Raw genomic sequence first — 56613 nt, 5'->3', positions numbered from 1 at the left:
GCTCGAGCGTGTTGTCGATGCGCAGCACATAGACCGAGCACACCTCGGCCACCATATTGGCGGCGATCAGCACCACGATCTTGTCCAGCCGCTCCTGGGCCGAGACCTGCTCCGCCATGGTTTCGCGGAGCCGTCTCAACAAGACGCGGGGACCTCCCGACGCGCTCCGCATGAACCGTCAATCTCCTCCGTCTGCCTGGCCCGGCGGTATCGGCCGGCGGCTGGCCCAAAATTCCAGAAAAACAACCAAATTGTTCGTCCGGCGCAGGCACAAACACAAATCTACTCAAGATTTAGCGCTTGCACCGAATCAGCGCCGCCTGAACTGGGACACAGTCTGCGGCAGCCCACCCTGTTCGCCGTATAGCGAATTGAGGCTTGTTTTGCCAAGCAAAACGCCTGCCAAACGCGAAGGTGTGTACACCTTCGCGTTTGCTGCGACCGCTAAGAGAAAATTCGTCTAGGCCTGATCGAGACCGTAGAGCGTGTGCAGGGTGCGTACCGCGAGCTCGGTATAGGCGGTGTCGATCAAAACCGAGAATTTGATCTCGGAGGTTGTAATGGCCCGGATGTTGATATTCCGTCCGGCGAGGGCCGAAAACGCCTGGGCGGCGACGCCGGCATGGCTGCGCATGCCGCTGCCGATTACCGATATCTTGGCGACGTCGGTGGCGGTATCGAGCCGGGCATAGCCGATCTTGCCCTTGGCGGCCGTGATCGTGTCCTTGGCGCGGGTGTAGTCGGCCGCCGGCACCGTGAAGGTGAGATCGGTGGTCTTGCCGTCCTCGGAGACGTTCTGCACGATCATGTCGACGTTGATGTTGGCATCCGCCAGCGGGCCGAAGATCGACGCTGCCACGCCGGGCTTGTCCTCGATCTGGCGTACCGAGATCTGGGCCTCGTCCTTCGAAAAGGCGATGCCGGTGACGACGTGGCTTTCCATGATCTCCTCCTCGCTGCAGATCAGCGTGCCGGGCGGCTGGTTGGCATGCGGGTCGATATCCTCGGGCTTGTCGAAGCTCGAGCGGACGAAGATCGGCATGTTGTGGACCATGCCGAGTTCCACCGAGCGGACCTGGAGCACTTTTGCGCCCTGGGAGGCCAGTTCCAGCATGTCTTCGAACGCGATCTTGTCGAGGCGGCGGGCCTTCGGCACGATTCGCGGGTCGGTGGTGTAGACGCCGTCGACATCGGTGTAGATGTCGCAGCGGTCGGCCTTGACGGCGGCGGCGATCGCCACTGCCGAGGTATCGGAGCCGCCGCGGCCGAGCGTGGTGATGCGATTGGTCTCGGGATTGATACCCTGGAAGCCGGCGATGACCGCGACCTCCTTGCGCTCCCGGAAGCGCTTGATGATCTCGCTGCCGTCGATGTCCTCGATTCGGGCCGAGGCATGGGCGTCGCTGGTCTTGATCGGGATCTGCCAGCCCTGCCATGAGCGGGCCTGGATGCCCATGCCCTGAAGCACGATGGCGAGCAGGCCCGACGTCACCTGTTCGCCGGAGGCGACAACGGCGTCGTATTCGCGCGCGTCGTGCATCGGCGAGGCCTCGGTGCACCAGGCCACCAGCTCGTTGGTTTTGCCGGACATCGCCGAGACGACCACGGCCACTTCATGGCCGGCGTCGACCTCACGCTTCACATGGCGTGCGACGTTGCGGATACGTTCGATATTGGCGACGGACGTGCCGCCGAATTTCATCACGAGGCGGCTCATGACGACGCGTGCATTCCCTCATAAGGATCAGTATGGTGACCCACGCGAGGCAATGCCTGCGGACACCGACCGCGCGTATACATAGCGGCGGGGCCGGGGGCAAGCGGGTTCCTGCGGGGGCAGGGTAAGGTCCGGCCTAAGGTCTGGCTTGGGGGTATGGGTTAACCGAGATCATGGCGCGTTATATCGACGAGATCCTGCAACCGGGCGAGCGGGTGCTGTATTCGACCAATGCGCACTGGATCTTCTATTTTCCGGCCATCGTGGCCTGGATCGTGGCTCTCGCCTTTCTCGTCCTGATGCCGCAGGCCACGGCCGATGGCCTCAGGGTGCTGTGCCTCATAGCCGCCGGCGTCGTGGCTTTGGCCGCCCTTTACTGGACCATCAAGGGCTGGTTCCATCGCTTCACGACCGAGACCGACGTCACCAACTTGCGGGTTGTGCACAAGACGGGGTTCATCAAGCGCCGGACCTTTGAAATGGCGCTGGACAAGGTCGAGAGTGTCGACGTCGACCAGTCGATTCTTGGACGTATTCTCAACTACGGCGACGTGACGATTCGCGGCGTTGGCGAGGGGATCGAAAAGATCACGACCGTCGACACGCCGCTCGCCTTCCGTAGTTCGATCACCACGCGGTAGGACCGCGCCTAACCATGAGCATGCAGCAAAATACTTCCGCAACCGCAAGCCCGCAGCCGGGCTCGACCGTCGACGCCGCCGAGATCGCGAAATTCTCGAAACTTTCGGCCGAGTGGTGGGACCCCAACGGCAAGATGGCGCCGCTGCACCGGATCAACCCGCTGCGGCTCGGCTACATCCGCGACGCCGCCTGCCGCAAGTTCGAGCGCAACGTGCGCAGCCTCAACTGTCTTGGCGGCCTGCGCGTGCTCGACATCGGCTGCGGCGCCGGCCTGTTGTGCGAGCCGCTGTCGCGCCTCGGCGCCCAGGTCATCGGCGTCGATCCCTCGGTGAGCAACATCGCCGCCGCGAAGCTGCACGCCGACAAGAGCCATCTGTCGATCGATTACCGCTGCACCACGGTCGAGGAGATCGACCCGCGCGAGCGCTTCGACATCGTGCTGGCGATGGAAGTGGTCGAGCACGTCGTCGATGTCGGCGTTTTCCTCAAGCGCTGCGCGGCGCTGCTGAAGCCGAGCGGGCTGATGGTGGTCTCGACGCTGAACCGGAACTGGAAGAGCTTCGCGCTCGCCATCGTCGGCGCCGAATACGTCCTGCGCTGGCTGCCGCGCGGCACCCACGAATGGAACAAGTTCGTCACCCCCGACGAGCTGACCAAATATCTTCTGGACAACCGCCTCGTCATCACCGAGCAGACCGGTGTCGTCTACTCACCCTTCGCCGACAAATGGACCCTCTCGTCGGATATGGACGTGAACTACATGGTCGTGGCGGAAGGGATGGTCTGAGGACTGAGTAGGGTGCGAGCTGTTTCTCCACAAACGGTGTCGTCCCTGCGAACGCAGGGACCCATAACCACAGGCGACAGTCGTTAGCCGAGACAGGCGCTCCGAGCATGTACTACGTCTACATCCTCGCCAGCCGCCACCACGGAACGCTCTACATCGGCATCACCAACTCGCTCCAGAAGCGGTTAGAAGAGCACCGGACCGGCAAGGGCTCGAAATTCGTTAAGCGTTACGACGTGCACCGGCTTGTCTACACCGAGGCTTTCGAGCGAGCGGAAGAGGCGATTGCCCGCGAAAAGCAGCTGAAACGCTGGAAACGCGACTGGAAGATCGAACTGATCGAGCGGGAAAATCCCGAGTGGCGTGACCTGAGCGATCTGCTGGTTTGACGGTGTGATGTTGCCAAGCAAGTGCTGTCGTCCCTGCGAACGCAGGGACCTATACCGCGGAATCTGTCGGTAGCGGCGCGGTGGTAGACGTGCGGGTCGGCAGTCTTCGCCAAACTGCTCCCTGGGGGTATGGGTCCCTGCGTTCGCAGGGACGACACCGAATTTGTTGCGTGAGCATCGCTCCTATGATCTGGGCGTGATTGACCTGCTTCGCCGCTAGCGGCAGGTTGGCCACGGCTTCCCCTCCTACCGCTCCACCCGCATGCTCACCATCGCCAGCCTCTGGATTCCCTTCACCGTCATTGCTGCGCTCGGCCAGGTCGCGCGCAACGCGATGCAGCGGTCGCTCACGAAGCCGCTGGGGACCTGGGGCGCGACCAATATCCGCTTCCTGTTCGGCTTCCCGTTCTCGCTGCTGTTTCTGGGCGTGGTGCTGGTCGCGACCGGTGATCACCTCGGCATGCCGCCGACCGTGTTCTGGCCCTGGCTGTTGCTCGGGGCGCTCAGCCAGATCGTTGCGACCGGGCTGATGCTGCTCGCGATGAACGATCGCTCCTTCGTGGTGACGACGGCGTACCTGAAGACCGAGGCGATCCAGACCGCGATTTTCGGCTTCGTCTTCCTCGGCGATCACCTGACCTGGCTGAAGGTGCTGGCGATCGTGATCGCGACCGTCGGCGTCGTCATCACCGCACTCCGGCCCGGCGGCGAGAAGAGCTTTGCGGAATTGAGGCCGACCATCACGGGCCTCGGTGCGGCCGCGGCGTTCGCGCTCTCAGCCGTTGGCTTCCGCGGCGCCATCATCAACGTGCCTGACGTCTCCTTCGTGACGGCAGCGTCGTTCACGCTGGTGCTCGGCCTGTTCGTGCAGACGCTGATCCTGACCATCTATCTGCTCTGGCGGGCGCCAAAGGTGCTCCAGTCGATCCTGGGATTGTGGAAGCCGTCGCTGCTCGCCGGCTTCATGGGCGCCTTCGCCTCGCAGTTCTGGTTCCTGGCATTCGCGCTGACGGCCGCCGCCAATGTCCGCACGCTCGCTTTGATCGAGGTGCTGTTCGCGCAAGGCGTGGCGTATTACTCGTTCAAGCAGCCGATCGCGCCGCGCGAGATCTTTGGTATCGCGCTGATCGTGGTCGGCGTTGCGGTGCTGGTGGGGGCCTAGTTCCTATCTTCCGGGAGCGTCGGCAGCGGCGACACCTCGATGCCTTCGTCGATCAGCGACTTTGCCTCGTCGGGCGAAGCCTCACCATAGATCGGGCGGTGCTCCTTGTCGCCGTAATGCATCGCGCGGGCTTCGTTCGCAAAACGCTCGCCGACATTGTCGGCGTTCTTGACGATGTGATCGCGCAGCTCCTTGAGCTTGGCGCGCAACTCGCGCTCCTGCGCCATCATCAGCGAGGTCGGTCCCGACGGCGCGGCCTCGGGCGCAGGCGTTGAAGCCGGCTCCGGCGGCGGCGTCGCCGGTCCGCGGCCCTTCTTGCCGATGATCCGCGGGGCCATGATCGCCTTCTCGACCTTGGCCGAGCCGCAGATCGGGCAAGTCACGAGCTTGCGCTTCACCTGCGAATCATAAGCCGACGAGCTCTGGAACCAGCTTTCGAATGCGTGGCTTCGGTCGCAGTGGAGCGCGTAGCGGATCATGCCGATCCCCGCACGAGGTGGAGATGGTCCGGCCCGGCCTTGGGATCGGCGACGCCGAAGCGGCGGCCGTGCTGGAGCGAGGGGATCGCGCGGCGTGCGGTCTCGACCTTGGCCGGGTCGATCTTGGCCATGATGATACCGGGCTCGACATCGCCCTCGGCGAGGATCTCGCCCCAGGGATCGATGATCAGCGAGTGACCATAGGTCTCGCGCTTGTTCTCATGGGTGCCTGCCTGCGCCGCCGCGAAGATGAAGCAGCCGGTCTCGATCGCGCGCGAGCGCAGCAGGATGTGCCAGTGCGCCTCGCCGGTCTTGCGGGTGAAGGCCGAGGGCACGGTGATGAAATACGCGCCGCTCTCGGCCAGCGCACGGTAGAGCGCGGGGAAGCGCACGTCGTAGCAGATCGTCAGCCCGACGCGGCCCCAGGGCAGGTCGGAGATCACGGCGGTCTCGCCCGGCTGGTAGTTGGCGGATTCGCGATAGCTCTCGCCGTCCGGCAATTCGATGTCGAACATGTGGATCTTGTCGTAGCTCGCGAGCACATTGCCCTCGGGGCCGATCAGGAAGGACCGGTTGACCGCTTTTTCGTCCGAGTAGCGCAGCGCCAGCGATCCGACATGGATGTGGATCTTCAGCTCGGCCGCGAGCGCGCGATAGGCCCTTAGCGAGGTGTCGTCCTCTTCGCTCTGGAGGTGCTCGAACAGCGCCTTGCGGTTGAGCTGCATCATGTTGCTGACTTCGGGCGTCTGCACGTAGTCGGCGCCATTGGCGGCAGCCTGCCGGATCAGCCTGGTGGCCTGCGCGAGGCTCGGCTCGGGCATCAGCCCGGTGCGCATCTGGACCATCGCGGCGGTGAAGGTGCGATCCTCGCTCATGACACCGCCTTTACGCTTTCGAGCAGGCCGTCGAGCTTGCCCTCGCGGTCGAGCGCATAGAGCTCGTCGCAACCGCCGACATGGGTTCCGCCGATCCAGATCTGCGGGAAAGTCGAGCCCCCGCCGGCGCGGTCGTACATCTCTTCGCGCCAGGACGGGTTCCTGGCGATGTCGAACTCCGTGAAGGTTGCCTTCTTGCGGGTCAGCAGCGATTTGGCGGCGGAACAATAGCCACAGCCCGGCCTGGTGTAGATTTCGACAGCGTCGGTCATGTCGTGTGGCGCTCTCATGTCATGAAGTCATTGAATTATATGGGACGGGGGCCGCTCTCGACAACCCGGGCGAAGACCAGCACGTCCACCTGGGCCGCCTTGGCGCGGAGCAGGGCCCGCGCACAGGCGTCCAGCGTCGCCCCCGAGGTGAGGACATCGTCGATCAGGACGATGCGGCGGCCCTGGATTTCCGCCTGGCGGTCGGGGGATACCTGGAATGCGCCCTGCACATTGGTGGCGCGCTGGGTCCGCGACAGGCCGATCTGCTGCTCAGTCGCACGCACCCGGCGCAGCACTTCGCCGCGCACCCTGACACCGCTCTGCCGCGCGATGATGCGCGCCAGCGCCCCGGACTGGTTGTAACGGCGGCGCCAGGCCCGGCGCCAATGCAGGGGCACCGGCGCCAGCATGTCGGCTCCGGTGAGCAGTTCGGCGCCCGCGCGCGCCATCCAGCGGCCCATGGCCGGCGCCAGATCGGTACGGTCCTGGTATTTCAGCGCATGCACCAGCGTGCGCGCGACGTCGTCATAGCGCACCGCCGCGCGTGCACGCTGGTAGGCCGGCGGGCTGGCGATCGCCTCCATCGACAGCATCTCGGGGCCGGGATCATAGACGAAGGGAATGCCGAGCCGTGGACAATAGGGCCGTTCGATGAACGACAGCCGCGCCCAGCAGGCTGCGCAGACGCCCTCGCCGTCGACCGGCTCGCGGCAGGACACGCAGAGCGTCGGCAGCGCAATGTCGAGCGCGAGCCGTGCGGCGCGTAACAGCACGTGGCGGCCGGCCGTCCACGCGGCATGCAACGGCACGGCGATGGAGCGGGTGGGGGCGGCGTCGGCTTCCATGGGGAGAGGCTAGCGTTCTGTTTACGGGGGCTCAAGCCACACTCTCGCGCCCCGGACGCAGCGCAGCGCTCCCGGCGATGCGAAGCATCGTCCGGTGCGGTGCGCTGCAGAGCCGGGGCCCATCTCGCCGCATCGTGCGGTGGTGCCTTCTGGGTCCCGGCTCTGTGCAGCAGCGCTAAGAGCGCCGCAGCGCGTCCGGGACACGAGAGAGGAGATTGCCATGGCGGTCGTGATCGGCGTAACCAGCGGCATGGCCCAGACCCCGCAGACCCCGCCCGCTCTGTTCGATCGCGCATTGCTGCATGCGCGGCAGCGGCGCGCACATGCGCAGGGCGAGGTGACATTCCTGCTCGATCGTGTTGCAGAGGACATGACTGACCGGCTGGCCGCCGTGATGCGGGAATTTCACGCTGCGGCCGATCTCTGGACGCCCGGAGAGGGGCTCATAGGGCTGCCATCACTTCGGCGGATCGCGCTCGACGAAGCGGGCGCGGAAAAACTGCCCTTTGCCCCGGAAAGTCTCGACCTCGTCGTCTCGGCGCTGGCGCTGCAATTCGTCAACGACCTGCCGGGGGTGCTCATGCAGGTGCGGCGTGCGCTGAAGCCGGACGGATTGCTGCTCGCCGCGATGATCGGCGGCGACAGCCTGACCGAGTTGCGCCAGGCCTTTGCCGCGGCGGAGGCCGAATGCGAGGGTGGCGTGTCGCCGCGCGTGGCCCCGTTCGCGGATCTGCGCGATATCGGCGCGCTGTTGCAGCGGGCAGGCTTTGCGCTTCCGGTCACCGATGTCGACCGTGTCGTGGTGCGCTACGCCAATGCGTTTGCGCTGATGCAGGATCTCCGCCGCATGGGCGCGGCCAATGTGCTGATCGAGCGGCGGCGTACCCCGACGCCCCGCGCGACGCTGCTGCGCATGGCCGAAATCTACGCCGAACGCTTTGCGGATGCCGATGGCCGCATCCGTGCGACATTCGACATCATCTGGCTCTCCGGCTGGGCCCCGCATGCGAGCCAGCAGCAGCCGCTGAAGCCGGGGTCGGCAAAAGCGAGCCTGGCGGAGGCGGTGAAGAAGGCGGGGAAGGAGTGATCCTCATGGTGAGGGGGCGCGTAAGGCGCGCTTAGCGGACGATGCTTCGCATCGCCGCGAGAACCATGCAGGCCCCGCTCTCGCCGTGTGGCCATCCTTCGAGACGCGCGTGCCGCGCTCCTCAGGATGAGGTCCGTACTCACATCAGCAAATCGATCAGATGCGGGATTAACGGAATGTCCGCGGGCGGCATCGGGTAGTCGCGCAGCTTGTTGGCGCGGACCCAGGTCAGGGTCTGGCCTTCGCGCGGGGTGACCAGCCCCTCCCAGCGCCGGCAGATGTAAAGCGGCATCAGCAGGTGAAAGGTCTCGTAGCCGTAGCTCGCAAAGGTCAGCGGCGCCAGGCACGGTTCGGCGACGGTGATGCCGAGCTCTTCGTGCAGCTCGCGGATCAGGCTCTGCTCCGGCCGCTCGCCGGGCTCACACTTGCCGCCGGGGAATTCCCAGAGGCCCGCAAGCGTCTTGCCCTCCGGGCGCTGCGCGATCAGGACGCGCTTGTCGGCGTCGACGAGCGCGCAGGCCACCACCAATGTCAGTTTGAGATCGGCCATCGGCGTTCGGTTTAAGACCTGTAATCCCCGTTGATCGCGACATACTCCTTCGTCAGGTCGCAGGTCAGCACGCGGTCGCGACCCTTGCCGAGGCCGAGCGAGACCTTGATGGCGATTTCCGGGGCCTTCATCGCTTCCGACACCTGCGCCTCGTCATAGGACGGATCGCGCGCGCCGCTCTTGGCGACGCGGATGCCGTTGAAGGAGATCGAGAGCTTGTCGCGATCGGCCGGCTCGCCGGCCTTGCCGACCGCCATCACCACGCGGCCCCAATTGGCGTCCTCGCCGGCGATTGCGGTCTTGACCAGCGGCGAGTTCGCAATCGACATCGCGATCTTGCGCGCCGACGCCTTGGTCTTGGCGCCTTCCACGGTGATCTCGACCAGCTTGCGCGCGCCTTCGCCGTCGCGGGCGACCTGCTCGGAGAGATTGGCGAGCACCTGGTTGAAGGCTTTCACGAAGGCCTTCAGGCGGGGGTCGTTGGCGCGGCTGATCTTTGGCGCGCCGTGCTCGGCGGCGGCGCCAGTGGCGAAGGCCAGCAGCGTGTCCGAGGTCGAGGTGTCGCCGTCGATCGTCACCGCGTTAAAGGTGTCCTCGACGCCGCTCTTGAGCAACGCTTGCAGGGCGGCGGGTGCGATCGGCGCGTCGGTGAAGATGAAGGACAGCATCGTCGCCATATCGGGCGCGATCATGCCGGCGCCCTTGGCCATGCCGTTGATGGTGACCTTGGCCTTGCCGAGCTTCACGGTCGCGGTCGCGACCTTGGGGAAGGTATCGGTGGTCATGATCGCCTTGGCCGCGGCGAGATAGTCGCCGGACTCGGCAGTCTCGGCCAGCCGGCCGAGCACACCGTCGAACTTGGTCGCGTCCAGCGGCTCGCCGATCACGCCAGTCGAGGCCAGGAAGATCTCGCCCTCGCTGCATCCGACCGCCTTGGCCGCGATCTTCGCGGTCAGCGCGGTGGAGCTGCGCCCGGTCTTGCCGGTGAATGCATTGGCGTTGCCGGAATTCACCACCAGCGCGCGCGCCTTGCCGCCCTTCAGCTTGGCGCGGCACCATTCCACCGGCGCGGAGGGGCATTTCGACCTGGTGAAGACGCCCGCGACCGCGGTGCCCTTGTCCATTACCGCCAGCAGCACGTCGGTGCGGTTCTTGTAGCGGATGCCGGCTTCGGCCGTCGCAAGGCGGACGCCCGCGATCACGGGCATGTCGGGGACAGTTTTGGGGGCGAGCGGGGAGACGGAGGAGGACATCGGGGCGCCTTGGTGAGGTCTGGATATGCAGATGGCCGGGCATTTGCCCGGCCATTGCGACGTTAGATACTATTGGCGTCCGCGAAGTGACAGCGAATTCTTACTTCTTCGCGGGGGGCGCCATCTTGCTGTCGGACGGCTTGGCAGGGTCGGCCGGCTTGGCATCCGGCTTGGCATCCGCTGCCGGCTGGTCCGTCCGCTCGACCTTGGCTTCCGCGCGGAGCTTGGCGACGTAGTCGGCCTGGGCCTTGCGGGTGACGTACTGCTCGATCTGGGCCTTGACCTGCTCGAAGTCCGGCGCCTTGCGGTTGCGCTTTTCCTCGACCTTGATGATGTGCCAGCCGAACTGCGACTTCACGGGATCGGAGATCTTGCCCGGCTCCAGCGTGAAGGCCACGGCCGAGAACTCCGGCACCATCTGCTCCTTGGTGAAGAAGCCGAGGTCGCCGCCATCGGCGGAGCCCGGATCCTTGGACTTCTTCTTGGCGAGCTCGGCGAAATCGGCGCCCTTGTCGAGCTCGGCCTTCACCGCCTTGGCCTCGTCCTCGGTCTCGACCAGGATGTGGCGGGCGCGGACCTCCTGCTCGCCGGTGATCTGCTTGGAGGCCTCCTCATAGACCTTCTTCATGGCGTCGGGGGTGGTGGCGGCCTTGCCCTCGTTGGCGAGCAGGCTGTCCATCAGCAGGCGGTTCCGGGCGAACGCCAGGCGCTTCTTGAACTCGTCGCCGTCGGCGACCTTCTTGTCCTCGGCAGCCTTGCTGACGATTTTCATGTCGATCAGGAAGGACAGCACATTCTCGTCCTTGGTCGCCGGGTCCATCTGGGCGAGGCTCGCCCCGAGTTCCTCCTCGGCCATGGCAACGTCGCTCTTCTTGATTTCCGCGCCATTGACCTTCGCCAGCACCGGATCGTCGGCAGCCCGGCCGGGACCCGCGATCAGCGCCAACGCAAGGCAGCCCACGAGGGCGGTGGCGAGGCCGAAGCGCAGGCCGGTTTTGGTTACCGGGAACGAGGTGGTCATGGAAAATCCTTTTGTTGAAGCAGGGGGCTGCTCTAGCGGGGCGGACACTCGCCCAATTCAGGGGGGCTTGGCAACGCGAAAAGTCTGTCAAAATGATGAATTAGCCGCAATGCGCCCGCCGTTGACAAGGCCCCGACCGGGCCATATCTCTGCCCGGTCGCGACCATGGCGATGGCGTTTATTTTGCTGCGTTTTTGGCCGTTGAACCCAGACTTGCCCAATTCCCACCCATATGGCGGATGACCCCCCGCAGTCCGGGCTCTGTCGCCATCAGGCGTCACGGTGAGTTGATAGGCAGGGGGGTGACAACTTCTTGGCTGCAACGCGGTTGAATCGCGAACACAGGAACTAGGCATGATCGGCGCGCTCGCCCGCAAGTTTTTCGGCTCCGCCAACGACCGGCGGGTGAAGGGATACCAGTCCCGCGTCAACGCGATCAACGCGCTGGAGCCGGAGGTTTCGAAACTCTCCGACGAGGCACTGAAGGCCCGCACCGTCGAGTTCAAGAAACAGCTCGCCGAGGGCAAAACGCTCGACGATCTGCTGGTGCCGGCCTTCGCCACCGTGCGCGAAGCTGCCAAGCGCACGCTCGGCCAGCGTCATTTCGACGTCCAGTTGATCGGCGGCATCGTGCTGCACGAGGGCGACATCGCGGAGATGAAGACCGGCGAAGGCAAGACGCTGGTCGCAACGCTCGCGGTGTACCTCAACGCGCTCGCGGGCAAGGGCATCCACGTCGTCACCGTCAACGACTACCTCGCCCGCCGCGACTCCGGCTGGATGGGCCAGATCTACAGCTTCCTCGGCTTGACCACCGGCGTCATCGTCCACGGCCTCGACGATTCCGAACGCAAGGCTGCCTATGCCTGCGACATCACCTACGGCACCAACAACGAATACGGCTTCGACTATCTGCGCGACAACATGAAGTACCGGCTCGAGGACATGGTCCAGCGCCCGCACTTCTACGCCATCGTCGACGAAGTCGACTCGATCCTGATCGACGAAGCGCGCACGCCGCTGATCATCTCCGGCCCGCTCGACGACCGTTCCGATTTCTACAACACCATCGACGGCTTCCTGCCCAAGCTCGACAAGACCGATTACGAGGTCGACGAGAAGCAGCGTACGGTGACGCTGACCGAAGGTGGCATGGAGAAGATCGAGACGTTGCTGCGCGACGCCGGCCAGCTCAAGGGCGAGTCGCTCTACGACGTCGAGAACGTTTCCGTCGTGCACCACATCAACCAGGCGCTGCGCGCCCACACGCTGTTCACGCGCGACAAGGACTACATCGTCCGCGACGACGAGGTCGTCATCATCGACGAGTTCACGGGACGCATGATGGCCGGCCGACGTTATTCAGAAGGCCTGCATCAGGCGCTTGAAGCCAAGGAGCATGTCCAGGTTCAGCCGGAAAACCAGACGCTGGCCTCGATCACCTTCCAGAACTATTTCCGGATGTACGAAAAGCTCGCCGGCATGACCGGCACGGCGCTGACCGAAGCCGACGAACTCTTCGACATCTACAAGCTCGAAGTCGTGGAGATCCCGACCAACGTGCCGGTCGGCCGCCTCGACGAGGACGACGAGGTCTATCGTACCCAGAACGAGAAATACGCCGCGATCCTGGCCGAGATCGAGCGCGCCAATGCGCGGCTGCAGCCGGTGCTGGTCGGCACCGCCTCGATCGAAAAATCGGAAGTGATCGCCGAATACCTCAAGAAGCACGGCTACCGGCAGATCGATTTCGGCAACGAGAATTCGATGCAGAAGCTGTACGCCGCGGCCCGCGCCGGCAAGCCGGCAAAACTGTTCGCGGTGCTGAACGCGCGCTTCCACGAGCAGGAAGCCTATATCGTCGCGGAAGCCGGCGTGCCCGGCGCGATCACGATCGCCACCAACATGGCCGGCCGCGGTACCGACATCAAGCTCGGCGGCTCGCTCGAGATGCGGATCCAGCAGGAGACTGCCGGCATCGAGGACGAGGCGGAGAAGGCGAAGAAGATCGAGCAGATCAAGGCCGACATCGAGCACTTCCGCGAGATCGTGCTGAAGGCCGAGGAAGAGGTCGAGATCGAGCCGGCGAAGGGCTCGAAGCCCGCCAAGACCGTGAAGAAGCCCGGCGGCCTCTACATCATGGGATCCGAGCGTCACGAATCCCGCCGCATCGACAACCAGCTGCGCGGCCGTTCCGGCCGTCAGGGCGACCCCGGCCGCTCGAAGTTCTTCCTGTCGCTGGAAGACGATCTGATGCGCATCTTCGGTTCGGATCGCCTCGACAGCATGCTGCAGCGTCTCGGCCTCAAGGAAGGCGAGGCGATCATCCATCCCTGGATCAACAAGGCGCTCGAGAAGGCGCAGCAGAAGGTCGAGGCGCGCAACTTCGACATCCGCAAGAATCTGCTCAAGTTCGACAACGTCCAGAACGACCAGCGCAAGGTGATCTTCGACCAGCGCGTCGACTTGATGAAGGACGACAGCGTCGCCGAGACCGTTACCGACATGCGCCACGCCTTCATCGACGATCTCGTCGCCAAGCACGTGCCCGAGCATGCCTATGCCGAGCAGTGGGATGTGGCCGGCCTGAAGGAAGAGCTGAAGCGCGTGCTCGATCTCGACCTGCCGGTCGACGACTGGGCCAAGGAAGAGGGCATCGCCGACGAGGAGCTGCTCACCCGCATCGAGACCAAAGCCGACGAGCACATGGCGGCCAAGGTCGGGCAATGGGGTCCCGACGTGATGCGTTACGTCGAGAAGACCATTCTGCTCCAGACGCTCGACCATCTCTGGCGCGAGCATCTGATCATGCTCGACCATCTGCGCCAGGTCATCGGCCTGCGTGGCTACGGCCAGCGCGATCCGTTGCAGGAGTACAAGACCGAGGCCTTCAATCTCTTCCAGGAGATGAGCGCGCATCTGCGCGAGGCCGTCACGGCGCAGCTGATGCGGGTCGAGATCGTCCCGCCGGAGCAGGAAGCCCCCGTGCTGCCGCCGATGGAAGCGCACAAGTTCGACCCGAACACCGGCGAGGACGAGATGGCGCTCGCCAGCGTCACGCTCGGTGCGCAGGCTTCCGACGCAGCTCTTCGCGATCCGAAGAACCCGGCAAGCTGGGGCAAGGTCGGCCGTAACGAGGATTGCCCCTGCGGCTCAGGCAAGAAGTACAAGCACTGCCACGGGCGCTACGCGTAGCCGCTAGCCCCGCTGTCATGCGCGCGTGAGACGCGATGTTCGCGCCTCACGCTCCACTGTCGTCGCCCGGCTCGACCGGGCGACCCGGTACGCCGCGGCCTCTCGGTTGAATCACTAGCGTCTCTGGAATACTGGATCGCCCGCTTTCGCGGGCGATGACGGCTGAGTGTGTGTGGCGATTTGCGCCACGCCCTCACGAGATGAAGTGTTGCGAGAGCGCGCCAAGCCAGCGCTCAATTCGAGCTGTCGATCAAGCTCTCCAGCAGCCGCTTCAATTCGCTCGTCGATTTGTCGCCATAGCTCTCCAGGATGTGCTCCTCCTGGTCGACCGCGAGCGAGTTGAGCTTCTTGCACAGCACCTTGCCGCGGTCGGAGATGAACATCAAAACCTTGCGGCGATCATTCGGGTCCTGCACGCGATAGACCAGCGTGTCGGAGACCATGCGGTCGATCATCTTGGTCAGCGTCGGATGATTGAGCAGCACCGCGTCCGCGAGTTCGCCCATCGAGTGGCCATCGCCGTCCGACAACACCTTAAGGATGCGCCACTGCTCGACGGGAACGCCTTCCTTGCTCAGCCGCAGTTCCAGCTGCCGGTTGATCTCCCGGTTGGCTTGCGCGAGCAGGTAGGCGAGGTGTTCGGTGATCGGGGAGTTCGGTTTTGCCACGGCTAAGACTTCGTCTTGACCCAAATGAGTGAATGTCTTGCAATCAATGCTGCTTCTATATGCACTTCAATTGTTGAATATTCAATATTTTCAAAATAGGATGTTTGCCTAACAAAAGGGCGGATGCCGCGGCCGCCTGCTCATTGTGCTTTCAGGTCTGGTGCCAGACAGGAGTTGGCGTGCACGCGACGGTAAACTTCCCGGCTCACGGCAGTCCGGCGATGCCGCCGTCCTTGCTGCTGAGGAATCTGTCGTCGTCGGGAGCCGATAGCTCGCTGTCGCCGGGCGATCATGCTTTCCTCAGGCGGCGTGGCGCGAACAAGCTGCGCATCGGCGGCTTCATCTGCTGCACGGGATCGCCGGGTGTGTGGGGCCCCTGCGCGACCAACAGCGCGCAGCTCGCCGTTGCCGAGATCAACAAGCGCGGCGGCATCCTCGGCCGCGAGATCGAGCTGTCGATCTACGACGCCGGCGGGCCGCTCGATGAGGTGCTGAACCGCGCCGAGCAGGCGATCGCGTTCGACGAGGTCGATCTCATCGTCGGGCTGCATACCAGCGCGGTCCGCGTCGGTTTGCGCGACGTCACCACGCGTCATCGCATCCCCTACATCTATACGCCGGTCTATGAAGGCGGCGAGCGCACGCCCGGCGTGATGGCGATCGGCGAGACGCCGCGCTGGCAGAGCCGGCCGTCGATCCACTGGCTTGCCGACGTCAAGAAGGCGTCGCGCTGGTACCTGATCGGCAGCGATTACGTTTGGCCCTGGCAATCGCACCGCGCCGTGAAGAACTACATCAGGGAAACCGGGGGCCACGTCGTCGGTGAGGAGTTCGTCCCCCTCGGCGAGGACAATCACGAGCCGCATCTGGCGCGCATCCGTGCCGCGCGGCCCGATGTCGTGCTGATCTCGCTGATCGGCACCGACAGCGTCACCTTCAATCGTGCGTTCGGCGAATGCGGCCTCGGTGCCGCGACGCTGCGGCTGGCGGGGGCCATGGACGAGACGGTGCTGCTCGGCATCGGCGCCGACAACAGCGAGAACATGTTCTGCGCATCCGGCTATTTCTCCGGTATCGGCTCGCGGGCCAATGACGACTTCCAGATCCGCTATCGCGCGATGTTCGGGCCGAACGCCCCGCCGATCGGCTCGCTCGGCCAGTCCAGCTATGAAGGCCTGCGTTTCCTCGAAGCCGTGGCGAAAAAGGCAGGTTCGCTGTCGATGGCGCCCATGCTCGCGGCCGGCCGCAACATCGTTTACGGCGGCGCGCGCGGCCCGGTCGTCGTTCGCAACGGCCACGCCCGCATGCAGATGTATCTCGCGGAGGCCGACGGCCTCGACTTCAAGCTGATCAAGCCGGTCTGAGTCTGCTGCGGCAATCCGGACAGCCCCATCTCAAAATAATACTTGAAAAGGAAAATATTTCCGCTTTGAATGTTTCAGCAGGGCCGCTGCGCGCGTCGCGCCAATCGCGGCCGCGCGCAGGGACCGTACCAAGAAACTTCAGGAGAGCGCCGTGACAGTTGTCCTTCCCACGCCTGCCCAACTTCTCGACGTCGCCAAGCAGTGCGGCCTTTCGCTGACCGATGCCGATGTTGCCTCGTTCCGCGGCCTGATGCAGGGCTCGATCGAGGCCTATAATCTCGTCGGCGCGATGCCGGACGAAGTGCCGGAGGTCAAATATCCCCGCACGCCGGGCTATCGGCCCTCGCCCGAGGAGAACCCGCGCAACGCCTGGTACCGCAAGTCGACCGTGAAGGGTGCGGCGAGCGGCAAGCTCAAGGGCAAGACCGTCGCGCTGAAGGACAACATCATGCTCGCTGGCGTGCCCATGATGAACGGTTCGGCGACGCTCGAGGGCTACGTCCCCGATTTCGACGCCACCATCGTCACGCGCATGCTCGATGCCGGCGCCGAGATCGCCGGAAAAGTGCATTGCGAATCCTTCTGCATGTCCGGCGGCAGCCACACCGGTGCGGTCGGTGCCGTGCACAATCCGCACAAGATGGGCTATTCGGCCGGCGGCTCGTCCTCTGGTTCCGGCGTCGTGGTCGCGCTCGGCGAGGTCGACATGGCGATCGGCGGCGACCAGGGCGGCTCGATCCGCATGCCATCCTCGTTCTGCGGCACCTACGGCATGAAGCCGACCTGGGGACTCGTCCCCTACACCGGCATCATGCCGATCGAGGTCTTCGTCGACCACACCGGTCCGATGACCGCGACCGTCGCCGACAATGCGCTGCTGCTCGAAGTGCTCGCCGGCGACGACGGCTACGATCCCCGCATTAAGGCGCCGAAGGTCGAGGAGTACACCAAGGCGCTCGGCCAGGGCGTCAAGGGCATGAAGATCGGCATCCTCAAGGAAGGCTTCGAGCAGGCGAACGCGGAGGCCGCCGTCAACGAAAGCGTCCGCGAGGCCGCCAAGCGCTTCAAGGACCTTGGTGCCACGGTCGAGATCGTCTCGATCCCGATGCATCTTGTCGGTCCCGCGATCTGGACGCCGATCGGCACGGAGGGCATGACCCAGACCATGATGTATGGCGATGGCTATGGCCTCAGCCGCTCTGACCTCTACTCGACCTCGCTGATGGACTTCCATCGCGGCTGGCGCCGGCAGGCGGATTCGCTGTCGGAGACGACAAAACTGTTCCTGATGCTCGGGACCTACATCAACAATAGCTTCGGTCCCCGCTATTACGGCAAGGCCCTCAACATCTCGCGTCGCCTGACCGCGGCCTATGACAAGGCGTTCGGCGAATACGACCTGCTGCTGCTGCCGACGACGCCGATGAAAGCGACGAAGCTGCCGGAGCCCACCGCCAGCCGCGAAGACTACGTCGCCCGTGCGCTGGAGATGATCTCCAACACAGCGCCGTTCGACATCACCCATCATCCCGCGATGTCGCTGCCCTGCGGCATGGTCGACGGCCTGCCCGTCGGCCTGATGCTGGTCGGCCGCATGTTCGAGGAATCCACAATCTACCGCGCCGCCCATGCTTTCGAGCAGATCGGCGACTGGAAGAAGATGTGAGCGAGGCACTGATGCAGACGGACGGAGCAGAGCGTCTTCGAGCGAAGTGGATACCGGTTCGCGTCAAGAAAACGCGTCAAAACAAGAATCCAACGCATGGCTAACGCGTTCGTCGCGGCGTTCGAGATCCTGAGCTTTGGCGCGATCATCGTCCTGATCGTGCTGGGGCTCGGAATCATCGCCAGCATGATGGGCATCTTCAACTTCGCCCAAGGAGAGTTCGTCCTGCTCGGGGCCTACATCACCTATCTCGCCTACGCCAAGGGCCTGCCGATCTGGGCCGGCATGGTCGCGGCGCCCTTCGTGGTCGGTGCGCTCGGCTTCGTGCTGGAGGCGTTGATCATCCGCCGCTTCTACGCTGCGCCGATCGTGGCGATGCTCGGCACCTATGCACTCGGCCTGATCATCCGCGAATCCGTGCGCGGTCTGATCGGCGGCTTCTATCTCACCGTGCCCGAGCCGATCGGCGGCTCGATTGATATCGGCGCCATGCACATCTCGGCCTGGCGCTTCACCATCATCGTCATCACGCTTTTGGTGATGGCGGGCTGTTACCTCCTGCTGTCGCGCACGAGTTTTGGCCTGCGCATGCGCGCCACCTTGGAAAATCCCTCGCTGGCGCGGGCCTCAGGCATTTCCACGCCCCTGATGTACGGCGCCACGTTTGCGTTCGGCTCCGCGCTCGCCGGCCTTGCCGGTGCGCTGATCGTGCCGGTGTTCAGCCTGTACGCCGATCTCGGCCTGCGCTTCCTGATCCAGGGTTTTGTCGCGGTGATGGTCGGCGGCGTCGGCTCCTTCATCGGACCGGTGGCGGGCGCCGGCGTCATCGGCACCCTCAGCGCCGCGCTGCCATGGGTGATGGCGCCCGTCGTCGCCGACGTCCTCGTCTTCGTGCTCGCCATTGTCTTCATCAAATTTCGGCCACAGGGCCTCATCGCTGGAAAAGCGGTTTAGTCATGTTCGATCGTACTCAGCTTTCGCGTCGCCGCTTCCTCTCCAATCTTGCCTTTACCACCGGCGCGGTCGCGACCGGCGTCGGCAGCTGGGTGATCCCGGCGCCGTGGGCGAACGCGGCGGAAGGCCCGATCAAGGTCGGTATCGCGACCGATCTCACCGGCCCGATCGCCTATGCCGGCAATGCCGACGCCAATGTCGCCAAGATGGTGATCAAGGAGATCAATACGGCCGGTGGTCTGCTCGGCCGTCCGCTCGAGCTCTATATCGAGGACACTGCGTCGAACGAATCCGTCGCCGTCGGCAACGTCCGAAAACTGATCCAGCGCGACAAAGTCGACATGGTGCTGGGCGGCATCACCTCGTCGATGCGCAACGCGATCAAGGACCCGATCGTGGCGCGCGGCAAGACGCTCTACATCTATCCGCAGCTCTACGAAGGCAAGGAGTGCACGCCCTACCTGTTCTGCACCGGGCCGACGCCCGCGCAGCAGTGTGACGAGTTCATCCCCTGGCTGATCAAGAACGGTGGCAAGAAGTTCGCGCTGCCGAGCGCCAACTATGTCTGGCCGCACACGCTCAACGTCTACGCCCGCAAGGTCATTGAGGCGAACGGCGGCGAGGTCGTGTTCGAGGAATATTACCCGCTCGACCAGATCGACTTCTCATCGACCGTCAACCGCATCATCTCCAACAAGGTCGACGTCGTCTTCAACACCGTCATTCCGCCGGGTGTCGGCCCGTTCTTCAAGCAACTCTATGAAGCGGGCTTCCTCAAGAACGGCGGGCGCCTAGCCTGCGTCTACTATGACGAGAACACGCTCAACATCAACCAGGCCGCGGAGATCGAGGGGCTCGCAAGCTGTCTCGACTATTTCAAGGTGCTGACCAAGGAGAACCCGTTCGACGCCAAAATCCAGGCGGCGTATGAGAAGGACTTCCCCGGCAACTTCCTGTTCGCGGCCGGCAGTGCCGCGACCGGCACCTATCGCGGCCTCAAGCTGTGGGAAGCGGCCGTGAAGGAAGCCGGCAAGGTCGATCGCGACTCGGTTGCCGCCACGCTCGATCACGCCAAGATCGCCGAAGGCCCGGGCGGACCGGCCGAGATGGTGCCGGGCAAGCGGCACTGCAAGATGAAGATGTACACCGCCGTCGCCAAGGGTGAGAACTACGAGATCGTCGGACGCAGCGACGGGCTCGTCGATCCCAAGGAATGCTGAGGCGGAATGCCTAAGTCGATGACTGTGGTAAGAGAAGCCATCGCCGGCGACGAAGCGGACGGTGCGATGGCTGAACGCGTGGCCGCGGGACAGGCCAAGGAACAGGTCAAGGCAGGACGAAAGGTCCTGCCGATCGTGGAGGGCGTCGTGCTCGTCGCGGCGCTGCTCGCGCCGCTGGTGCTGCAGGACTACCTCACCGTGTTCGCGACCCGCGTGATCATCCTCGCGCTGTTCGCGTTGTCGTTCGATCTGGTCTGGGGCTATGCCGGCATCATGAGCTTTGGCCAGGCCCTGTTCTTCGGTTCGGCCGGCTATGGCGTCGCGCTGCTCGCGCGCGACCTCGACATCACCAACATCTTCCTCGTGCTCCCTGCCGGCACGATCATCGGCCTTACCTTCGCGCTGCTGCTCGGCGGCTTCCTGCTGCTCGGACGGCATCCCTCCAGCGTCATCTTCGTGTCGCTGGGCACGCTGACCGGCTCCTACGCCGCCGATCGCCTCGCGCGCGGCTGGTACTATCTCGGCGGCCAGAACGGCATCCCCTCGATCGCGCCGATGTCGCTCGGCGGCTACGAATTTACTGAGGGCCCGGCCTTCTACTATCTCGTGCTCGGTATCCTCGTCGTGGTCTACCTGCTCTGCCGCTTCCTGGTACGCTCGCAATTCGGCCTGGCGCTTGCGGGCCTGCGCGAGAACGAGCAGCGCATCGCCTTCTTCGGCTACAAGGTACAGCACCTGAAGGCGATCATCTTCGCGATCGGCGGCGCCATCGCAGGTCTTGCCGGCAGCCTTTATGCCTTCCACGAAGGTTTCGTCTGGCCCAACATGGTCGGCGTCGTCGTCTCGACGCAGGTGGTGCTCTATGTGCTGTTCGGCGGCTCCGGCACGCTGATCGGCGCTGTCATCGGGACCATCATCGTCGAAGGAGTCAGCTTCTGGCTCTCCGACAACTACCGCGAGATCTGGCCGATCATCCTCGGACTGCTGCTGCTGCTCGTGATCCTGTTCCGGCCGCTTGGCCTGATCAGTTTTGTGCTCGGCGAGCGCGAACGGGTCGGCAGCTTTGGTGCCAAGCCCAAGGAGACCGAGAAGCGGACTGAGAAGCAGACTGAGAAGGAGAAGCGCAATGCCGCTCCTTGAAGCTGCCGGCATCAAGAAGATCTTTGGTAAGCTCACCGCGCTCGACGGCGCCGCGCTCACCGTCGGCGAGAACGAGTTTCACGGCCTGATCGGACCGAACGGCTCCGGCAAGAGCACGCTGATGAAGTGCATTGCGGGGGCCGAAGTGCCGACCCAAGGCAAAGTGAGTTTCATCAACACCGACATCACCGCGTTCACGCCGACCGAACGGGCCCGGGCCGGCATGAGCCTGAAATTCCAGATCACCAGCGTGCTGCCGACGCTGACGCTCTACGACAACATCCTGCTCGCGCTGCAGGCGCAGTCCTCGCTGTTCGATCTCGTATTCTCGCGCACGCGCGGCGCGCTCCACGACCAGGTCATGACCATGCTGACGCAGTTCCGCCTCGCCGATCGCGCCTTCGACGCGGCGGCCGCATTGTCGCACGGCCAGCAGCAATGGCTGGAGATCGCGATGGCGCTCGCGGGCAAGCCGAAGCTGCTGCTGCTGGACGAGCCGACCGGCGGCATGAGCCTGGAGGAGCGCCGCGTCACCGGTGAATTGCTTCAGCCGATCAAAAAACATTGCTCGCTCGTCATCGTCGAGCACGACCTCGATTTCATCCGCGACATCTGCGATCGGTTGACCGTGCTCGACCAGGGCAAGGTGCTGGCATCAGGCACCGTGTCGGAGATCCAGGCCAATAAATCCGTTCAGGAGATCTATCTGCGCCGTGCCTGAATTTTTGGACATCAAGCATCTCGACGCGGGCTATGGCCGCAGCCAGGTCCTGTTCGACGTCACCCTCGGCATTCCCTGGCGCGGCGGCGTCGCCGTGCTCGGCCGCAATGGCGCCGGCAAGACCACGCTGATGAAGACCATCGTCGGCGAGCTGCCGGCATGGAAGGGTGAGGTCGCGTTCGACGGGCGCGACATCAGCCGCCGCGCGACCCAGGAGCGCGTGCGCGCCGGCATCGGCTACGTGCCGCAGGAGCACTCGGTGTTCGCGCGCCTGTCGGTGCGCGACAATCTCGCGGTCGGCTCGCTCGCCAGCAAGAAGGCCGACGCGGTCGATCAGGTGCTGACCATCTTCCCGAAACTCGGCCAGCGCCTCGACCAGCCCGCCGGCACCCTCTCTGGCGGTGAGCGCAAGATGCTCGCCATCGGCCGCGCGATGCTGGGCGATCCAAAGCTGTTGTTGCTGGACGAGCCGACCGAAGGCGTCTGGATCGGCGTGATCGAGGAGATCACCGAGCGCCTGATCGAGCTCGCGAAGAGCATCGCCGTCATCATCGTCGAGCAGCACCTCGACCTCGCGCTGCGCGTCGCCGATTACGCCTACGTGCTCGACCGCGGCAGGGTCGCGCTGCAAGGGCAGGCGAATGATGTGCGCGTCAATCCGGAGCTGATGCGGTACCTGGCGCCGTAGGTCGCTGCCCGTCTTTGAGTGAGGCGCAGCGCTCTCACCGTACCTCATCAAGGGGAATGACGGCGTCAGGCTGAGATGGATCGGAGAGATTAAGCGGAGCGCCGCCCTTACTTCACCGCCCCAAAGCGGCTGTCGAACGAGTTCGACGACACCACCGGCGCGGCGCCCATGATCTGCGTCGCTTCACTCGCGCCATCCGACACCGACGGCTTCAGCGCCGGACGCGTCGCGGCGAGGCGCGTGTCCGGCTTCACCGGTTCGGCGGGCTTGGCGGCGGCGACGGCCGGCTTCGGCGCGTCCTTGGACGTGTCGCGGCCGGGCACGAATCGGGTCACTGCGGCCTTCAGCCTCGACGTCGCGGTGGGCGGCGTTGCTGGAGCAGTGGTCGGGGCCACGGACGCGGTCGCTTGCGGCGGCGGCGTGGTCGCCGTCGTGTCGGCGGTGCCGAGGCCCATCTTGCGGCCGAGGTTGGAGAAGAAGCCGCCTGACGATTTCTCTTGGGATTTCTCGCTGGTCGGCGCGGCTGCGGCGACGCGGGTGGTGGCGGCGGGGGCGCTGACGGCGACGACCGGCTCCTGGTTCGCGGGAGCGGCGGCGATCGCATCGAGATTGGGCTTGGGCGGATTGACGTGTCCGGGGATCGTGCCCGGCGCCTTCGCCATCGCCAGCATCTCCAGGGTCGAGCCTTCGGCGTTCTCCGACAGTCCGGTCGATCCCTCCGGAATCTTCGAGGCAAAAATCTTGTTCATGCCGCCGTCGATGCCGGTGTTCATGCGCGCGATCGGCGTGCCCTTGGCGACGAGCTTGTTGTACTCGACCTGGTCGCGCGCATCCTTGTCGCGCACCGCGCTGGCGATGTTCTCGGGGATCACATAGGCCGGGCACTTCGCGGACGCGTCGAACACCGGATCGCGCTTCGCGTCGGGCGTCTTCGTTGCGTCGAACACGTATTTGCGCTCGCAGAAATCGACCTTCGGCTCCTGCCGCGTCACCTCGAAATGATCATAGCCTTCCTTGATCATCTTCCAGAACGGCATGTTCGGGTTGTTCCGGTGCTTGGCCATGTTCACCGGCGTCATCTTGAACGGATAGGCCTGCAGCTGAAACGCCTTCTGGCCGCCGAAGAACGACTCGCGGCCAAGCGAATAGATCTCCGCGATCTGCTCGTCCGTCATCGCGTAGCAGCCGCGCGACGAACAATCGCCGTGCACCATCAGCTGCGAGCCGGTGCGCCCCAGAGCCTTGTCGAACGCGTTCGGATAGCCCGTGTTGAACGAGAGATAGTAGGCCGACTGCGGATTCATCTGGCCCGGATTGATTGAGTAGAATCCCTCCGGCGCCTGGCGGTCGCCTTCGCGTACCTTCGGGCCGAGGTCGCCCGACCAGCGGCAGATCGGATAGGTCTTGAGCAGCGCGAACTGGCCGTTGCGGGCCTGCTTCCAGACCTCGAGCTCGGCCTCCTGCTTGAACAGGCGCACCAGGATCGGCGATTGCAGGTCCATGTCCTTCTCGACCATCGCGGCGAGAAGCTTTGGCGGCACCGGCTGGTTGGCCTTGGCGTTGGTCGCGAGCGAAACCTGGTCGGTATCGCAGCCGGCCAGCAGAACACTGGCCGTCAGCAGCGCAACCGAAGCCAAAAGCGCGCGAGCAAGCGAACGAGAAATCAAGATGGACCCCACACCGTGCCGGGCAGAGAGCGCGAACCCCAATCTCGAAGCATGATCCGACCGGAGATCCGGACCCGTCGTGACGGGTGTTTTCGAACCACGCTCCAGCGCTTGTGCCCTGAAGCCATTGATTAAAATTCTAACCTCTGGGTCATGTGGTCGCAACCCGAGCTGGGATCACGAGCCCGTTGGCCCAGTGGCATGGTCAACGAAGACTAAATGGACGCGACTTTGGGCCGTACTTGGGCTTTCCGGCCCAATCCGGACAGAGATCGCTGATTTGGGCAAAAAAAGGGTTAACGGGGAGTTACTGGAGGTCTCGTAGGGTGGGCAAAGCGAAGCGTGCCCACCATTCTCTGCCGTCCGACCGGCTGGTGGGCACGGCGCTTCGCGCCTTTGCCCACCCTACGGCACTGAAAACGACCGAATCAGCCCAGTTTCCGACCGATATCGAGGAATTTCTGCCGCCGCTGCTTGCGGATGGTGTCGCCGTCCAGGCCGCGGAGCTCGTCAAAGGCCTTGGCGATGGCATCGCCCGTGGTGGCGATCATGGCGGTGGGGTCGCGGTGGGCGCCGCCGACCGGCTCCTTCAAGATGCTGTCGATCACCCCGAAGCGCAGCATGTCCTGCGCGGTGATCTTCATGTTGTTGGCGGCTTCCTGCGCCTTGGAGCCGTCGCGCCACAGGATCGAGGAGGCGGCCTCGGGCGAGATCACGCTGTAGATCGCGTGCTCCAGCATCAGGACCCTGTTGGCGGTGGTGATGGCGATGGCGCCGCCCGACATGCCCTCGCCGGTGATGATGGCGACGTTGGGCACGGTCAGCGCCATGCAGGCATCGGTCGAGCGTGCGATCGCCTCGGCCTGGCCGCGCTCTTCGGCGCCGATGCCGGGATAAGCGCCGGCGGAATCGGCGAGCGACAGCACGGGCAGGCCGAACCGCTCGGCCATCTCCATCAGCCGCACGCATTTGCGATAGCCCTCGGGCCGCGCCATGCCGAAATTGTGCCGGATGCGACTCTCGGTGGAATCGCCCTTTTCCTGGCCCATCACGCAGATGGCCTCACCGCGGAAGCGGCCGAAGCCGGCAACCAGCGCCTCGTCCTCGCCGAACTTGCGGTCGCCGGCGAGCGGAGTGAATTCGGTGATCAGGCCCTTGATGAAGTCGTTGAAATGCGGCCGCTGCGGATGCCGCGCGACCAGCGTCTTCTGCCACGGCGTCAGGTTCAGATAGAGGTCGGCCAGCGCCTGCGCCGCCTTGTCCTCGATCTTCCCGATTTCCTCGGAGATATCGGTGCCCGAGGCCGCAAGCGTCCGCAGCTCGTCAACCTTGGAGTCGAGCTCGGCGACCGGCTTTTCGAAGTCGAGATAGCTGCGCATGTGATCTGGCATCAACTCAATATAGCGAGGACGGGGCGGGGCGTCGAAGCAGGTTTGGACCGGCGGAAAGAAATGTAGCTTCTTCAATGAGTTGGCTTGTGTGCTTGGAAGCAGCCCGCCAAATCATGCGTGAGGCCACGGCTCTTTCTGCGGAGATGTGGCCGAAGTCAAGGCGGTTTCATGGGTTGCCTGTAGCCCGGATGGAGCGAAGCGCAATCCGGGAAGGTCTTTCCGCGAGGCGGGCGGCCCCGGATTTCGCTGCGCTCCATCCGGGCTACAAGAGAACTATTTCTCCGCCAGCGGGTGCAGGTCGCGCACCAGGCTCTTCAGGCGCTCCTCGACCACATGGGTATAGATCTGGGTCGTGGAGATGTCGGTGTGGCCGAGCAGGGTCTGCACGATGCGCAAATCCGCGCCGTTGTGCAGGAGGTGGCTGGCAAAGGCGTGGCGTAGCACATGCGGGGAGACCAGCCGGGCCTGCAGCCCCGAGGCGATAGCAAGCTCTTTCAGGTCGCGGGCGAAATGCTGCCGCGTCAGATGCCCGCTCTCGCCGAACGACGGGAACAGCCATTTCGAGGCGGCCACGCTGTTCTTCTTGTCGGCTTTTGCCGCTTCCGTCGCCGCGAGATAATCGGCCATCGCCTGCCGTGAGGCCTCGTTGAGCGGCACCAGGCGTTCCTTGTTGCCCTTACCGCGCACCACGATCATGCGGGCGTCGCGTTTTGCCGCGGAGCGCGGCAGCGCCACCAGCTCGGAGACGCGCAGGCCGGTGGCGTAGAGCACCTCGAGCAGGCAATAGAGCCGCAACGCCCGCAGCCGTTTCGAGGGCGAAGCGTCCTCCGCCTCGCTCAATTCCTTGGCGCGGCCGAGCATGCGGTCGACATCCGCGATCGACAGCACCTTCGGCAGGCCGCGGCCGCGCTTGGGGCCGGACAGGATCGCCGCGGGATCCTCGGTGCGGATGCGCTCGTTCAGGAGAAAGCGGTAGAGATGCCGCATCGCCGACAGCCGCCGCGCGACGCTGGTGGACTTGAAGCCGCGGCTGTCGAGATCGGCGAGATAATCGCGCAGGATCTGGGTCTCGGCGTCGGCAAAGCTGTGCCCGACGCGGCCTAAAAATTCCGAGAAATCGGTGAGGTCGCGGCGGTAGGCGTCGAGCGTATTGGGGCCGGCGCCCTGTTCCGCCGCGAGCATGTCGAGGAACAGGCCGGTGAGCTTGCTGTCTGAGGGCTGTACGCGCATGCCCTGGAGGCTAGCTCCTATTTCTTGAGAAACTTATCCGGCGAGATCGTCACCGTCATTTCCCGCGACTTCGGGCTCACGAAGTTCGCCAGCGCGAAGACCACGCCATAGACGATGCCGGCGAGCACGGCGACGACCGTCAGGAAGCGGAACAGGCTGGGCATCGGGCAAGATCTCGGCGAGGGTCTCAGGCGTCCAAATTAACCAATGAAATCATCCAACATGTTCGCCGTTTCGTGGCAAGAGTCCTCTGGCGAGGGCCCCGAGGGGGTCGTATAGGTGGCCAAAGCATGCCGCCTCCGGCGGCAGATCGAGCGAGACCCATGCCCGACGCCGCGTTGCCGATACAAGCTGCCCCTGAGGCCGACATCCTGTCGGCGCTCGGGACGCGCTCGATCGTGCTCGTCGGCATGATGGGGGTGGGCAAATCCACCATCGGCCGCCGCATGGCGGCCCGGCTCAAGCTGCCCTTCGTTGACGCCGACACCGAGATCGAGGTCGCTCATGCCGGCATGACCATACCGGAGATTTTCGAGCGCCATGGCGAGCCGTATTTCCGGGATGGCGAGGCGCGGGTGATCGCGCGCCTGCTCGACGGCGAGCCGATCGTGCTGGCGACCGGTGGCGGTGCCTTCATGCGCGAGGAGACGCGCAATCGCATTGCGGCCAAGGCGGTCTCGATCTGGCTCAAGGCCGACCCTGACGTCATCATGCGCCGGGTGCGCCGCCGCGCCGACCGCCCACTGCTCCAGACCGCCGATCCCGAAGGAACCGTGACGCGCCTCCTCACCGAGCGCGAGCCGATCTATCGCCATGCCGACCTCACCATCGCCTCGCGCGACGTGCCGCACGACAAGATCGTCGAGGAATGCATCGAGACGCTGCGCGCCCATCTCCGCGGCGAACAAGCCGCCCAATCACCTGCCGACGTTGCGAGTGCCGTACGATGACTGCGCCGTTGAAACATTCAGATCCTGTCAACGTCGACGTCGCGCTCGGCGATCGCGCCTATGACATCGTCATCGGCCGCGGCGTGCTGGCCTCGCTCGGCGAACGGGTCGCGCGCTTGCGGCCCGGCGTGCGTACGGCAATCGTCACCGATCGCACTGTCGCAAAACACTGGCTCGAGCCGACCGAAGCGTCGCTCGCTTCCGCCGGCATTCCGACCTCGCGCATCGTGGTCGAGGAAGGCGAGACCTCGAAAACCTATGCCGGCCTCGAAAAAGTCAGCGAAGCCCTGATCGCCGCGAAGATCGAGCGCAACGATCTCGTCATCGCGCTCGGCGGCGGCGTGGTCGGCGATCTCGCCGGCTTTGCGGCCGCGATCCTGCGCCGCGGCGTCGATTTCGTGCAGGTGCCGACCTCGCTGCTGGCGCAGGTCGATTCCTCTGTCGGCGGCAAGACCGGCATCAACTCGCCGCAGGGCAAGAATCTGCTCGGCGCCTTCCACCAGCCCCTGCTCGTCATTGCCGACACCGCTGTGCTCGACACGCTGTCGCCGCGGCAGTTCCGCGCCGGCTATGCCGAGGTCGCCAAATATGGCGTGCTCGGCGACGAAGCCTTCTTCACCTGGCTGGAGAAGAACCATTCCGATATCTTCAAAGGCGGCTCCGCGCGCGAGCACGCGATCGCGACCTCGTGCCGCGCCAAGGCCGGCGTCGTCTCGCGCGATGAGCGCGAGACCGGCGAGCGCGCGCTGCTCAATCTCGGCCATACCTTCGGTCACGCGCTGGAAGCCGCGACCGGTTTCTCCGATCGTCTCTTCCATGGCGAGGGTGTTTCGATCGGCATGACGCTGGCGGCGCAGTTCTCGGCGAAGCTTGGCATGATCGGCGAGGCCGATGCCGCGCGCGTCGAGCGTCACCTCATCGACGCAGGCCTGCCGACGCGCCTGCAGGACATCGCCGGTTTCGCGCAGGAAGGGCTTGCCGACGCCGACGCGCTGATGGCGTTGATGGCGCAGGACAAGAAGGTCAAGCGCGGCAAGCTCACCTTCATCCTGCTGGAGGCGGTCGGGCGTGCCGTGATCGCGAAGGACGTCGAGCCGGCGCCGGTGCGCGATTTCCTCAAAGAGAAGCTCGCGCAGAAGGCTTGATGCGCGGCTAACCGGTTTTTGAGTGGTGCATGGACTGGCTCGGATTCACCATCGTCATTCTCTGCCTGCTCGTCTCGGGCTTCTTCGCCGCGAGCGAGACCGCGCTGACCGGCGCCTCGCGCGCCAGCATGCTGCGGCTCTCCAAGCAGGGTAACCACGACGCCGACGTCGTCTCGCAGCTGCTCGACATGCGCGAGCGCCTGATCGGCGCGCTGCTGCTCGGCAACAACATCGCCAACATCAGCGCGTCCGCGCTCGCCACCAGCATCTTCACGGCCTGGTTCGGCGATGTCGGCGTGCTCTATGCCACCGGCGTGATGACGGCGCTGGTCGTGATCTTCGCGGAGGTGCTGCCGAAGACCATTGCGATCAACGCGCCCGACCGCATGGCGCTTGCGGTTGCCCGCCCGATGCGGCTGACGATGTATGTGCTGGGACCGTTGCTGCGGATCGTCGAGGTCATCGTCCGTCTGCTGATGCGCTTGTTTGGTTTGGCCGGCGAGCACCAGGCGATCCTGTCGCCGACCGAGCGCCTGCGCGGCGCGGTCGACCTGCTGCACCACGAGGGCAAGGTCGAGAAGCAGGACCGCGACATGCTCGGCGGCCTGCTCGATCTGCGCGAGTTGCAGGTCTCCGACGTCATGATCCACCGCACTGAGATGATGATGATCAATGCCGACCTGCCGCCGGAGGAACTGGTGCGCGAGGTGCTGGCGACCGAGTACACCCGCATTCCGCTGTGGCGCGAGAAGCCGGAAAACATCATCGGCGTGCTTCACGCCAAGGATTTGTTGCGCGCGATCCGCGCCGCGGACGGCGATACCTCGCGCATTGACGTCTCCACCATCGCGCTTCCGCCCTGGTTCGTGCCGGAGATGCGCCCGGTCTCCGAGCAGCTCAAGGCGTTCCGGCGCCGAAAAACCCATTTCGCCCTCGTTGTCGACGAGTACGGCGAGGTTGAAGGTCTCGTGACGCTGGAAGATATTTTGGAAGAGATCGTCGGCGACATCTCCGACGAGCACGACGTCGTGGTCGCCGGCGTGCGCGCCCAGCCGGACGGCTCGGTCGTGGTCGACGGCTCGGTGCCGATCCGCGATCTCAACCGCGCCATGGACTGGCACCTGCCCGACGAAGAGGCAACGACGGTCGCCGGCCTCGTCATTCACGAGGCGCGCTCGATCCCCGACCGCGGCCAGAGTTTCACGTTCCACGGTTTCCGTTTCCGCGTCCTCCGCCGCGAGCGCAACCGCATCACCGCGCTCCGTATTTCACCGGTGCCGCGTGACGCGGAGATGGAGGAAGCCAAGCCCAGGCGGGCCGGGACGTCGTTTTGACGCACGGTGTCATCGTCCGCCTTGTGCGCAGTTGCGCACTGGGGCGGACGATCCAGTACGCCGCGGCCTATCGATTGAATCTCGCCAGCAGCGTTTACTGGATGCCCCGCCTTCGCGGGGCATGACAGCCGAATTGGCGAGCTAGGTCCCGCCTTCCCCCGGCGCCTGCGCGTGGATCGCGAGCGCGTGCACGCTGCCGGCAAGTTCCGCGGCCAGCGCCGAATTTATCATGCGGTGGCGATCGACCCGGCTCTTCCCTTTGAAGGCCTGAGACACAATATAAACGCGAAAGTGTGTCTCGCCGCTCGGTCGATGGCCGGCGTGGCCCTCATGCAAATGTGACTCGTCGACGACCTGCAGGCTTTCCGGCGTGAAAGCTTCCCGCAACTTGTTGCTGATAGTGTCTTTCATAACCATGAGTGCCATTAAAGCGCGCAGCCGCACTCCGTCAATTGCATAGGCCGCCTGCGGCGGCCGTACCTCGAAGACGCCGGAGTGAAACTTCGGCTGCGGGTTCCCAGCTAATTGCAATGTCAAGACTTGAAGGTTTTTGCATTGCGTAGTCAAAGTCAGTCATGCCGATCGATTCATCAAAGTTCTTCGACTCCATCCGGGTCAAGCCGAAAGGCAAGCAGCCGGAAGTGAAGCCGCGCGACGCCGTGGTCAACTGCGAATGGGCCGGGTGTCAGAACAAGGGTGCGCACCGTGCGCCGAAGGGCCGCGAGAACCAGCGCGAGTACTGGCACTTCTGCTTGAACCACGTGCGCGAGTACAACCAGAACTACAATTTCTTCTCCGGCATGAATGCCGATGCCGTCGCGCGCTACCAGAAGGATGCGCTGACCGGTCACCGCCCGACCTGGAAGATGGGCGCCAATGGCGGCAAGAAGGGCGCGGAAGCCGAGATCGACATGGCGTCCGATCCGTTCAGCATGTTCAGTGAGATCAACGGCCGCGCCGGCTGGCGGAAGGGTCCGCAGGCCGAGCCCAAGGCCGAGACGCGCAAGGTGATGAACGCCGAGCGAAAGGCGCTCCAGGTCATGGGCCTCGGCCCCGATTCCACGCTCGCCGACGTCAAGAGCAAGTACAAGGCGCTGGTCAAGCAGCACCACCCCGACGCCAACGGCGGCGACCGGTCGACCGAAGATCGCCTGATCGAGATCATCAAGGCCTACAATTATCTGAAGACGGTGGTCCGCGAGGCCTAGGCTACGCCTTCTGGGAAGGACAGTTCGCAAACCAGTCCTTCCGGCCTCCACTGCCGGGTAATGGTTCCGCGCAAGGTCCGGATGATGCCGTCGACCGCGCCGATTCCAAAACCCTTGCGCGTCGGCGCCTCGTTGACCCGAGGACCGCCGCTCTCCGACCAGTGCAGCACGAGAGGCTCCGCGCCATTGGTCTCCCAGCTGATCTCCAACCTGCCCGAAGAGCTCGACAGCGCGCCATACTTGGCGGCGTTGGTGGCCAGCTCATGCAGCGCGACGGCGATCGACTGGGCCAGCGTGGGCGGCAGGCGGACGTCGTCTCCCGCGATCCTGATCCGCTCGCCGTCCCCGCTTGCGTACGGCCGGAGTTCCTCTTCGACGATGGTCTTCAGATTCGCGCCGGTCCAACGCGAAGCCGAGAACAGCCTCTGCACGTTGGCAAGCGCGCTGAGCCGGCCTGCAAACACGGTCTGGAACTCTTCCGCGGTATCCGCCTTCGTCAGCCGCAGCATCGCCTGAGCCACCGCGAGCAGGTTGTTGGAACGGTGATCGACCTCGGAGGTGAGGAGCATCATCCTCTGCTCGGCCTCCTTGCGAGCCGTGATGTCGACCAGCATGTTCACCGCACCAACCAACCGGCCGCGTTCGTCGCGCAGCGGCGTCGGATATGGCATGAAGCAGATCCGGGAGCCGTCCGGCCGCTCGGCCACGGCCTCGACATCGCGCACTGGCCGGTTCTGCTTGAGCGCGATTGCCATCGGGCATTCATCGTGGGGAAGCGCCGTGCCGTCGGGCAGATAGAGCTTCCAGGTCACGCACCACATCTCGCCGATCTTCGGCATGCGTCCGGCAAAATCGATGCAGGCGCGATTGAAGAAGGTGATGCAGCCTTCCGCATCGGTTGTGTAGATCGCGGCCGGCAGAGCCTGCAGCAAGTCGCGGAATCGTCTTTCAGAATCCGTGCCGGCCTCGGTCCGGTTGGCGGCATAGCCTGCGGCGATCTCGCCGATCCTGGCCTCGTCCGCTTGTCCAAACAGGTCCAGCATTGGAATCTTGATCCGAGGGGGCTCACGGCTAAGTCCCCAGACCCAAAGATGTTCCAAAGTCGTCGCCCGGACCGTGCGCGCGTTCCCGCAATTACGATCTCGCGCGACGGCTCTGCCGTGTCATCGTGCGTCCGGGCGAGGCACGACAGCGGAGTGAACGGCCCGGCTGTCGTGCCCTTCTGCTCTATTCGCCGGAAGCCTTCGGCATTTCCCCCACATATGACGAACTCGGCCGGATCAACCGCCCCGTCCGCTGTTGCTCGCGCGCATGGGCGGTCCATCCCGCTGCGCGCGCCACGGCGAAGATCGGCGTGAAGGCCTGGCGCGGAATGGCGAGAGCATCGAGCAGAATCGCCGTGAAGAACTCCACGTTCGTCTCCAGCGGCCGGTCCGGATTCTTCTTGCGCAGCGCGCTGCGGATATAGGCCTCGACCTCGCCGGCAAAGGGCAGGTCGGCGCCATCCGCCGAAAGCCGCTCGATCGCGGCCTTGAGCACGTCGGCGCGCGGATCGCGCACGCGATAGACGCGATGGCCAAAGCCCATCAGCCGCTCGCCGCGGGCGAGGGCCGCATCGACCCATGGCTTGATGCGTTCGCTGGAGCCGATCGCATCGAGCATTTCGAGCACCGGCTCCGGCGCGCCGCCGTGCAAGGGGCCGGTCAGCGCGCAGTATCCGGCGGTGACGGCGGCAAACAGATCGGCCTGGGTGGATGCCACCACGCGGGTGGTGAAGGTCGACGCGTTCATGCCGTGGTCGCAGACCGTGACGAGATAGGCGTCCAGCGCCGCGACCTCGCGCGGCTCCGGTGAGGCGCCGCGCAGCATCCGCAGCGTATCGGCGGCATGGCTCGCATTCGGATCGGGCGCGACTGGCTCGAGCCCCTTGGCGCGCCGGACCAGCGCGCCTGCGATCACCGGAAACGCGCCGACGATCGTCGCCTCATGTTCCAGCCCGTTCTCCGCGCGCAGGCCCGCGACCGCTGCACGGAACCCGTCGACGATGCCCATGCCGCGTGTCGCCGGCAACAGCTCCGGCAACCGCGCGAACGCACGCTCGCGCGCCGCGCCCAGGCTCGCCCGCACATTGGCTTCGCTCAGCGTGGTCTTGCTCGCGCCATTCCAGAGCCGGGCGGTGACGCCCTCGAAGCTCGACTGGCTTGCAAGGGTGCCGACATGCTCGCCGGCGATGATCAACTCGCCGCGCTCGCCGTCGACATGGCTCAGCACGGTCTCGGCCGCGGGAACGCCGTCCAGCCCGATCTGGCTTTTGGTGAGGTGGATGTTCATGACCCAATCTCCTTTGCACTGCACCAGGAGAAAATCAGGCCTCTCGACAGATTGATCAATCTTGATTACATAAATCAATATGAATAATTCCGAGGAACTCTATCTGTCGGCCCGGGAAGCCGCGGCCGAGCTCGCGATCTCGCCGGCCACGCTCTACGCCTATGTCAGTCGTGGCCTGATCCGCTCCGAGCCGACGCCGGATTCGCGCAAGAACCGCTATCGGGCGGAGGACGTCCGCGCCCTCAAGGAGCGCCGGGTGCCGTCGCCGGAGCCGCGCGGCCTGCGCAGCTTCGATGCCGACCTGCCTGTCATGGACACGGAGATCTCGACGATCACCGAGGAGGGCGCGATCTACCGCGGCGTCAATTGCGTCGATCTCGCTGAGAACGACACGCTGGAGCACACGGCGACGCTGCTGTGGGACGTCTCCGACGTCGATCCCTTCACGCCGGACAATCAGCCCCAGATCTCCGACGAGATGCGCGCGATCGCGGAGGCCGCGCGCCGCGCCGCGCCGATCGACCGTGCCATCGCAGTGCTGGCGCTCGCGACCAGCGCGGACGCGCGTGCGTTCACCCGCGCGCCCGACGGCCGCGCGATGGTCGGCGGGCGCATTGTCCGCCTCCTGGTTGCGACCATGCTCAACGCCGAGCCATCATCCCAGCCGCTGCACCAGCAGATCGCGAAGGCCTGGGCGCCCGACAACAAGCACGCGCCAGACCTCATCCGCCGCGCGCTGGTGCTGCTCGCCGATCACGAATTGAACGCCTCGACCTTCACCGCGCGCTGCGCGGCATCGACCGGCCTCAACCTCTATGACTCCGTCATCGCCGGCCTCGCCGCGTTGAAAGGGCCGAAACATGGTGGCGCCGGCGTGCTGGCCTCGCAGCTCGTCAAGGCGCTGGTCGATCGCGATGTCGCCCCGATGGTTCGCGAGCGCGTCGCCCTGGGTGAGCGCTTTGCCGGCTTCGGCCACGGCGTCTACAAGCGCGGCGATCCCCGCGCGCAGTCGCTGCTGAACGCGCTGGCGCGAGCCGGTGCGCCGCGCAAATTCACGCGCGAAGTGCCGGAGCGGATCGTCGAGGCGACCGGCGAGCTCGTCAATATCGACTACGCGCTCGCCGTCCTCGTGCACGCGCTACGCCTGCCCTTAGGCAGCGAGCTCGCGCTGTTCGCGATGGCCCGCAGCGTCGGCTGGATCGCGCACGCCAGCGAGCAACTACAGTTCGGCAAGCTGATCCGCCCGCGGGCGCGCTATGTCGGACCGGCGCCGGGAAGAAGGGCTAGTTAGAATCTCTCTGCGAGCGCGTCGTCCCCCGGTGTCGTCCCTGCGTTCGCAGGGACGACACCGGCGCACTAAGCCCGCGGCTTGGACGTCGCGACGAGGCCGTTCTGCCGGCGGCGGTAGTACCAGATGCCAAGGCCGCCGATGATCGCCACGGCCACCACCATCAAGATCCAGATGTGCTTGAACGGATGCCCATGGTGCGGCACGCCGAAATATTGGTGGAAGGCCGATACCGCCAGCACGCCCGGCAGCACATGCGCGGGAGCCCAGACCAGGATCGCCGGGATATTCACGGCATAAAACTTCGCGGGGGGCATCCCCAGTGCGCCGGCGGTGACGGGCACGAAGGCGCGGATCGGCGGCACGAAACGGGCGAAGAATACGGCCCAGGTGCCGAAGCGGTGGAAGAAGCTTTCGCTCTCGGCAACCACCCGCGGATAGTTGGTCAGCGGCCAGGTGTTGAGGATCTCGCGCTGCCGCCGGTGCCCGATCCAGTAGGCCGAGCCGTCGCCCAGCACGGCGCCGATTGCCGCCGCCAGCAGCACCCATTGCAGCTTCAATTCCCCGCCTGGAACCAGCGCGCTCAGCGCCAGAATGATGGTCGAGCCGGGGATCACCGATCCCACCACCGGAACGGCTTCGAGCAGCGCCGCCAGGAACAGGGTCAGATAGGCCAGCCACGCATGGGCCGAAACGAAGGATATGAGGGGATCGAGAAAGGACGTCACGTCGTCTTTCGTGGGGGCTGGAGCAACGGGGTTCGGACCCTACATAAGTAGGTGCACGCGGTAAAAGTGCCATTCGCGTGGGCAGGCCACGCCTCCCGCCCGAAATTCGAGCGTGATTCGCAAGGCAGCCCTCCAAAAATCGCGTTCCTTGCCTATCTAAATGAAAAGACAATGGAACTTTGATTGGGGCGCGGGCTTCTGCCGGCACGTTGTCTCTGATAAGTTCGCAACCGCACCCAGCCGCAGCCAACGTGCAAATAACTGGTCTCGGGATCGCCCGGGGCCTCGGAGGATTGATGACGACCGCCGCTCTGTCCAAAGTTGAGGAAATTTCCGGTCTGCCCGACATGAAGGTGTCGGTGCGCCAGGTGTTCGGGATCGACAGCGATCTCGAAGTCCCGGCCTATTCCGAAGTCGATCCTCATGTGCCCGAAGTCGATTCCGACTACCGCTTCGATCGCGCCACCACGCTCGCCATTCTCGCCGGCTTTGCCCGCAATCGCCGCGTGATGGTGACCGGCTATCACGGCACCGGTAAATCCACCCATATCGAGCAGGTCGCCGCGCGCCTGAACTGGCCCTGCGTGCGCGTCAACCTCGACAGCCACATCAGCCGTATCGACCTCGTCGGCAAGGACTCCATCGTGGTCCGCGACGGCAAGCAGGTCACCGAATTCCGCGACGGCATTTTGCCCTGGGCGCTCCAGCACAACATCGCGCTGGTGTTCGACGAATACGACGCCGGCCGTCCCGACGTGATGTTCGTGATCCAGCGCGTGCTGGAAGTCTCCGGACGCCTGACGCTGCTCGACCAGAACAAGGTGATCAAGCCGCATCCGGCCTTCCGCATGTTTTCGACCGCCAACACGGTCGGCCTCGGCGACACCTCGGGCCTCTATCACGGCACCCAGCAGATCAACCAGGGCCAGATGGACCGCTGGTCGATCGTCACCACGCTGAACTATCTCGCCCATGACGAGGAAGTGGAGATCGTGCTGGCCAAGGCCAAGCACTATCGCACGCAGGAAGGCCGCGACATCGTCAACAAGATGGTCCGCCTTGCCGATCTCACCCGTAACGCCTTCGCCAATGGCGATCTGTCGACGGTGATGAGCCCGCGCACGGTGATCACCTGGGCCGAGAACGCTGATATCTTCGGCGATATCGGCTTCGCGTTCCGGGTCACCTTCCTCAACAAGTGCGACGAGCTCGAGCGTCCCCTGGTCGCCGAGTTCTACCAGCGCTGCTTCAACGCGGAGCTGCCGGAATCGGCGGTCAACGTGGCGCTCAGCTAGACCATGCCAAACATCACCGTCGAGCGCACCATTGGGACCACCAAGAAGGCTGTGCTCGCCGGGCTCGGCGCCTATAACGACGAGCAGTTCGGGAAGCAGAAGGTCAGGAGCATCGCGGTCTCGCTGAAAGACCGCGGCAAGATCGTCGGCGGCATCGTCGGACACCTCTGGGCCACGGTTCTGTTCATCCAGTACTTCTGGATCGACCAGAAGCAGCGCGGCAAGGGTCTTGGCACGAAGCTGATCGCGGCGATCGAGGACGAGGCAAGACGGCAGGGCGCGATCCAGGCCCATGTCGACACGATGAGTTTCCAGGCGCCGGGCTTCTATCGTTCCTGCGGGTACGAGGAGTTCGGCACCCTCAAGGGCTATCCCGGCGGCGTGACGCGCCACTCGTTTACGAAGTCGCTATGAGCACATCATCATCCAACTCCAAATTCCGTAACACCAAGGAAGCCCCGACCGAGCCGTTCAAGCGCTCGGTGGCCTCCTGCCTGAAGGCGATCGCGAAGTCGCCCGAACTCGAGGTCAGTTTTGCGGCCGAGCGCCCCGGTTTGGCGCCGGGCAAAGCGCGGCTGCCGGAGCCGGCGCGAAAAATGACAAAACGTGACGCTGCGATCGTGCGCGGCCACGCCGACTCCATCGCGCTCAAGATCGCCTGTCACGATGCAAAGTTGCATCGCAAGCTGATGCCCGGCAATCCGCAGGCGCGCGGCGTGTTCGAGGCGGTCGAGCAGGCCCGCGTCGAGGCGATCGGCGCGCGCCGCATGGCGGGCGTTGCGAAAAACCTCAGCGCGATGCTGGACGACCACTTCCATCGCGGCAAGTTCGACGAAATCACCGACCGTGCCGATGCGCCGCTGGCGGATGCGCTGGCGATGCTGGTGCGCGAGCGCCTGACCGGCATGGCGCCGCCCACGGCGGCGAAGAAGATGGTCGATCTCTGGCGGCCCATTCTCGAGGACAAGATCGGCAAGCGGCTCGACCGGCTCGATGGCCTGGTCGAGGACCAGACCAGGTTCGGCGACGCCGTGCATGACCTGTTGACCGCGCTCGAGCTCGGCGACGAGCGCAGCGCCGACAGCGAAGACAACGACGACGATGAGGAAAACCGCGACGGCGACAACGACCAGTCCGGCGCCGAAGGCTCGCCCGATTCCGACGCCGCGCAGGAGATGAGCGCCGACCAGGCGCAGGCTTCCAGCGAGGAGATGAGCGAGAGCGCAATGGAAAGCGCGCAGGCCTCGACCTCCGACACGTTCGACGACGGCGAGCTCGGCGACGACGAGACGCCGGGCGAGGCGACGCGTCCGAACGCGCACGGCAAGAACGAGCCGCGCGGGCCGGAATATCATGCCTTCGCGCCGAAATTCGACGAGGTCATCGCCGCCGAAGACCTCTGCGACCATGACGAGCTGGAGCGCCTGCGCGCCTATCTCGACAAGCAGCTCGCGCATCTGCAGGGCATCGTCGCGCGCCTCGCCAACCGCCTTCAGAGACGCTTGATGGCGCAGCAGAACCGCGCCTGGGACTTCGATCTCGAAGAGGGCATTCTGGATCCCGCGCGGCTATCGCGCGTGGTGACCGATCCTTATCACCCGCTGTCCTTCATGCACGAGAAGGAGGCGACGTTCCGCGACACCGTCGTGACGCTGCTGCTCGACAATTCCGGCTCGATGCGCGGACGCCCGATCACGGTCGCCGCGACCTGCGCCGACATCCTGGCGCGCACGCTGGAGCGTTGCGGCGTCAAGGTCGAGATCCTCGGCTTCACCACGCGCGCCTGGAAGGGCGGGCAATCGCGCGAGGCGTGGCTTGCCGCCGGCAAGCCGGCCAATCCCGGCCGCCTCAACGATCTCCGCCACATCATCTACAAGTCCGCCGACGCACCCTGGCGCCGCGCGCGGAAGAATCTCGGCCTGATGATGCGCGAGGGTCTGCTGAAGGAGAACATCGACGGCGAGGCGCTGGACTGGGCGCACAAGCGCCTGCTCGGCCGGCCCGAGCAGCGCAAGATCCTGATGATGATCTCCGATGGTGCGCCGGTCGACGATTCCACGCTGTCGGTCAATCCCGGCAACTATCTCGAGCGGCATCTGCGCCACATCATCGAGGAGATCGAGACCCGCTCGCCGGTTGAGCTGATCGCGATCGGCATCGGCCATGACGTGACGCGCTACTATCGCCGCGCGGTGACGATCGTGGATGCCGAAGAGCTCGGCGGCGCCATCACCGAGAAGCTCGCCGAGCTGTTCAGCGAGACCAACACCGCGCCCACGCATCAGGCCGGTCGCCCGCGACGCAAATTGCATTCGTGAGCGCGCAATCGTCCCGCCGCAGCTTTCTTGGCCACGCGGCGGCGGGATTTTCCACTCTCGCACTCTCCCGACTGGCGCAGGCGCAGCCGACGACCGAGCCGCCGCCGCGCACCGCGCAGATCGAGCACGCCGTCACCGAGCCGGTCAGCGTCGAGGTGAACGCGCGGCCGATTCCCAATTTCGAGCCGCGCGACCGCTCGCGCGTGCGCTTCGGTCAGCTGCAATATCGCAGCGGCCTGGTGCTGACCTCGCCCTATCGCGGCTTCGGCGGCCTGTCCGCCATCCGGCTCGATGCGAAGGGCGAGCGCTTCCTCGCGATCTCCGACCAGGGCGGCTGGTTCACCGGCAGCATCCGCTATTCCGGCGGCAAGATGATCGGGCTCGACGATGTCGAGGCGTCCCCGATGCTCAATTCCGAGGGCCGGCCGATCACGGAGAAGCGGTTCTGGTACGACACCGAGTCGCTCGCGCGCGACGGCAATGTCGTTTACGTCGGGCTCGAACGCGTCAACCAGGTCCTGCGCTTCGATTTCGCGAAAGGCGGCACGCGCGCCCGCGGCGAGGTGTTGCCGACGCCGCCCGCCGTGCGGAAGCTGCCCTCCAACAAGGGGCTCGAAGCGATGGTCGTCGTGCCGAAAGGCCAGCCGCTCGCGGGCACCCTGATCGCCTTCTCCGAGCGCGGGCTGGATACCGACGGCAATCTGGTCGCGTTCCTGATCGGCGGTCCGTCGCCCAGCCAGTTCAGCGTCCGCCGCACCGAAAAATTCGACATCAGCGATGCCGTGCTGCTGCCGTCCGGCGAGCTTCTCATCCTCGAACGCAAATTCTCCTGGTTCACCGGCATCAACATCCGCATCCGGTCGATCCCCCTGAAATCCATCGCGCCCAACGCGCTGGTCGACGGCCCTGCGCTGTTCGCCGCCGATCTCGGCCACGAGGTCGACAACATGGAAGGCATCGACGCCCACGTCACGCCCGAGGGCGAGACCGTTCTGACGCTGGTGTCGGACGACAATTTCTCGATGCTCCAGCGCACGCTGCTGCTGCAGTTCACGCTGGTGGAGTGAACGTTCGCCCGCCCTTCTCCGACAAACCGTCATGCCCTGCCGCGCCATCCTCGCCCTCATTTTCACGCTCGCCGCGCTGTCGCCGGCCTTTGCCACGGCCGAGCATCGGTATGGAAAGAACGAATACGCCATCATCCAGGGCGGCCGTGCGCCGAATGGGAAGCTGTCCGTCGCAGCCCATGGCGGCGGCGAGTCCGGGAGCGAAGGCTTTCGCATCTACCTGATGGCTGAGCCCGGCCATCGTCGGCTGATGACGCTCGACAATGTCGACGACGACAACATTCTGGACTCGGCGCCGGATGCCTTCCACGCCGCCTGGTCGCAGGATTCGCGCACCGTCGCGGTCTCGTTCCGCAGCGAGCGCCATATCGTCACGCTGAATCTCTACGCCATCGACGGCGGCCGCGCGCGGCTGGTCGCCGGGCCGGATCTGTTCCGCGACGTGACCGGCCGCAGCGTCGACATCAAGACCGACGGCGACATGCGCACATCCGTGCCCGCGCTGACATGGCAGGCGCCGCGCCGTTTTCACCTCACCGAGTACCGCGTGTTCGTGCTCGACGACACCGCGCTCGCCGACAAGCTCGGGCCGCTCGGCAAGGCCAGCAAGCGCGACGGCGGCGGCAACACGATCCAGTTCTCGGCCGAAGCCGACGGCGAGCTGTTGCCCGACGGCCGCATCCGCATGGGCAAGCCCGTGCCGGGCAGGTTCGAGGAGTTGGAGTAGGCCGGCTGTCGTCCCTGCGAACGCAGGGACCCATACCGCGTGATCTACCGATTGCGGGTGGTGCTAATCCTGAACGACCAATCCTCGCCAAACTCCTCCCTGGGGTTATGGGTCCCTGCTTTCGCAGGGACGACTGCGGAGATCGCGGCACGATCCCGTGATCATATGACGCGCGCAATGCATGGCGCCGCGGGCGGGCATGTCCGCCGCGCAGCTGGCAATTCGCCGTAGGGCTACTAAACTTCATGCAATCGCTTCCATTCCTCCATCCCCCGGAACTCCCCGCATGAGCGCCCTGTTTTCCCCGATCAAGCTGCGCGGCCTGACGCTGAAGAACCGCGTCGTGGTGTCGCCGATGTGCCAGTATTCGGCCGACGACGGCGTCGCCACCGACTGGCACTTCACCCACATCAACAACCTCGCGCTGTCGGGCGCGTCGATGTTCTGCATCGAGGCGACCCATGTCGAGGCGATCGGGCGCATCACGCCGGGCTGTCTCGGGCTCTATAGCGACGCCTGCGAGGCCGCGCTGAAGCAGATCCTCTCCTCCGTGCGCAAGCATTCCTCGACGGCCATCGCGATGCAGCTCGCCCATGCCGGCCGCAAGGCCTCCAGCGCGCGGCCCTGGGACGGCGGCCAGCTCATTCCGCAGAGCGAAGGCGGCTGGCAGACGGTGGCGCCGTCGGCGCTGCCGCACAAGGAAGGCGAGGCCGCGCCGCTGGCGCTCGATGCCGCGGGCCTGAAGCGCATCCGCGAGGCCTTCGTCGACAGCGCCAAGCGCGCTGCCCGGCTCGGCATCGACGCGATCGAGCTGCACGGCGCGCACGGCTATCTCATGCATCAGTTCCTGTCGCCGATCTCCAACAAGCGCACCGACGAATATGGCGGCTCGCTCGAGAACCGCATGCGCTTTCCGCTCGAGATCTACGACGCGGTGCGCGCGGTCTTCCCGCACGACAAGCCGGTCGGCATGCGGGTGTCGTCGACCGACTGGGTCGAGGGTGGCTGGGATCTGGCGCAGACCATCACGTTCGCAAACGCGCTGAAGGCGCGCGGCGTCGACTGGATCGATGCCTCCTCCGGCGGCGTCTCGCCGCTGCAGAAGATTCCGCTCGGCCCCGGCTATCAGGTGCAGTTTGCCGAGGCCATCAAGCGCGAGACCGGATTGCCGACCATCGCCGTCGGCCTGATCACCGAAGCCAAGCACGCCGAGGAGATCGTGGCATCCGGCAAGGCCGACATGGTCGCGCTCGGCCGCAGCCTGCTCTACGATCCCCGCTGGGGCTGGCACGCCGCGGCCGAACTCGGCGGCGAAGTCGAAGCCCCGCCGCAATACTGGCGCTCGCAGCCGTCGACGCAAAAGGCGCTGTTCGGCAAGACCACGTTCGGGGCAAGGTAGGGCGCGAGCGGGCGCTGCACTCACAACTGTCGTCCCTGCCTAGTGCGCAATTGCGCACGGGACGCAGGGACCCATACCGCGTGATCTCACGATAATGCGCGGTATGAGTTGCCACGGCACAACTTAAAGTCTCCGCCAAATCTCTCCCGTGGTGATGGATCCCGGATCTGCGCTTCGCTTGTCCGGGACGACAGCGGTGGGGGCAGCGCGGGCCATCGTGCCCTCACTATCCCGCGCCCTCACGCATCCGTAACCCTCCTCACCTTCCACGCACCGCAAAACTGGCCTACCCTCTCGCGCACCCAGCTCCTCAGGGAGGCCCGCCATGCGGTTTCGTGTTCGCAAGACTGCCCACGTGTTCGAGCGCGTGGGTCTCGCGATGGCAGGCGCGGCGTGCGGGCTGTTCGTCGGCGCCTATGTGGGATCTTCGATCGCCCCGCTCACCACGCAGGGCTTCCTGCTGCTGATGATGCTGCTCGGCTTCGTCGGCTTCTATCTCGGCATCGACACGCCGCAGCTGCCCTTCGACGACGCGCACAGCGCCATCGACGCCGCGGAATTCCTCAGCGCCGCCGGCACGCTCTGCGCCACGCTGACCGCGCTCGCCTCCGTCGGCGTCATCGTGCTCCGCCTCGAGCCGCACCTGGCGTGGACCTGGCTCGCTTTGTTCGGCTGGATCGCCGGCGTCGCCATGCAGATCGTCGCCGGCACGAAAGCCAGGATGCGGGCGTAGCTTTCTTTCTTACCCTCCCCCTCCAGGGGAGGGTAAGCAAGCGGCTCGCTATTCTCCCTAAAACACCACGCCGATCCGCGAGCCGCGCTTCCAGGCGATGCGGCAGCGCTTCTTGGTGTTGACGTGGAGCAGCTCGAACCTGTCGGGGATATTCACCTGTCCGCCGAGATCGACGCAGGCGCCGCCGGGCGAATAGTCGATCAGCGTGCAGGGAATCACCGGCGCGCGCGGGTCGGTGATGATCTTGGCCTGGCGGGACACCAGCCCGGCAGGTTTCACGCGGGCATGTCGGCGCGGATGCATTGGCACTCTCCTCCAATTCCGCGGACGGCGCGGGTGGTCTTGAGCGGCATGATGGAAAAGAGTTGATGCGATCCGACTAAGGGCGGCCTGAGAATTTTAATGAAAAGTAGCAGCGAACGCAGAAAGCGCCGGTAGCGGGGTGGGGCGGTCTCCATCTCCACTGTCGTCCCTGCGAAAGCAGGGACCCATACCGCGTGATCTGTCGGTTGGCGGCGGTGGGCGTACCGAGCCACTGGTCCGCGCCAAACCGCTCCCTGTGGTTATGGGTCCCTGCGTTCGCAGGGACGACAGCTGAACATGTGGCGCGCTCTCGCCTCCAATGACGAGCTTGCAGCGCCATTACGCCGTCACGATCTCATCAGCCTCAGCACTAGCCTCCGCATGGGGCCTCACCGGCATCGGCACGGTCACATAATCCTTCGGCAAGTTCACCGGCCGGTAGCCCGGCTCCACGGCCATCCGCTTCAGCACGCTCTCGTGCACATGCGCGCCTTCGGGGATCACGCGCGGCTCGCAATCGGGGATGTAGAAGCCCAGAAAAACCTTTCGCTCCGGCCATTCCTTGTATTTCGCGCTCTTCGGCAGATATTCCAGCACGCGCCAGAGCGCCGTCATCGAATTGTGCAGCTCGCCCACCTTGCCGGTGTAGGCAGGCTCGACATACTGGAACGGCGAGTTCTTGCGCTGGATGCCCCAGGCGAGCTGGTTCACGGTGCGCGGGTTGAAGTTCAGCCCGGCCTTCGCGGCCTCCTCGATCATCCAGATCAGCGGATATTTGGACTCGCCGCTCTCGATTTCCGGATAGCCGCCGCCGACGTCGCAATGCACGCCGGCGAACCACACCTGCATGATGTCCTGCGGCACCTTCTTCTCGTCGGGCACATAGCGGTTACTCCAATATTCCTGCGGCTCCTTGTACGCCTTGAGGCGGAACATGCAGCGCCGCTCGTCGATCGCGATCGCCTGCCGGAAGATTTTGACGCTCGGATTGCGCAGCGTGAAGGCGAGCTCCTCCAGGCTGAACACGAAGAAGAAATTGTCGCGCCGCGGCACGATCACGCTCGCCACCGTGTCCCAGACGCCGATGAAGTGGATGGTCGGCCAGCGCGTCGAGGTGATGCGCGCGAACTGGGCTGCGAGGTCGAATTCGTCCTTCGGCAGCGGCCCGCTCTCGTCGAAGGCGACATCCTTGAGGTCCTCGATGTCGTTGCCGCGCCCGGTGCCGGAATATTGCTTGTAGGCGACGAGGCCCGAGCCTGCGAGGTTCGCCTGCTCCGGCGAGATCAGCCCGATCTTGTGGATCAGCCCCGCCAGCACCCGCACGGTATAGGCGCCGCGCGAGAAGCCGAACAGATAGATGCGGTCGCCCGGCGCATAATGCTCGACCAGGAAGCAATAGGCCGAGAGCACGTTGTCATCGAGCCCGTAGCCGGTGGCGAGCCCCAGCACCAGATTGACGTTGGCCTTGAGCCGGTGCCACGTCGAAGGCTCCGTCACCGTGCCGACGCCGGGATCGTAAAACACCATCTGCCGCGGCTTCGTCTTGTCGGTCTTGCGCAGGCAGCGATAGAGCTTCAGGACGTTGGAGATGTTCTCCGAGATCTCGTTGCCGGTGCCGTCGCAGCAGATGACGAGGTTTTTCGGCTCGGTTTTGGGTTTGTGCTGGTCGTCGTGCTCCACGGTATGCCCCTCCCGGTGATGCTACCGGGGCGAGTATAGCGAAAATGGATGGCAGCGAGGAGACGAAGTCGGCGGCGGCGGCATGGTGCCCCATTGCCCCATCATCTGTTGACATTAACCACCTGTTAACCATGTCGTCGCCTAATGTGGACGGTGGGGGTCACCATGTCGGCCCATATGACGCGACCGAAATTGATGCCTGTTTTGGCCCATCCAGCCTTTCATGCGCTGATCGGGCCGGCGGTTCGCGTTACGGCTGTCCTACGGAGCAAAGCCATGTTCGGGAAGGACGATCTAGTGGACAATCTCAGCCGCGATCTCGATCGTGCGCGCCTGCGCCGCGATGCACTCGCATCCGAAGCCACGACTCTCACGGCTCAGATCGCCGAAATCGAAGCCCGCCTTTCGGAAGAGAAGACCAGGCGGGAACGTGATCGCGTCTTGGCCGAGATCGAAGCGATAAGAACGCGAATCAAACAAGCCGCCGGCGCGTTCGCACCGGTCGTCGACGGTCTCTCCAGGGCGATCGAGTCGGCCTCGGCCGTCGTGCCCGAGGCTCGCGAGCTCAACAGTTTCATCGTGTCGGTGGCGACCGAAATCGACAGCGTGCTCGATCCCCTGATGCGCGAACTGGATCAGCGCGCGGATGCGGTGCGGGCAGGGCAGGCCGTGCTGGACCTCCCGCGTTCGGCCAATGAAGCACCGCCCATCGAGCCGCCAAAAGACGGCAACGATCGCCTGCTTCGCTTCCCGGCATGGCTGTCTCGCGACAAGGAGCCGGAAAAAAGGGAAACGGCGGAGACCCCGCGCAGCACGGCAGCGTGAAGCCGCGCGCGCTGTGTAGATCGCAATCTCGCCTGCGGCCATCCTTCGAGACGCCCGCCTACGGCGGGCCCTCAGGATGAGGACGGAGTGCGCGGCGAGATAACATACCCTCATATCGCAGTGGTCGGCACAGCCAGCGCCACGAACTCGTCATGCCCGGGCTTGTCCCGGGCATCCACGTTCTCCGTGCCTTGGGAAAGGTCGTGGATGGCCGGGACAAGCCCGGCCATGACGATGTAGAGGACGATTGTCCCGCGCCTGACAGATAATTTCCGGCTCTCGCGACCGCTCAGTTGGCGGAGCGGCGCAGGAAGGCCGGGATGTCGAGAAGGTCTTCGTCGGCTATATTGCGCGGAGAGGTGCGGCCGTAGGGATCGAGCGGCTGAGGAGCCGCGCGGCGCGCATATTCCGGATCGGGCCTTGCCGGTTGCACTGCGGGTCGGCCGGCCGCCGGGCGGAGCGGCGGGCTTTCCACCTGCGGAAGCGGCGCACTGCGCTGCTCGATGCGATCGGCGATGCGGCGGCTGTCGTCGCGCAGCCTGCCGGCGAGCTGCGTGAGTGCGGTTTCCACCGGCGCCGCCAGCTGCGCCGGGTCGACATTGTCGATTCCGGTCGCCACCACCGAGACGCGGACGATGCCTTCGAGGCTTTCGTCGAACGACGCGCCGACGATGATGTTGGCGTCCGGGTCGGCCTCGTCGCGAATGCGGGTCGCGGCTTCGTCGACTTCGTACAGCATGAGATCCTTGCCGCCGGTGATGGAGATGATGAGGCCGCTGGCGCGCTTGATCGAGGGGTTCTCGATCAACGGATTGGAAATGGCCGCCACGGCGGCGGCGAGCACGCGTTTCTCGCCGGAAGCCTCGCCCCGTCCCATCATGGCCTTGCCCTTCTCCCGCATCACGGAGAGAACGTCGGCAAAATCGAGATTGATCAGGCCTTCCTTGACGATGAGGTCGCTGATGCAGGCCACGCCCGAATAGAGCACCTGGTCGGCAAGGGCGAAGGCATCGGCGAACGTGGTCTTCGCGCTGGCCACCCGGAACAGGTTCTGGTTCGGGATGATCAGCAGGGTGTCGACCGTCTTCAGCAGCTCCTCGATGCCGGCTTCGGCAAAGCGCATGCGGCGCTGGCCCTCGAAATAGAATGGCTTGGTGACCACGCCGATCGTGAGGATGCCGAGCTCGCGCGCGGTCCTGGCGATGATGGGGGCGGCCCCGGTGCCGGTGCCGCCGCCCATGCCGGCCGTCACGAACACCATGTGCGCGCCGGTCAACTGATCGCGGATCGTATCGATGACCTCCTCGGCTGCGGCGCGTCCGAGTTCAGGCTGCGAGCCGGCGCCGAGGCCTGCGGTCACCTGGGTGCCCAGCTGGATCAGGCGCGGCGCCTTCGACATCGCAAGCGCCTGCGCGTCGGTATTGGCGACGACGAAGTCGACCCCCTGCAGCCCGGATGTGATCATGTTGTTGACGGCATTGCCGCCGGCGCCGCCGACTCCGAACACGACAATGCGCGCCTTCATCTCGTGAATATCGGTCATGCCAGTCATTCTGTCCTCGCGATTGCTCCGGCAGGCCGGGATGGAGAAGGGTTCGAGTGCTATCTGCGAGCCGCGCGGTCTGCGCCCACGATGGCCGCGGCCAGATGTCCCAATCGACGCGCGGCTCCCGCGGTCGTGCCGCCAGCCTGGCGACCGGTCCGTAAGTCCGCCACTTCGTCTTCCAGTCGTGCCGCCCACGCATTGGCTGCCGCAGTCTCGGCGGCCGCCTGAAGCAGCTCGACGGCCAGGCGATCGGCGCGCTCGCGCTCACGCTCGAAAACTAACCTGGCGCCGGCTGCGAGGGCTTCGAGCCGCGCGATCTCCGCCTTGAATGCCTCGATCTTGAATGCCTCGATCTTGAAGGCCTCGATCTCAGCCATGGGGGCAGCGATGGGGGCTGCCTTGCGGCCAATTCGTGGGCGGGGCGTGTAGCGGAGCTCGGCGAGATCGACGCTCACCAGGGCCTTGCCGTCCTCCGACCGCGAGCGCGGCAAACGGCGACGTCTCGCCAGGGCACGCGCGGCCTCGCGCGAGATATTGAGGCGGGCACTGAGATCGGCATACGTCAACAACGCAACGCACATCGGCGCTTCTCCTGGAGCAAACCGGGAAGGCATTTCGAGCTAATGATGGCTGGACGATTGCCGCAGGCTAGGCTGCGTTGGTTAACGGACGGTTAACGCGCGCGGCTGTGTCTTGCCCGTCTTGCGCAGGCAGCGATCGAGCTTCAGGGCGTTGGAGATGTTCCCGGAGATCTCGTTGCCGGTGCTGTCACAGCAGATGACGAGGTTTCTTTGGCTCGGGTTTGGGGTCGGGCTTGTGCCCGTGCTCCGCGGTATGCCCCTCCCAGTGATGCTGCGACAGATACTGCGACGCAAATATCTCGGCCGCAAAGAGCCCGTAGAAAATTGTGCCCTCGTATTGGATGCTGGGGCAGATCATCTGTTGATCTATGTCCTTACTGACTTGTCGCAAGAGCGATTATTTGAGTAGGTACATTCTTGGGTTGAGAGATTGTCCTTCGATAATGACTTTAACTTTGACGCCGATTGATCATTCTGGACTTTGCCATGGCTGGGCCTGGAAAGTTTCAGACGAAAGTATTCTGGCGGAGCAAGTAGCTCGCGTTGCTCTTGGTCAATTTCGCCATATCGCTAAGATTCTTGCCGGAGCCAAAGTTGAAGGACCCAAGTCGACTGCCGATCACGCGGCGGACGCGATACGGTTGCTCACGGTCAAAAAGGGCGAAGATCCCTGGCACAGGGATGGTTGGATATTCCAAGCGATTTCTTGGATTGCCGCAAACAAGAGTGCGGTTGGAGCGATTACGCGCCCTCCTCACATGCTGAAGGCTCATAAAGGATTTGACGGCATTCAGTTGGAGCTTTCGACGAGCGCCAAGTCTATCTCCGCAGTGGTCATCTTCGAAGACAAGGCCACAGTTAACGCCCGAAAGACGATCAGGGATGAAGTCTGGCCCGGCATCGCGGCATTGGAGGCGGGGCAGCGCGTAGCGGAGCTAACGCACGAGGTGACAGCGATGCTGGAGGCCCAGCAAAGGGTTGATCCTAGCATTGATGTTGATCAGGCGATTGAGGGCATTCTTTGGAAGCAGGCGCGTCGCTACCGAGTCAGTATCACCGTTAACGAGGACCAAGGAAAAGATGCCGCTCGGGCAAGGTTGTTCAAAGGCTTTGACGAAACGGCCCCGGGAGAAATCGAGCGGAGGCGAGCCGACACTATATTCTTGCCGGATCTGCGCAAGTGGATGGAGTCTTTTGCCCAACGCGCGATTGCTCATGCAAAGGTGATATCCGCTCATGTTTGATCCCATCACTACGCAGCTGATACGTGCCGCGCCCCCGCTTGATGGCTTAGATCTTGAAAGTCTGCCGAAACAGTTGACGTCAGCATTTGCGGACGTTGTGTCGGCCCGAATTCTTCTCCGGAGTGCAAGCTCGGAGCCAGGTCCCGATTTGCGAGCGACGTTGTCGAATTTGCGGAGACTTGCGGCAGCCCACGAGGCCTATGTTGCCTTGCTTCCTGAGCGAACCAATCGCGCGGCAGCGGCCTTCGTAGCCGCCTCCGCTCACCAGGCATGCATATTGGGTCAGCCCAGCTCAGCGCGACAGAGCGGGGTCGATGCTGCGAGCCTAACTCCAGATATTTGTGCTACGCTTCTTTTCTTGGTTGCGGAGTCGAACGCTGACGCTGCGGAGGCCGCCAAACGAATCTTGCCAGATTCAGAAAACAGAAATCCAATAGAGCGTGCGCTCCTGGCCTCTATCAAGAATCTGGCACAAGGGCGCCTCATCCCAATTCTAAGGGAAAGCGTTCCGGACGTCGCTCCAATCGACACTGACGTTCAAGACCGGGCTCTGCAAGCGTTGCAGCAGATGCTACTAAGGGGCGTCAAGAGTCTCGCTGCGCAACTTCGCAGGCGTACGGACGTTGCGCCGAGAGAGGGAGGAATAGAGCCCGCTTCCGATATCTTTGTCCAAGTAAAGGCGCTTTGCATCGAACCTATTGCAGATGTGCTCGGCCCGTCAGATCACGTATACAGTCTTTTCCCAGGACCGCTGCACCTTGCAAATCTGCTCCTTGCCGTGGAGCGCGATCTGCTTGGAACGGCTCTAGTCCGAGTGCCAACGCCCGGTGACCTTCCAGAGGATGGTTGGTGGCAGATTATTCGGCGTATGGCGCGTGATCGCCCGTATCTATGGCGGAATCATCGGGAAGCAATCGCAAGCGGGTATCTTGATCGGGGCGTATCGTCTGCCATCAGCTTTCCTACAGGGGGAGGAAAATCGACGTTGGCGGAGCTCAAGATTGCAACTGCTCTCTTGCGCGGAGAAAAAGTTGTCTTTTTAGCCCCGACTCACAGCCTAGTTGGTCAAACGGCGCGGGCCCTGAAAAAGACCTTTCAGAGTTATGACATCATCGGCGACATCGAGGAAGACGTCACACTTGTTGACGCAGTAATCTTGCCCGAAGTGACAGTTACGACGCCAGAGCGATGCCTTATGTTGATGTCTATTCAACCTGAGGCTTTCGCCGGCCTGGGGCTAATCGTATTCGACGAATGTCATCTTCTGCATCCTCGCGATGAAGATCGCAGCCGGAGAGGCATCGATGCAATGCTCGCTTTACTCAATCTTACGTCACTTGCTCCAGAAGCAGATTTGCTACTGTTGTCGGCAATGATGAAGAACACTGAGGAGATCTCGGGTTGGATCGAATGGCTGACAGGACGGAAATGTCTAACGCTTGATCTCGCGTGGAAGCCGACACGGCAAGTGCGAGGATGCGTCGTTTATCCTGCAGAGCAGATTTCGAACCTAAATAAAAAAATACTTCAGGCTCGGCGAGCAAAGCCTAAGCAGAGAGCTGCGCCCACCGCACTTAAGCGCGAGTTGCTCGCCTCTCCGTTCGGGCTGTTTAGCCTGTTGCAGACGTGGGGCACGATGGATCGGCAAGACTATGCTCTGCTGCCGCTACTGAAGACTCCACAGCCATTGTCGACCGGCGTGCGGAAACTAGGTGGATGGTACCTAACTCCGAACGGCAACCAGACAAGTGGGGCTATTGCCGCAGCGTCCGTGTCAGCTGGGATGAAGACGCTAGTTTTTGTTCAGACAACCGTCTTTTGCGAGAAGTGCGTGAAAGATTTTCGTGCTCGTCTTGTCGCCAGGCCGGTATCTTTGAGCGCCGATGAGAAAGCATGGCACGAGTTTGCAATCGAAGAGTTGGGAGGGGCGGAGCACTGTTACCTGCAGCTAGACAAAGATGGTGTCCTGCGAGCAGGCGCCGCAAGCCATCATTCTCTACTGCTTCGTGAGGAGCGTGAATTGCATGAAGCGCTATTCAAGAGACGAGATGGGATCGATGCACTTTTTGCTACTTCAACTCTTGCGCAAGGGATGAATCTTCCGAGCGAGGTGGTGATCATTTCGGGCGATAGTAGATTTGATCCTGGCGCCGACAAAATGAAGAAACTCGAGGCTCATGAATTGCTGAATGCCGCAGGCCGAGCAGGTCGTGCTGGCGATGGTGCGCAGGGGTTTGTCCTTCTTGTGCCCAGTAAGGTCATCGACTTCGACGATCAAAAGAATGAGATTAACGATCACTGGATGGAGTTGCAGTCCATATTCGAGCAGGCGGACCAATGTTTAATTATCGAAGACCCTATGGAAAACCTGCTCGATCAAATTCACAATGGAATTGTGAAGACTGGTGCGCCGGCTTATCTACTGAGCAAATTGCCGGTTCGTACGGATTCGGCCTCGATCGATCCGGCGGAGAGTCTGCTCAGACGTTCGTTGGCCGTGTATCGTGCGAAGAAGGAGTCGCACGAGGATTGGATCGCGACGCGTGTTTCTGCAGCCCTCGCGGCTAGGTCTAGTGTGCGCATCGACGACGAAAGTAAATGGATCGAGCATGTGGCAGGATCGACTGGCCTGTCTGTTCAAATTCTTCAACAACTCATTCACTTGGTAGATGGCGGGGTATTTGAGGGAAGTACTGTAGCGGCGATCAAAAATCTCCTTGAGTGGATTGCCAAGAATCCGGCAACTCTGATGGATTTGGTGAGACCCGAAAATCTGGAGGGCCTGTTCGGCGGCGCATACAAGAAACTCCCCAATGATGCGGAGAGAGCCAAAATGGCACTCGCAGCAATTTCACGATTGCTGCCTATTTGGATGGCCGGGCTTCCGTTGAATAAGCTTGAGGCCGAGTTCTTAGAGGATTCAGCCAATCTTGGTCAGTGTGAATACGCGCGGCATTTCGTTTTGCGTCTCGTGCCCGACTTAGCCTTTGTAGCTGGTCTGCCGGCTCGACTGCTGGCCGCGCGCGCTAAGAAAAGCGGCAAGGAACCGCAACTGGCAACGGTACTCGCAACGTTGGGGAGTGCTGTACGCGAAGGTTGCGATAGTCCGGAAGCGCTTGCGACAAGGATCAACTGCGGTCGCGCCGTCTCGCGTGTGGGCGCGCGAAAGGTTTTTGAAAGACTCCGCAAATTTGCAAGTGCTGGCAATCCAACTGAGAGCTTTGAAATTACACGGGATCGCATGCGCTCAGCAGAAGTAGCTGCAGCTTTCGCCGCGCTTTAATCACGAGCACAAAAACGGCCGGATCTTTCGATCCGGCCGCGACACAAAACTCTACTGGCTAAGACTACGCCACGCGACGCAACTTAGCCCCCGCCCGATTTCAAAATTGGATTAGCTGGCCTTCTTCGCCGGTGCGGCCGTCGGGCCGACCTTCTTCTGGATGGCGCGCTTCAGCTCGAGGGCGCGCGGCGACAGGACGTCGGCCTTGGCCTTGAGCAGGAAGGGGTCGAGGCCGCCATTGTGGTCGACGCTCTTGACCGCGTTGGTGGAGACGCGCAGGCGCACGTTGCGGCCGAGCGCTTCGCTGATGAACGTCACGTTGACGAGGTTCGGCAGGAAGCGGCGCTTGGTCTTGATGTTGGAGTGGCTGACCTTGTGGCCGACGAGGGGGCCCTTGGCCGTCAGTTCGCAGCGGCGAGACATGGTAGAAATCCTCTTCTGTCCCCAAACGATTTGCGGCCGCCATTCTGGGCGCCACGGGGGCTAATTCTGTGTCCTTGCAGGGAGCGGGCGGACGTATAGGGGGGAAGGGACGGGCAGTCAAGGTTTTGGGCTGGGATTCATGCTCCGCGGCATCCCCCACAACAGGCGTCATCGCCCGGCTTGACCGGGCGATCCAGTACTCCGCGGCGGAGCGGCTGGAGCCGAGGGGCTACGGCGTACTGGATGCCCCGGTCAAGCCGGGGCAAGACGGCGGAATGGGCGGGGCGAGGTGCGCGTCCCTGACACACCCCCGATCACCAAAACGGCAATGATTGAAGTGCCTTACCATCACATAAAGGGCGTATTCACCCCCGAAGTATCAAGTGGAGTTCCGCAAGCCTCCGCGCCCGGACACATTGTTTGCCGCGGTTTTTGGCTTAAGTAACAACCGTTCGCGCCCCGATTGGATTGTTTCGTGCTCGCATCCCCCCGACTTTGGCTCCAAGGCTTGGTCAGTCACGGCTCAGCCAGACCGCGCTCCGCCGGCCGGCTGGCTTTCGCAGCCCTTTGCGGGCTCGTCGTGGCGTGGGGGGCGGAGCCCGTGGCGGCGCAGGGCAAGCTCGAGGCGCAATATGAGGCGACGCTGGCGGGCATTCCCGTAGGCCGAGGCGCCTGGAACATCGACATCGGGGACGACGTGTTCGCGGCTGCGGCCTCCGGCGGCACCACGGGGCTGCTGAAATCGTTCGCGGGCGGGTCCGGCACCGGCGCCTCGCAAGGTAGGGTGGTCAACGGCGCGCTGGTCGCGACCGGCTACCAGGCCTCCACCACCACCTCGAAGAAGACCGAAGAGATCCGCATCACGCTCGACAAGGGCAATGTGAAGGAGTTCGGCATCGTGCCGGAGCCGCCTGTCGATGCCGACCGCATCGTCGTCACCGACGCGCATCGCCGCGGCGTCTGGGACCCGATGACGGCCTCGCTGCTGCGCGTGCCCGGCACCGGCGATCCCGTGACGCCGGACGCCTGCCACAACGCAGCACCCGTGTTCGACGGCCGCATGCGCTACGAGCTGAAACTCGATTTCAAGCGCATGGAGAGCGTGAAGGCGGAGAAGGGCTACAGGGGCCCGGTGGTGGTCTGCGCGCTCTATTTCGTGCCCGTGGCGGGCTACATCCCCGACCGTCCCGTGATCAAATACCTCGCCGCCCAGCGCAACATCGAGATCGCCTTCGCCCCCGTCGCGGGCACGCGCATCCTGGTCCCGTTCTGGCTGAAAGTGCCGACGCCGCTCGGCCCGGCGATGCTGGAAGCGACCAGCTTCATCACCTCAGCCCAGCCGCCAAAGGTCGCCAAGACGCAGTAGGGCTTTAGCCGCAGCCGTGCACTCCCCCTCAGCCCGTCATCCTGAGGTGGCCGCCGCTTCGGCGGCCCTCGAAGGACGACAGCCCGGCTCTTCCCGCGAAGATAACCATGCTCGCCGCCGCATCCGGGCCGTCCATCCTTCGAGGCTCCCGGCGCGATGCTGCGCACCGCGCCACTCGCACCTCAGGATGACGGGGAGGCAATTTGGCTGGAAAAAATGTAATTCTTTCAACGGCATGTCTACTGTGCATGGGGTTGTTTTCGCGAAAATGAGTTTGGGGGTCGGCCACCGGGGAATCCATTTGACTCTTCCCCGATTCTGATTCGACTCCGCGCCGTCCCCAATTTTAAGGAACCGGTCATCGAAACGCCGCTTGTGCGGAGGGGCAAAACTCCATCTAGTGCACAACCAATAAGAGTCCCGCGACATGTGGCGTGAACGGAACAGGCTTCAGCGGGAGTCAGCGATTCGGCCGCGATTCGTTCTAGAGTCGTTCCGAAGCTTAAGGCCAACGGGAAAAGCGTCGCAAAGTGAGACAGTTGCGCGAGGTTTGGGGAGCGCGCTCCCACACGCTCGGTGTCATCGCCCGGCTTGACCGGGCGATCCAGTACGCCGAGGCCGTTGTGGTTGAGCGGACAAGCCGCGGCGTACTGGATGCCCCGGGCAAGCCGGGGCATGACAGCGGAATGCTTGGCTGCAGCGTAGCGTTCGGAGACATGGCCGACACCTCCCAGCCCTCAACACACCCCAAAACAGCACTGACATTCGCCCAAATCGCCACTACCTAATCCCCAGACATGGCCTTCTCCTCCTCCCCCTTCGCCTCCGAGCGCGCACCCGGCGCGGGCGTCACTGCAGTGCTCGGGCCGACCAACACCGGCAAGACCCATCTCGCCATCGAGCGGATGCTCGCGCATCCCTCTGGCGTGATCGGGCTGCCGCTGCGGCTGCTCGCGCGCGAGGTCTATAACAAGATCGCCGCACGGGTCGGCAGCGAGGCCGTCGCGCTGATCACGGGCGAGGAGAAGATCAAGCCGAAGAACCCGCGCTACTGGGTCTCCACCGTCGAGGCGATGCCGCGCGACCTCGACGTCTCCTTCCTCGCCGTCGACGAGGTCCAGATCGCGTCTGACCTGGAGCGCGGCCACGTCTTCACCGACCGCATCCTCAACCGCCGCGGCCGCGACGAGACGCTGCTGTTGGGCGCGGCCACGATGCGCCCCATCATCGAGCGGCTGCTGCCGGGCGTGTCCATGATCACGCGGCCGCGCCTGTCGCAGCTGGAATTCGCCGGCGACCGCAAGATCACGCGCCAGCCGCGCCGCACCGCCATCGTCGCCTTCTCGGCAGACGAGGTCTACGCCATCGCCGAGCTGATCCGCCGCCAGCATGGCGGCGCGGCCGTGGTGCTGGGATCGCTTAGCCCCCGCACGCGCAATGCGCAGGTGGAGATGTTCCAGAACGGCGACGTCGACTACCTCGTCGCCACCGACGCCGTCGGCATGGGCCTCAATCTCGACGTCGACCACGTCGCGTTCGCCTCCGACCGCAAGTTCGACGGCTACCAGTTCCGCCGCCTGACGCCGGCCGAGTTCGCGCAGATCGCCGGGCGTGCGGGGCGCGCCACGCGCAACGGTACTTTTGGCACGACGGGCCGCTGCGGGCCGTTCGAGCCCGAGCTCGTCAACGCGCTGCAGAACCACACCTTCGACAACGTGAAGATGCTGCAATGGCGCAATGCGAAGCTGGATTTCGCCTCGCTCGGCGCGCTCCAGGTGTCCCTGAACCAGTCGCCCGGCCATGAGGCGCTGACGCGCGCGCCGATCGCCGAGGACATGCGCGTGCTCGACCACGCC

The 56613-nt window shown here is 64.2% G+C and carries 53 protein-coding genes (2 of these 53 running past the window's edge); 30 read left to right on the top strand and 23 right to left on the bottom strand.

Annotated elements, in window-relative coordinates:
* Window positions 1-172, bottom strand: partial view of a phosphoenolpyruvate--protein phosphotransferase gene (gene ptsP, locus IVB46_RS28355; protein WP_247316483.1) — the start only. 2096 nt of this gene lie to the left of the window's left edge; only the first 172 of its 2268 coding nucleotides appear in the window; the start codon lies at window positions 170-172; the stop codon falls past the left edge of the window.
* Window positions 173-460: 288 nt separating this feature from the next.
* On the bottom strand, window positions 461-1717 hold the full coding sequence (locus tag IVB46_RS28350) for an aspartate kinase (protein ID WP_063980571.1): 1257 nt from the start codon (window positions 1715-1717) through the stop codon (window positions 461-463).
* A 173-nt stretch (window positions 1718-1890) separates the two neighbouring features.
* On the opposite strand from IVB46_RS28350, the gene IVB46_RS28345 reads away from it, so the two are divergent.
* The 4 genes from IVB46_RS28345 (at window position 1891) to IVB46_RS28330 (ending at window position 4697) form a co-directional block, all read left to right on the top strand.
* The gene (locus IVB46_RS28345; protein WP_071908493.1) at window positions 1891-2358 is read left to right on the top strand and encodes a PH domain-containing protein; all 468 of its coding nucleotides are present in this window, start codon (window positions 1891-1893) and stop codon (window positions 2356-2358) included.
* A 14-nt stretch (window positions 2359-2372) separates the two neighbouring features.
* Window positions 2373-3146 carry a bifunctional 2-polyprenyl-6-hydroxyphenol methylase/3-demethylubiquinol 3-O-methyltransferase UbiG gene (gene ubiG, locus IVB46_RS28340; protein ID WP_247343924.1) on the top strand — a complete coding sequence of 258 codons (774 nt, stop codon included), beginning with the start codon at window positions 2373-2375 and terminating at the stop codon, window positions 3144-3146.
* Window positions 3147-3253: 107 nt separating this feature from the next.
* A complete protein-coding gene (locus IVB46_RS28335; protein WP_247316482.1) occupies window positions 3254-3535 on the top strand; it encodes a GIY-YIG nuclease family protein in 282 nt (93 codons plus the stop codon).
* A 262-nt stretch (window positions 3536-3797) separates the two neighbouring features.
* Window positions 3798-4697, top strand: a complete 900-nt coding sequence (locus IVB46_RS28330; RefSeq protein ID WP_247316481.1) for an EamA family transporter — start codon at window positions 3798-3800, stop codon at window positions 4695-4697.
* On the opposite strand, the gene IVB46_RS28325 is transcribed toward IVB46_RS28330, so the two are convergent.
* From IVB46_RS28325 to IVB46_RS28310, 4 genes are read right to left on the bottom strand one after another with little or no spacing between them, the layout of a single operon-like run.
* Window positions 4694-5176, bottom strand: a complete 483-nt coding sequence (locus tag IVB46_RS28325) for a DUF1178 family protein (RefSeq protein ID WP_247316479.1) — start codon at window positions 5174-5176, stop codon at window positions 4694-4696. The two genes, IVB46_RS28330 and IVB46_RS28325, sit on opposite strands and share 4 nt — an antisense overlap.
* Complete coding sequence (locus IVB46_RS28320; RefSeq protein ID WP_247316477.1) at window positions 5173-6051, bottom strand: carbon-nitrogen hydrolase family protein; 879 nt, start codon at window positions 6049-6051, stop codon at window positions 5173-5175. Before IVB46_RS28320 ends, IVB46_RS28325 begins: the two co-directional genes overlap by 4 nt.
* Window positions 6048-6323, bottom strand: coding sequence for a glutaredoxin 3 (gene grxC / locus IVB46_RS28315; protein WP_063980577.1), 276 nt, complete (start codon window positions 6321-6323; stop codon window positions 6048-6050). Before grxC ends, IVB46_RS28320 begins: the two co-directional genes overlap by 4 nt.
* 35 nt (window positions 6324-6358) lie before the next feature.
* Window positions 6359-7168, bottom strand: a complete 810-nt coding sequence (locus IVB46_RS28310) for a ComF family protein (RefSeq protein ID WP_247343919.1) — start codon at window positions 7166-7168, stop codon at window positions 6359-6361.
* Between the two features lie 220 nt (window positions 7169-7388).
* On the opposite strand from IVB46_RS28310, the gene IVB46_RS28305 reads away from it, so the two are divergent.
* A complete protein-coding gene (locus IVB46_RS28305) occupies window positions 7389-8255 on the top strand; it encodes a methyltransferase domain-containing protein (RefSeq protein WP_247316473.1) in 867 nt (288 codons plus the stop codon).
* Between the two features lie 139 nt (window positions 8256-8394).
* Here the strand turns inward: IVB46_RS28305 and IVB46_RS28300 are convergent, their stop codons facing one another.
* The 3 genes from IVB46_RS28300 to IVB46_RS28290 all read right to left on the bottom strand — a co-directional run bounded on the left by IVB46_RS28300 (window position 8395) and on the right by IVB46_RS28290 (window position 11079).
* Window positions 8395-8805 carry a (deoxy)nucleoside triphosphate pyrophosphohydrolase gene (locus IVB46_RS28300; RefSeq protein WP_247316471.1) on the bottom strand — a complete coding sequence of 137 codons (411 nt, stop codon included), beginning with the start codon at window positions 8803-8805 and terminating at the stop codon, window positions 8395-8397.
* An 11-nt stretch (window positions 8806-8816) separates the two neighbouring features.
* Complete coding sequence (argJ, locus tag IVB46_RS28295; RefSeq protein WP_247316469.1) at window positions 8817-10058, bottom strand: bifunctional glutamate N-acetyltransferase/amino-acid acetyltransferase ArgJ; 1242 nt, start codon at window positions 10056-10058, stop codon at window positions 8817-8819.
* Window positions 10059-10158: 100 nt separating this feature from the next.
* Window positions 10159-11079, bottom strand: a complete 921-nt coding sequence (locus tag IVB46_RS28290; protein ID WP_063980581.1) for a peptidylprolyl isomerase — start codon at window positions 11077-11079, stop codon at window positions 10159-10161.
* 354 nt (window positions 11080-11433) lie between these two features.
* Between IVB46_RS28290 and secA the strand changes: the two genes are divergently transcribed.
* Window positions 11434-14274: a preprotein translocase subunit SecA gene (gene secA, locus IVB46_RS28285; protein ID WP_247316467.1), complete on the top strand. Its 2841-nt coding sequence runs from the start codon at window positions 11434-11436 to the stop codon at window positions 14272-14274.
* A gap of 233 nt (window positions 14275-14507) precedes the next feature.
* Here the strand turns inward: secA and IVB46_RS28280 are convergent, their stop codons facing one another.
* Complete coding sequence (locus tag IVB46_RS28280; protein WP_014490415.1) at window positions 14508-14942, bottom strand: MarR family transcriptional regulator; 435 nt, start codon at window positions 14940-14942, stop codon at window positions 14508-14510.
* Window positions 14943-15121: 179 nt separating this feature from the next.
* Here IVB46_RS28280 and IVB46_RS28275 point away from each other — a divergent pair, with 179 nt between their 5' ends.
* The 7 genes from IVB46_RS28275 (at window position 15122) to IVB46_RS28245 (ending at window position 22695) form a co-directional block, all read left to right on the top strand.
* Window positions 15122-16306 carry a substrate-binding domain-containing protein gene (locus IVB46_RS28275; protein ID WP_247316465.1) on the top strand — a complete coding sequence of 395 codons (1185 nt, stop codon included), beginning with the start codon at window positions 15122-15124 and terminating at the stop codon, window positions 16304-16306.
* A gap of 151 nt (window positions 16307-16457) precedes the next feature.
* Complete coding sequence (locus IVB46_RS28270) at window positions 16458-17972, top strand: amidase (RefSeq protein ID WP_063980617.1); 1515 nt, start codon at window positions 16458-16460, stop codon at window positions 17970-17972.
* Between the two features lie 96 nt (window positions 17973-18068).
* Entirely contained in the window at window positions 18069-18926 is an 858-nt protein-coding gene (locus tag IVB46_RS28265) for a branched-chain amino acid ABC transporter permease (protein WP_247343915.1), read from the top strand.
* Between the two features lie 2 nt (window positions 18927-18928).
* Window positions 18929-20146, top strand: a complete 1218-nt coding sequence (locus IVB46_RS28260; RefSeq protein ID WP_247343912.1) for a substrate-binding protein — start codon at window positions 18929-18931, stop codon at window positions 20144-20146.
* A gap of 6 nt (window positions 20147-20152) precedes the next feature.
* Window positions 20153-21286: a branched-chain amino acid ABC transporter permease gene (locus IVB46_RS28255; RefSeq protein WP_247316463.1), complete on the top strand. Its 1134-nt coding sequence runs from the start codon at window positions 20153-20155 to the stop codon at window positions 21284-21286.
* The gene (locus IVB46_RS28250) at window positions 21273-22007 is read left to right on the top strand and encodes an ABC transporter ATP-binding protein (RefSeq protein WP_028149473.1); all 735 of its coding nucleotides are present in this window, start codon (window positions 21273-21275) and stop codon (window positions 22005-22007) included. Before IVB46_RS28255 ends, IVB46_RS28250 begins: the two co-directional genes overlap by 14 nt.
* Entirely contained in the window at window positions 22000-22695 is a 696-nt protein-coding gene (locus IVB46_RS28245) for an ABC transporter ATP-binding protein (protein ID WP_247316462.1), read from the top strand. The genes IVB46_RS28250 and IVB46_RS28245 overlap by 8 nt, the downstream gene beginning before the upstream one ends.
* Window positions 22696-22802: 107 nt before the next feature.
* On the opposite strand, the gene IVB46_RS28240 is transcribed toward IVB46_RS28245, so the two are convergent.
* From IVB46_RS28240 to IVB46_RS28225, 4 genes are all read right to left on the bottom strand, one after another.
* Window positions 22803-24362 carry a murein L,D-transpeptidase family protein gene (locus tag IVB46_RS28240; protein ID WP_247316460.1) on the bottom strand — a complete coding sequence of 520 codons (1560 nt, stop codon included), beginning with the start codon at window positions 24360-24362 and terminating at the stop codon, window positions 22803-22805.
* Between the two features lie 428 nt (window positions 24363-24790).
* Complete coding sequence (locus IVB46_RS28235) at window positions 24791-25753, bottom strand: acetyl-CoA carboxylase carboxyltransferase subunit alpha (protein WP_063986022.1); 963 nt, start codon at window positions 25751-25753, stop codon at window positions 24791-24793.
* 273 nt (window positions 25754-26026) lie between these two features.
* Window positions 26027-26983 carry a site-specific tyrosine recombinase XerD gene (xerD, locus tag IVB46_RS28230; protein ID WP_247316458.1) on the bottom strand — a complete coding sequence of 319 codons (957 nt, stop codon included), beginning with the start codon at window positions 26981-26983 and terminating at the stop codon, window positions 26027-26029.
* Between the two features lie 17 nt (window positions 26984-27000).
* Window positions 27001-27147: a histidine kinase gene (locus tag IVB46_RS28225; protein ID WP_085403589.1), complete on the bottom strand. Its 147-nt coding sequence runs from the start codon at window positions 27145-27147 to the stop codon at window positions 27001-27003.
* A gap of 159 nt (window positions 27148-27306) precedes the next feature.
* Between IVB46_RS28225 and IVB46_RS28220 the strand changes: the two genes are divergently transcribed.
* From IVB46_RS28220 to IVB46_RS28210, 3 genes are read left to right on the top strand one after another with little or no spacing between them, the layout of a single operon-like run.
* Complete coding sequence (locus IVB46_RS28220; RefSeq protein WP_085403588.1) at window positions 27307-27933, top strand: shikimate kinase; 627 nt, start codon at window positions 27307-27309, stop codon at window positions 27931-27933.
* A complete protein-coding gene (gene aroB, locus IVB46_RS28215; RefSeq protein ID WP_247316457.1) occupies window positions 27930-29078 on the top strand; it encodes a 3-dehydroquinate synthase in 1149 nt (382 codons plus the stop codon). Before IVB46_RS28220 ends, aroB begins: the two co-directional genes overlap by 4 nt.
* A 29-nt stretch (window positions 29079-29107) precedes the next feature.
* Window positions 29108-30412 (top strand): HlyC/CorC family transporter, encoded by a 1305-nt coding sequence (locus IVB46_RS28210; RefSeq protein ID WP_071908474.1) that lies wholly within the window; start codon window positions 29108-29110, stop codon window positions 30410-30412.
* A 141-nt stretch (window positions 30413-30553) separates the two neighbouring features.
* Here IVB46_RS28210 and IVB46_RS28205 read toward each other — a convergent pair whose 3' ends face one another.
* Entirely contained in the window at window positions 30554-30829 is a 276-nt protein-coding gene (locus IVB46_RS28205; protein ID WP_028149466.1) for a BolA family protein, read from the bottom strand.
* 158 nt (window positions 30830-30987) lie between these two features.
* Between IVB46_RS28205 and IVB46_RS28200 the strand changes: the two genes are divergently transcribed.
* The gene (locus IVB46_RS28200) at window positions 30988-31620 is read left to right on the top strand and encodes a DnaJ domain-containing protein (protein WP_014490400.1); all 633 of its coding nucleotides are present in this window, start codon (window positions 30988-30990) and stop codon (window positions 31618-31620) included.
* On the opposite strand, the gene IVB46_RS28195 is transcribed toward IVB46_RS28200, so the two are convergent.
* A complete protein-coding gene (locus tag IVB46_RS28195) occupies window positions 31617-32663 on the bottom strand; it encodes a sensor histidine kinase (protein ID WP_247343908.1) in 1047 nt (348 codons plus the stop codon). The genes IVB46_RS28200 and IVB46_RS28195 overlap by 4 nt on opposite strands.
* 184 nt (window positions 32664-32847) lie before the next feature.
* Window positions 32848-33951: a citrate synthase/methylcitrate synthase gene (locus IVB46_RS28190; RefSeq protein ID WP_247316453.1), complete on the bottom strand. Its 1104-nt coding sequence runs from the start codon at window positions 33949-33951 to the stop codon at window positions 32848-32850.
* A gap of 79 nt (window positions 33952-34030) precedes the next feature.
* On the opposite strand from IVB46_RS28190, the gene IVB46_RS28185 reads away from it, so the two are divergent.
* Entirely contained in the window at window positions 34031-35242 is a 1212-nt protein-coding gene (locus IVB46_RS28185; protein ID WP_247316451.1) for a citrate synthase family protein, read from the top strand.
* Between the two features lie 65 nt (window positions 35243-35307).
* Here the strand turns inward: IVB46_RS28185 and IVB46_RS28180 are convergent, their stop codons facing one another.
* On the bottom strand, window positions 35308-35967 hold the full coding sequence (locus IVB46_RS28180) for a DedA family protein (RefSeq protein WP_247316449.1): 660 nt from the start codon (window positions 35965-35967) through the stop codon (window positions 35308-35310).
* A gap of 296 nt (window positions 35968-36263) precedes the next feature.
* Between IVB46_RS28180 and cobS the strand changes: the two genes are divergently transcribed.
* The 7 genes from cobS (at window position 36264) to IVB46_RS28145 (ending at window position 43506) form a co-directional block, all read left to right on the top strand.
* Complete coding sequence (gene cobS / locus IVB46_RS28175) at window positions 36264-37262, top strand: cobaltochelatase subunit CobS (RefSeq protein ID WP_063980631.1); 999 nt, start codon at window positions 36264-36266, stop codon at window positions 37260-37262.
* 3 nt (window positions 37263-37265) lie between these two features.
* Entirely contained in the window at window positions 37266-37676 is a 411-nt protein-coding gene (locus IVB46_RS28170; RefSeq protein ID WP_028149462.1) for a GNAT family N-acetyltransferase, read from the top strand.
* Window positions 37673-39580 (top strand): cobaltochelatase subunit CobT, encoded by a 1908-nt coding sequence (cobT, locus tag IVB46_RS28165; protein ID WP_014490393.1) that lies wholly within the window; start codon window positions 37673-37675, stop codon window positions 39578-39580. The genes IVB46_RS28170 and cobT overlap by 4 nt, the downstream gene beginning before the upstream one ends.
* Window positions 39577-40647 (top strand): esterase-like activity of phytase family protein, encoded by a 1071-nt coding sequence (locus tag IVB46_RS28160; protein WP_247316448.1) that lies wholly within the window; start codon window positions 39577-39579, stop codon window positions 40645-40647. The genes cobT and IVB46_RS28160 overlap by 4 nt, the downstream gene beginning before the upstream one ends.
* A 31-nt stretch (window positions 40648-40678) precedes the next feature.
* Window positions 40679-41374: a hypothetical protein gene (locus IVB46_RS28155; RefSeq protein ID WP_247316447.1), complete on the top strand. Its 696-nt coding sequence runs from the start codon at window positions 40679-40681 to the stop codon at window positions 41372-41374.
* 286 nt (window positions 41375-41660) lie between these two features.
* Entirely contained in the window at window positions 41661-42773 is a 1113-nt protein-coding gene (locus IVB46_RS28150; RefSeq protein WP_247316446.1) for an NADH:flavin oxidoreductase/NADH oxidase, read from the top strand.
* Window positions 42774-43098: 325 nt separating this feature from the next.
* Window positions 43099-43506 carry a hypothetical protein gene (locus tag IVB46_RS28145; protein WP_063980635.1) on the top strand — a complete coding sequence of 136 codons (408 nt, stop codon included), beginning with the start codon at window positions 43099-43101 and terminating at the stop codon, window positions 43504-43506.
* 57 nt (window positions 43507-43563) lie between these two features.
* On the opposite strand, the gene IVB46_RS28140 is transcribed toward IVB46_RS28145, so the two are convergent.
* Both IVB46_RS28140 and IVB46_RS28135 read right to left on the bottom strand, forming a co-directional pair.
* Window positions 43564-43809 carry a PilZ domain-containing protein gene (locus IVB46_RS28140; RefSeq protein ID WP_247316445.1) on the bottom strand — a complete coding sequence of 82 codons (246 nt, stop codon included), beginning with the start codon at window positions 43807-43809 and terminating at the stop codon, window positions 43564-43566.
* A gap of 339 nt (window positions 43810-44148) precedes the next feature.
* Window positions 44149-45489, bottom strand: coding sequence for a DUF2235 domain-containing protein (locus tag IVB46_RS28135; RefSeq protein ID WP_247316444.1), 1341 nt, complete (start codon window positions 45487-45489; stop codon window positions 44149-44151).
* Between the two features lie 165 nt (window positions 45490-45654).
* Between IVB46_RS28135 and IVB46_RS28130 the strand changes: the two genes are divergently transcribed.
* Window positions 45655-46314, top strand: a complete 660-nt coding sequence (locus IVB46_RS28130) for a hypothetical protein (RefSeq protein WP_247316443.1) — start codon at window positions 45655-45657, stop codon at window positions 46312-46314.
* Between the two features lie 289 nt (window positions 46315-46603).
* On the opposite strand, the gene ftsZ is transcribed toward IVB46_RS28130, so the two are convergent.
* Window positions 46604-47866, bottom strand: coding sequence for a cell division protein FtsZ (gene ftsZ / locus IVB46_RS28125; RefSeq protein ID WP_346016144.1), 1263 nt, complete (start codon window positions 47864-47866; stop codon window positions 46604-46606).
* Between the two features lie 50 nt (window positions 47867-47916).
* Complete coding sequence (locus IVB46_RS28120; protein WP_247316441.1) at window positions 47917-48441, bottom strand: hypothetical protein; 525 nt, start codon at window positions 48439-48441, stop codon at window positions 47917-47919.
* Between the two features lie 443 nt (window positions 48442-48884).
* Between IVB46_RS28120 and IVB46_RS28115 the strand changes: the two genes are divergently transcribed.
* Window positions 48885-49685 (top strand): hypothetical protein, encoded by an 801-nt coding sequence (locus IVB46_RS28115; protein WP_247316438.1) that lies wholly within the window; start codon window positions 48885-48887, stop codon window positions 49683-49685.
* On the top strand, window positions 49678-52968 hold the full coding sequence (locus IVB46_RS28110; protein WP_346016143.1) for a DEAD/DEAH box helicase: 3291 nt from the start codon (window positions 49678-49680) through the stop codon (window positions 52966-52968). Before IVB46_RS28115 ends, IVB46_RS28110 begins: the two co-directional genes overlap by 8 nt.
* A gap of 111 nt (window positions 52969-53079) precedes the next feature.
* On the opposite strand, the gene rpmB is transcribed toward IVB46_RS28110, so the two are convergent.
* Window positions 53080-53391, bottom strand: coding sequence for a 50S ribosomal protein L28 (gene rpmB / locus IVB46_RS28105; RefSeq protein ID WP_063980641.1), 312 nt, complete (start codon window positions 53389-53391; stop codon window positions 53080-53082).
* Window positions 53392-53899: 508 nt separating this feature from the next.
* On the opposite strand from rpmB, the gene IVB46_RS28100 reads away from it, so the two are divergent.
* Both IVB46_RS28100 and IVB46_RS28095 read left to right on the top strand, forming a co-directional pair.
* Window positions 53900-54757 (top strand): DUF3108 domain-containing protein, encoded by an 858-nt coding sequence (locus tag IVB46_RS28100; protein ID WP_247316435.1) that lies wholly within the window; start codon window positions 53900-53902, stop codon window positions 54755-54757.
* 797 nt (window positions 54758-55554) lie between these two features.
* Window positions 55555-56613, top strand: partial view of a helicase-related protein gene (locus IVB46_RS28095; protein ID WP_247316433.1) — the 5' portion only. 2328 nt of this gene lie beyond the right edge of the window; only the first 1059 of its 3387 coding nucleotides appear in the window; the start codon lies at window positions 55555-55557; the stop codon falls past the right edge of the window.

It is taken from the genome of Bradyrhizobium sp. 61, assembly GCF_023073075.1.
Classification (GTDB): domain Bacteria; phylum Pseudomonadota; class Alphaproteobacteria; order Rhizobiales; family Xanthobacteraceae; genus Bradyrhizobium; species Bradyrhizobium barranii.
This window is presented reverse-complemented; position numbering and strand designations above follow the sequence as displayed.

Coding starts and splice junctions, on each gene's coding strand:
- IVB46_RS28350 (WP_063980571.1), bottom strand. CDS start 1,717: ATGAGCCGCCTCGTGATGAAATTCGGCGGCACGTCCGTCGCCAATATC.
- IVB46_RS28345 (WP_071908493.1), top strand. CDS start 1,891: ATGGCGCGTTATATCGACGAGATCCTGCAACCGGGCGAGCGGGTGCTG.
- ubiG (WP_247343924.1), top strand. CDS start 2,373: ATGAGCATGCAGCAAAATACTTCCGCAACCGCAAGCCCGCAGCCGGGC.
- IVB46_RS28335 (WP_247316482.1), top strand. CDS start 3,254: ATGTACTACGTCTACATCCTCGCCAGCCGCCACCACGGAACGCTCTAC.
- IVB46_RS28330 (WP_247316481.1), top strand. CDS start 3,798: ATGCTCACCATCGCCAGCCTCTGGATTCCCTTCACCGTCATTGCTGCG.
- IVB46_RS28325 (WP_247316479.1), bottom strand. CDS start 5,176: ATGATCCGCTACGCGCTCCACTGCGACCGAAGCCACGCATTCGAAAGC.
- IVB46_RS28320 (WP_247316477.1), bottom strand. CDS start 6,051: ATGAGCGAGGATCGCACCTTCACCGCCGCGATGGTCCAGATGCGCACC.
- grxC (WP_063980577.1), bottom strand. CDS start 6,323: ATGACCGACGCTGTCGAAATCTACACCAGGCCGGGCTGTGGCTATTGT.
- IVB46_RS28310 (WP_247343919.1), bottom strand. CDS start 7,168: ATGGAAGCCGACGCCGCCCCCACCCGCTCCATCGCCGTGCCGTTGCAT.
- IVB46_RS28305 (WP_247316473.1), top strand. CDS start 7,389: ATGGCGGTCGTGATCGGCGTAACCAGCGGCATGGCCCAGACCCCGCAG.
- IVB46_RS28300 (WP_247316471.1), bottom strand. CDS start 8,805: ATGGCCGATCTCAAACTGACATTGGTGGTGGCCTGCGCGCTCGTCGAC.
- argJ (WP_247316469.1), bottom strand. CDS start 10,058: ATGTCCTCCTCCGTCTCCCCGCTCGCCCCCAAAACTGTCCCCGACATG.
- IVB46_RS28290 (WP_063980581.1), bottom strand. CDS start 11,079: ATGACCACCTCGTTCCCGGTAACCAAAACCGGCCTGCGCTTCGGCCTC.
- secA (WP_247316467.1), top strand. CDS start 11,434: ATGATCGGCGCGCTCGCCCGCAAGTTTTTCGGCTCCGCCAACGACCGG.
- IVB46_RS28265 (WP_247343915.1), top strand. CDS start 18,069: ATGGCTAACGCGTTCGTCGCGGCGTTCGAGATCCTGAGCTTTGGCGCG.
- IVB46_RS28260 (WP_247343912.1), top strand. CDS start 18,929: ATGTTCGATCGTACTCAGCTTTCGCGTCGCCGCTTCCTCTCCAATCTT.
- IVB46_RS28255 (WP_247316463.1), top strand. CDS start 20,153: ATGCCTAAGTCGATGACTGTGGTAAGAGAAGCCATCGCCGGCGACGAA.
- IVB46_RS28250 (WP_028149473.1), top strand. CDS start 21,273: ATGCCGCTCCTTGAAGCTGCCGGCATCAAGAAGATCTTTGGTAAGCTC.
- IVB46_RS28235 (WP_063986022.1), bottom strand. CDS start 25,753: ATGCCAGATCACATGCGCAGCTATCTCGACTTCGAAAAGCCGGTCGCC.
- xerD (WP_247316458.1), bottom strand. CDS start 26,983: ATGCGCGTACAGCCCTCAGACAGCAAGCTCACCGGCCTGTTCCTCGAC.
- IVB46_RS28225 (WP_085403589.1), bottom strand. CDS start 27,147: ATGCCCAGCCTGTTCCGCTTCCTGACGGTCGTCGCCGTGCTCGCCGGC.
- IVB46_RS28220 (WP_085403588.1), top strand. CDS start 27,307: ATGCCCGACGCCGCGTTGCCGATACAAGCTGCCCCTGAGGCCGACATC.
- aroB (WP_247316457.1), top strand. CDS start 27,930: ATGACTGCGCCGTTGAAACATTCAGATCCTGTCAACGTCGACGTCGCG.
- IVB46_RS28210 (WP_071908474.1), top strand. CDS start 29,108: ATGGACTGGCTCGGATTCACCATCGTCATTCTCTGCCTGCTCGTCTCG.
- IVB46_RS28205 (WP_028149466.1), bottom strand. CDS start 30,829: ATGGTTATGAAAGACACTATCAGCAACAAGTTGCGGGAAGCTTTCACG.
- IVB46_RS28200 (WP_014490400.1), top strand. CDS start 30,988: ATGCCGATCGATTCATCAAAGTTCTTCGACTCCATCCGGGTCAAGCCG.
- IVB46_RS28195 (WP_247343908.1), bottom strand. CDS start 32,663: ATGCTGGACCTGTTTGGACAAGCGGACGAGGCCAGGATCGGCGAGATC.
- IVB46_RS28190 (WP_247316453.1), bottom strand. CDS start 33,951: ATGAACATCCACCTCACCAAAAGCCAGATCGGGCTGGACGGCGTTCCC.
- IVB46_RS28185 (WP_247316451.1), top strand. CDS start 34,031: ATGAATAATTCCGAGGAACTCTATCTGTCGGCCCGGGAAGCCGCGGCC.
- cobS (WP_063980631.1), top strand. CDS start 36,264: ATGACGACCGCCGCTCTGTCCAAAGTTGAGGAAATTTCCGGTCTGCCC.
- IVB46_RS28170 (WP_028149462.1), top strand. CDS start 37,266: ATGCCAAACATCACCGTCGAGCGCACCATTGGGACCACCAAGAAGGCT.
- cobT (WP_014490393.1), top strand. CDS start 37,673: ATGAGCACATCATCATCCAACTCCAAATTCCGTAACACCAAGGAAGCC.
- IVB46_RS28155 (WP_247316447.1), top strand. CDS start 40,679: ATGCCCTGCCGCGCCATCCTCGCCCTCATTTTCACGCTCGCCGCGCTG.
- IVB46_RS28150 (WP_247316446.1), top strand. CDS start 41,661: ATGAGCGCCCTGTTTTCCCCGATCAAGCTGCGCGGCCTGACGCTGAAG.
- IVB46_RS28145 (WP_063980635.1), top strand. CDS start 43,099: ATGCGGTTTCGTGTTCGCAAGACTGCCCACGTGTTCGAGCGCGTGGGT.
- IVB46_RS28140 (WP_247316445.1), bottom strand. CDS start 43,809: ATGCATCCGCGCCGACATGCCCGCGTGAAACCTGCCGGGCTGGTGTCC.
- IVB46_RS28130 (WP_247316443.1), top strand. CDS start 45,655: ATGTCGGCCCATATGACGCGACCGAAATTGATGCCTGTTTTGGCCCAT.
- ftsZ (WP_346016144.1), bottom strand. CDS start 47,866: ATGACTGGCATGACCGATATTCACGAGATGAAGGCGCGCATTGTCGTG.
- IVB46_RS28120 (WP_247316441.1), bottom strand. CDS start 48,441: ATGTGCGTTGCGTTGTTGACGTATGCCGATCTCAGTGCCCGCCTCAAT.
- IVB46_RS28115 (WP_247316438.1), top strand. CDS start 48,885: ATGACTTTAACTTTGACGCCGATTGATCATTCTGGACTTTGCCATGGC.
- IVB46_RS28110 (WP_346016143.1), top strand. CDS start 49,678: ATGTTTGATCCCATCACTACGCAGCTGATACGTGCCGCGCCCCCGCTT.
- rpmB (WP_063980641.1), bottom strand. CDS start 53,391: ATGTCTCGCCGCTGCGAACTGACGGCCAAGGGCCCCCTCGTCGGCCAC.